At 37.5% G+C, this 57,671-nt stretch carries 52 protein-coding genes (2 of these 52 running past the window's edge); 25 read left to right on the forward strand and 27 right to left on the reverse strand.

Annotation, left to right across the window (positions count from 1 at the left end; all coding sequences use genetic code 11):
- Positions 1–15 carry the start of a rhodanese-like domain-containing protein gene (locus CRO54_RS16585; RefSeq protein WP_097133211.1) on the reverse strand. 303 nt of this gene lie to the left of the window's left edge, so the window shows 15 of its 318 coding nt (coding positions 1–15); the start codon lies at positions 13–15; the stop codon falls past the left edge of the window.
- A 177-nt stretch (positions 16–192) separates the two neighbouring features.
- Between CRO54_RS16585 and CRO54_RS16590 the strand changes: the two genes are divergently transcribed.
- The 11 genes from CRO54_RS16590 (at position 193) to CRO54_RS16640 (ending at position 11,912) form a co-directional block, all read left to right on the forward strand.
- The gene (locus CRO54_RS16590) at positions 193–1,275 is read left to right on the forward strand and encodes a DUF4407 domain-containing protein (protein ID WP_097133212.1); all 1,083 of its coding nucleotides are present in this window, start codon (positions 193–195) and stop codon (positions 1,273–1,275) included.
- Positions 1,276–1,394: 119 nt separating this feature from the next.
- Positions 1,395–1,934, forward strand: a complete 540-nt coding sequence (locus CRO54_RS16595) for an ORF6N domain-containing protein (protein WP_097133213.1) — start codon at positions 1,395–1,397, stop codon at positions 1,932–1,934.
- Positions 1,935–2,320: 386 nt separating this feature from the next.
- Positions 2,321–2,764 carry a 50S ribosomal protein L13 gene (gene rplM, locus CRO54_RS16600; RefSeq protein ID WP_097133214.1) on the forward strand — a complete coding sequence of 148 codons (444 nt, stop codon included), beginning with the start codon at positions 2,321–2,323 and terminating at the stop codon, positions 2,762–2,764.
- Positions 2,765–2,786: 22 nt separating this feature from the next.
- Positions 2,787–3,173: a 30S ribosomal protein S9 gene (gene rpsI / locus CRO54_RS16605; protein ID WP_097133215.1), complete on the forward strand. Its 387-nt coding sequence runs from the start codon at positions 2,787–2,789 to the stop codon at positions 3,171–3,173.
- 21 nt (positions 3,174–3,194) lie between these two features.
- Entirely contained in the window at positions 3,195–4,019 is an 825-nt protein-coding gene (gene rpsB / locus CRO54_RS16610; protein WP_097133216.1) for a 30S ribosomal protein S2, read from the forward strand.
- 104 nt (positions 4,020–4,123) lie between these two features.
- A complete protein-coding gene (tsf, locus tag CRO54_RS16615) occupies positions 4,124–4,969 on the forward strand; it encodes a translation elongation factor Ts (RefSeq protein ID WP_097133217.1) in 846 nt (281 codons plus the stop codon).
- A gap of 126 nt (positions 4,970–5,095) precedes the next feature.
- Complete coding sequence (locus CRO54_RS16620) at positions 5,096–7,561, forward strand: tetratricopeptide repeat protein (protein ID WP_097133218.1); 2,466 nt, start codon at positions 5,096–5,098, stop codon at positions 7,559–7,561.
- A gap of 53 nt (positions 7,562–7,614) precedes the next feature.
- Positions 7,615–8,730 carry an N-acetylglucosamine-6-phosphate deacetylase gene (nagA, locus tag CRO54_RS16625; RefSeq protein ID WP_097133219.1) on the forward strand — a complete coding sequence of 372 codons (1,116 nt, stop codon included), beginning with the start codon at positions 7,615–7,617 and terminating at the stop codon, positions 8,728–8,730.
- Positions 8,731–8,755: 25 nt separating this feature from the next.
- The gene (pyrH, locus tag CRO54_RS16630) at positions 8,756–9,463 is read left to right on the forward strand and encodes a UMP kinase (protein WP_097133220.1); all 708 of its coding nucleotides are present in this window, start codon (positions 8,756–8,758) and stop codon (positions 9,461–9,463) included.
- 45 nt (positions 9,464–9,508) lie between these two features.
- Positions 9,509–10,072, forward strand: coding sequence for a ribosome recycling factor (frr, locus tag CRO54_RS16635; protein ID WP_097133221.1), 564 nt, complete (start codon positions 9,509–9,511; stop codon positions 10,070–10,072).
- A 100-nt stretch (positions 10,073–10,172) separates the two neighbouring features.
- Entirely contained in the window at positions 10,173–11,912 is a 1,740-nt protein-coding gene (locus CRO54_RS16640; RefSeq protein WP_097133222.1) for an ABC transporter ATP-binding protein, read from the forward strand.
- Between the two features lie 64 nt (positions 11,913–11,976).
- On the opposite strand, the gene rfbA is transcribed toward CRO54_RS16640, so the two are convergent.
- The 13 genes from rfbA to CRO54_RS16705 form a co-directional block, all read right to left on the reverse strand.
- Positions 11,977–12,837: a glucose-1-phosphate thymidylyltransferase RfbA gene (gene rfbA / locus CRO54_RS16645; RefSeq protein WP_097133223.1), complete on the reverse strand. Its 861-nt coding sequence runs from the start codon at positions 12,835–12,837 to the stop codon at positions 11,977–11,979.
- Positions 12,838–12,847: 10 nt separating this feature from the next.
- Entirely contained in the window at positions 12,848–13,711 is an 864-nt protein-coding gene (gene rfbD, locus CRO54_RS16650) for a dTDP-4-dehydrorhamnose reductase (RefSeq protein ID WP_097133224.1), read from the reverse strand.
- Positions 13,712–14,764, reverse strand: a complete 1,053-nt coding sequence (gene rfbB, locus CRO54_RS16655) for a dTDP-glucose 4,6-dehydratase (RefSeq protein ID WP_097133225.1) — start codon at positions 14,762–14,764, stop codon at positions 13,712–13,714.
- Between the two features lie 83 nt (positions 14,765–14,847).
- Positions 14,848–15,414 (reverse strand): DUF3109 family protein, encoded by a 567-nt coding sequence (locus tag CRO54_RS16660; RefSeq protein ID WP_097133226.1) that lies wholly within the window; start codon positions 15,412–15,414, stop codon positions 14,848–14,850.
- Positions 15,415–15,550: 136 nt separating this feature from the next.
- Positions 15,551–16,324 (reverse strand): DUF3108 domain-containing protein, encoded by a 774-nt coding sequence (locus CRO54_RS16665; protein ID WP_097133772.1) that lies wholly within the window; start codon positions 16,322–16,324, stop codon positions 15,551–15,553.
- A gap of 104 nt (positions 16,325–16,428) precedes the next feature.
- Positions 16,429–16,944, reverse strand: a complete 516-nt coding sequence (locus CRO54_RS16670) for a DUF2480 family protein (protein ID WP_097133227.1) — start codon at positions 16,942–16,944, stop codon at positions 16,429–16,431.
- Between the two features lie 117 nt (positions 16,945–17,061).
- Positions 17,062–19,161, reverse strand: coding sequence for a peptidylprolyl isomerase (locus tag CRO54_RS16675; protein WP_097133228.1), 2,100 nt, complete (start codon positions 19,159–19,161; stop codon positions 17,062–17,064).
- A 129-nt stretch (positions 19,162–19,290) separates the two neighbouring features.
- Positions 19,291–19,923 carry an LptA/OstA family protein gene (locus CRO54_RS16680; RefSeq protein ID WP_240775166.1) on the reverse strand — a complete coding sequence of 211 codons (633 nt, stop codon included), beginning with the start codon at positions 19,921–19,923 and terminating at the stop codon, positions 19,291–19,293.
- A gap of 30 nt (positions 19,924–19,953) precedes the next feature.
- Positions 19,954–21,282 (reverse strand): BamG family beta-barrel-assembly machinery protein, encoded by a 1,329-nt coding sequence (locus CRO54_RS16685; RefSeq protein ID WP_244904296.1) that lies wholly within the window; start codon positions 21,280–21,282, stop codon positions 19,954–19,956.
- Positions 21,263–22,000: a type III pantothenate kinase gene (locus tag CRO54_RS16690; protein WP_097133230.1), complete on the reverse strand. Its 738-nt coding sequence runs from the start codon at positions 21,998–22,000 to the stop codon at positions 21,263–21,265. The genes CRO54_RS16685 and CRO54_RS16690 overlap by 20 nt, the downstream gene beginning before the upstream one ends.
- Before the next feature lie 215 nt (positions 22,001–22,215).
- Positions 22,216–23,193, reverse strand: coding sequence for a DUF6427 family protein (locus CRO54_RS16695; RefSeq protein ID WP_097133231.1), 978 nt, complete (start codon positions 23,191–23,193; stop codon positions 22,216–22,218).
- An 82-nt stretch (positions 23,194–23,275) separates the two neighbouring features.
- Positions 23,276–24,262, reverse strand: coding sequence for a glycosyltransferase family protein (locus CRO54_RS16700; protein ID WP_097133232.1), 987 nt, complete (start codon positions 24,260–24,262; stop codon positions 23,276–23,278).
- Between the two features lie 116 nt (positions 24,263–24,378).
- A complete protein-coding gene (locus CRO54_RS16705; protein WP_097133233.1) occupies positions 24,379–25,230 on the reverse strand; it encodes a UDP-2,3-diacylglucosamine diphosphatase in 852 nt (283 codons plus the stop codon).
- 381 nt (positions 25,231–25,611) lie between these two features.
- Between CRO54_RS16705 and CRO54_RS16710 the strand changes: the two genes are divergently transcribed.
- A complete protein-coding gene (locus CRO54_RS16710) occupies positions 25,612–26,712 on the forward strand; it encodes an acyltransferase family protein (protein WP_240775165.1) in 1,101 nt (366 codons plus the stop codon).
- 10 nt (positions 26,713–26,722) lie between these two features.
- Here the strand turns inward: CRO54_RS16710 and CRO54_RS16715 are convergent, their stop codons facing one another.
- The 9 genes from CRO54_RS16715 to CRO54_RS16755 all read right to left on the reverse strand — a co-directional run bounded on the left by CRO54_RS16715 (position 26,723) and on the right by CRO54_RS16755 (position 38,344).
- Positions 26,723–26,971, reverse strand: a complete 249-nt coding sequence (locus tag CRO54_RS16715) for a DUF4834 family protein (RefSeq protein WP_097133234.1) — start codon at positions 26,969–26,971, stop codon at positions 26,723–26,725.
- A gap of 94 nt (positions 26,972–27,065) precedes the next feature.
- Complete coding sequence (locus CRO54_RS21750) at positions 27,066–27,434, reverse strand: TonB-dependent receptor plug domain-containing protein (RefSeq protein WP_171047962.1); 369 nt, start codon at positions 27,432–27,434, stop codon at positions 27,066–27,068.
- A gap of 159 nt (positions 27,435–27,593) precedes the next feature.
- Positions 27,594–27,794, reverse strand: a complete 201-nt coding sequence (locus tag CRO54_RS16725) for a YwbE family protein (RefSeq protein WP_097133235.1) — start codon at positions 27,792–27,794, stop codon at positions 27,594–27,596.
- Positions 27,795–27,894: 100 nt separating this feature from the next.
- The gene (gene uvrB, locus CRO54_RS16730; RefSeq protein ID WP_097133236.1) at positions 27,895–29,934 is read right to left on the reverse strand and encodes an excinuclease ABC subunit UvrB; all 2,040 of its coding nucleotides are present in this window, start codon (positions 29,932–29,934) and stop codon (positions 27,895–27,897) included.
- A 320-nt stretch (positions 29,935–30,254) separates the two neighbouring features.
- Positions 30,255–31,349, reverse strand: coding sequence for a glycoside hydrolase family 16 protein (locus CRO54_RS16735; RefSeq protein WP_097133237.1), 1,095 nt, complete (start codon positions 31,347–31,349; stop codon positions 30,255–30,257).
- Positions 31,350–31,359: 10 nt separating this feature from the next.
- On the reverse strand, positions 31,360–32,661 hold the full coding sequence (locus tag CRO54_RS16740; RefSeq protein ID WP_097133238.1) for a glycoside hydrolase family 2 TIM barrel-domain containing protein: 1,302 nt from the start codon (positions 32,659–32,661) through the stop codon (positions 31,360–31,362).
- Between the two features lie 61 nt (positions 32,662–32,722).
- Positions 32,723–34,429 carry a RagB/SusD family nutrient uptake outer membrane protein gene (locus CRO54_RS16745; protein WP_097133239.1) on the reverse strand — a complete coding sequence of 569 codons (1,707 nt, stop codon included), beginning with the start codon at positions 34,427–34,429 and terminating at the stop codon, positions 32,723–32,725.
- Positions 34,430–34,444: 15 nt separating this feature from the next.
- Complete coding sequence (locus tag CRO54_RS16750; RefSeq protein WP_097133240.1) at positions 34,445–37,492, reverse strand: SusC/RagA family TonB-linked outer membrane protein; 3,048 nt, start codon at positions 37,490–37,492, stop codon at positions 34,445–34,447.
- A gap of 36 nt (positions 37,493–37,528) precedes the next feature.
- Positions 37,529–38,344: a lipocalin family protein gene (locus CRO54_RS16755; RefSeq protein WP_097133241.1), complete on the reverse strand. Its 816-nt coding sequence runs from the start codon at positions 38,342–38,344 to the stop codon at positions 37,529–37,531.
- A 247-nt stretch (positions 38,345–38,591) separates the two neighbouring features.
- On the opposite strand from CRO54_RS16755, the gene CRO54_RS16760 reads away from it, so the two are divergent.
- From CRO54_RS16760 to CRO54_RS16805, 10 genes are all read left to right on the forward strand, one after another.
- Positions 38,592–41,396: a ligand-binding sensor domain-containing protein gene (locus CRO54_RS16760; protein WP_171047960.1), complete on the forward strand. Its 2,805-nt coding sequence runs from the start codon at positions 38,592–38,594 to the stop codon at positions 41,394–41,396.
- A gap of 74 nt (positions 41,397–41,470) precedes the next feature.
- Positions 41,471–42,784: a polysaccharide deacetylase family protein gene (locus CRO54_RS16765; protein ID WP_097133243.1), complete on the forward strand. Its 1,314-nt coding sequence runs from the start codon at positions 41,471–41,473 to the stop codon at positions 42,782–42,784.
- 65 nt (positions 42,785–42,849) lie between these two features.
- Positions 42,850–43,494, forward strand: coding sequence for a uracil phosphoribosyltransferase (gene upp / locus CRO54_RS16770; RefSeq protein ID WP_097133244.1), 645 nt, complete (start codon positions 42,850–42,852; stop codon positions 43,492–43,494).
- A gap of 9 nt (positions 43,495–43,503) precedes the next feature.
- Complete coding sequence (locus CRO54_RS16775) at positions 43,504–43,821, forward strand: low molecular weight protein tyrosine phosphatase family protein (protein WP_097133245.1); 318 nt, start codon at positions 43,504–43,506, stop codon at positions 43,819–43,821.
- A 30-nt stretch (positions 43,822–43,851) separates the two neighbouring features.
- Positions 43,852–44,541, forward strand: a complete 690-nt coding sequence (locus tag CRO54_RS16780; RefSeq protein ID WP_097133246.1) for a YjjG family noncanonical pyrimidine nucleotidase — start codon at positions 43,852–43,854, stop codon at positions 44,539–44,541.
- Positions 44,542–44,585: 44 nt separating this feature from the next.
- Positions 44,586–45,101, forward strand: a complete 516-nt coding sequence (locus tag CRO54_RS16785) for a DinB family protein (protein ID WP_097133247.1) — start codon at positions 44,586–44,588, stop codon at positions 45,099–45,101.
- Positions 45,102–45,141: 40 nt separating this feature from the next.
- The gene (locus CRO54_RS16790; protein ID WP_097133248.1) at positions 45,142–45,546 is read left to right on the forward strand and encodes a hypothetical protein; all 405 of its coding nucleotides are present in this window, start codon (positions 45,142–45,144) and stop codon (positions 45,544–45,546) included.
- 26 nt (positions 45,547–45,572) lie between these two features.
- Positions 45,573–46,904, forward strand: a complete 1,332-nt coding sequence (locus CRO54_RS16795) for a flippase (RefSeq protein WP_097133249.1) — start codon at positions 45,573–45,575, stop codon at positions 46,902–46,904.
- Positions 46,901–47,548, forward strand: a complete 648-nt coding sequence (locus CRO54_RS16800) for a class I SAM-dependent methyltransferase (RefSeq protein ID WP_097133250.1) — start codon at positions 46,901–46,903, stop codon at positions 47,546–47,548. The genes CRO54_RS16795 and CRO54_RS16800 overlap by 4 nt, the downstream gene beginning before the upstream one ends.
- A gap of 106 nt (positions 47,549–47,654) precedes the next feature.
- Positions 47,655–48,560 carry a glycosyltransferase gene (locus CRO54_RS16805; protein WP_097133251.1) on the forward strand — a complete coding sequence of 302 codons (906 nt, stop codon included), beginning with the start codon at positions 47,655–47,657 and terminating at the stop codon, positions 48,558–48,560.
- Here the strand turns inward: CRO54_RS16805 and CRO54_RS16810 are convergent.
- Positions 48,557–50,104 carry a rhomboid family intramembrane serine protease gene (locus tag CRO54_RS16810; protein WP_097133252.1) on the reverse strand — a complete coding sequence of 516 codons (1,548 nt, stop codon included), beginning with the start codon at positions 50,102–50,104 and terminating at the stop codon, positions 48,557–48,559. The two genes, CRO54_RS16805 and CRO54_RS16810, sit on opposite strands and share 4 nt — an antisense overlap.
- A gap of 72 nt (positions 50,105–50,176) precedes the next feature.
- On the reverse strand, positions 50,177–53,365 hold the full coding sequence (locus CRO54_RS16815) for a S41 family peptidase (RefSeq protein ID WP_097133253.1): 3,189 nt from the start codon (positions 53,363–53,365) through the stop codon (positions 50,177–50,179).
- A gap of 161 nt (positions 53,366–53,526) precedes the next feature.
- On the opposite strand from CRO54_RS16815, the gene CRO54_RS16820 reads away from it, so the two are divergent.
- From CRO54_RS16820 to CRO54_RS16830, 3 genes are all read left to right on the forward strand, one after another.
- Positions 53,527–54,810 (forward strand): glycosyltransferase, encoded by a 1,284-nt coding sequence (locus CRO54_RS16820; RefSeq protein ID WP_097133254.1) that lies wholly within the window; start codon positions 53,527–53,529, stop codon positions 54,808–54,810.
- A gap of 187 nt (positions 54,811–54,997) precedes the next feature.
- Positions 54,998–55,747, forward strand: a complete 750-nt coding sequence (locus tag CRO54_RS16825; protein WP_097133255.1) for a glycosyltransferase family 2 protein — start codon at positions 54,998–55,000, stop codon at positions 55,745–55,747.
- Positions 55,748–55,944: 197 nt separating this feature from the next.
- Positions 55,945–56,505 carry a type 1 glutamine amidotransferase domain-containing protein gene (locus CRO54_RS16830; RefSeq protein ID WP_097133256.1) on the forward strand — a complete coding sequence of 187 codons (561 nt, stop codon included), beginning with the start codon at positions 55,945–55,947 and terminating at the stop codon, positions 56,503–56,505.
- Positions 56,506–56,572: 67 nt separating this feature from the next.
- Here CRO54_RS16830 and CRO54_RS16835 read toward each other — a convergent pair whose 3' ends face one another.
- Together CRO54_RS16835 and CRO54_RS16840 are read right to left on the reverse strand one after the other, a co-directional pair.
- On the reverse strand, positions 56,573–57,616 hold the full coding sequence (locus CRO54_RS16835; protein WP_097133257.1) for a hypothetical protein: 1,044 nt from the start codon (positions 57,614–57,616) through the stop codon (positions 56,573–56,575).
- Positions 57,617–57,624: 8 nt separating this feature from the next.
- Positions 57,625–57,671, reverse strand: the 3' end of a protein-coding gene (locus tag CRO54_RS16840) for a Fic family protein (RefSeq protein WP_097133258.1). The gene runs 1,081 nt beyond the window's last position; 47 of the gene's 1,128 nt are visible here — the last part of the coding sequence; its start codon lies off the right edge, out of view; the stop codon is at positions 57,625–57,627.

The following is a 57,671-nucleotide window of genomic DNA, read 5'->3' on the forward strand; positions in this document are numbered from 1 at the left end:
TGTAACTTCTTTCATCGTTTTTGTGTTTTTATCAAAGATACGAATTACGACATTAATAAATTTAGGCGCAACGTTCCATCGGTATTTTTACTTTTTGACTACCCATTTTATCCCTTGTAATTAATTTAGTTCACAACTGTAACATTTGAGATTGCCAGTCGTTTAACTATAGATATTTTTAATTTGGTTAAAATGAACCGCATTTCTCGCTTCCTTTGGTTTTGCTCTGGAGCTCACATCGATACACTCGAAAAACATCCTACAGACCACAATAAATACGTTGGCATTGGCGCAACCATATTTTTCACAGGTCTTTTCGCTGCACTATCTGGTGGTTATGCTATGATTTTTGTCTTTAAAGGAGGAGATTTAGCATGGCTATTCTCTATCTTTTTTGGTTTAATTTGGGGATTGGCCATCTTCAACATGGACCGTTACATTGTAGGGAGTTTAGATAAGAATGCGAGCTCTAACAAACAACTGCTACAAGCTACGCCCCGTATTTTACTGGCCATCATGATTGGTATCGTAATTTCTCGACCTTTGGAATTGAAAATTTTCGATAAAGAAATCAAAGAAAAGTTGAAAGTGAGCTACCTAAATGGTCAGCGTTCTAAAATTGACACTTTAAACAAAGCGTTCGATAAGAAATACACCATCGAAATCAGCAAGTTTAATGACCAGAAAGCACAGCGAGATTCTTTAGCCGCCGCCATAAAAAGCGATAGACAGAAGTTAAATTATGAGATTTTTGGTAATAAAACCACAGAAACATCGGGAGTGATGGGCTATGGGCCATATGCCAAACGTAAGGAAGCCGAGCTGAAGCAACGTGAACAAAATCTGGATACACTCACAGCAGACCTTCGTAAAACTGAAAGATTTATTGACGGCCGCAAGCAATTTGATGGCTTGATGAGCGAAAAGCTTTATACGACTAAACAATTAGACAGTTTAGCTAACATTGCTGGCTTTGCAGATAGGAACTGGGCCTTGGGCCAATTGAGCTTTAATGCAGATGGCACAAAAGATCTGAATACTTCGCTGGCTGTTACATTTATAGGATTGTTGTTTATCTTTTTTGAGTGTTTGCCCGTTTTCGTAAAACTGATGAGCGCTAGAGGTTCTTACGACCATGCCATCGAAAACGCTGAAAAAGTGCAGGTACATTTATCTGACAAAGACCGTGATATGGAAATTACGGTAGCGGATCAAATTCAAGATACTAGGGTTGGCATTAGGGCACAACAAAGGGTTGATGAGCTGAAATCATAATAAATGAGCCTATCTTAATAACTACCACGTTTGATGTCACAAATTGTGACCTCGAACCTTTAAATGGGGTCGCAAATTACGACTTCAAAATCCAAAATATTTTTATATTTGGTATACCTATGACCAAAAAACAAACTCTTGCAATACTATCAGATGATATTGTTGTGAACAAAATTTATGTAATAAGAAATCAAAAAGTAATGCTAGACCGCGATTTGGCAGAGCTTTATGGTGTGGAAACAAAAGTTTTAAAGCAAGCTGTTAAGAGAAATATCGACAGGTTTCCAGAAGATTTTATGTTTGAACTAACTAAAAGTGAATTTGAGAATTGGAGGTCACAATTTGTGACCTCCAATTCTGATAAGATGGGATTGCGTTATGCTCCCTTCGCTTTTACCGAACATGGCGTGTTAATGTTATCAAGCATTTTAAACAGCCAACAGGCTATACAAGTAAACATTCAAATTGTAAGAATTTTTACGAGGTTGAGAAACCTATTGAGCAAGCACACCGAACTGAAACTTGAAATAGCTGACATTAAAAGACACCTCCAAAACCACGATAAGAATATTGAACTTGTTTTTAGTTATTTGGATAAGCTAATTGATAAGGAAAACCAGCCAAGAAAAAGAATTGGTTTTAAATCTGATGATTTGTAGGTTCCTTTTTTATCATATTTAAGCTTTGTATTTTAATACCCGATTGCTGTGGATCCCTTCGGGAATAGAAAAGTAAGATTGACAAAGTTGATGCAGCAATTGCCTCCCAAACCCGATTGAAGTAGAAATACTTTTGTTTAAGATTGCTTCGTTCCTCGCAATGACGAACATGGCAAAAGATTGCAACGAAAAGCGAGACTTTCGGAGCCAAAGAACTTCTGAATTTGCTTTTCAAATTAATGATCTTACCACTTATAACTTATAACCTAAAACTTAAAACCAAATTTTCTACGTCAACTATTTGGTATTTAAAGTTTTCTCCGTATCTTTGCAGTCCCTAAAAAACTGGGGAATTATATATTTTTTAACAAATTAAATAAAAGCAAGTGAATACGTTAAGTTACAAAACTGTCTCTGCGAATGCTAAAACCGTTAATAAACAATGGGTTGTAGTTGATGCTGAAGGAGAGATTTTGGGGCGCTTGTCTTCTAAGATCGCAATGATTATTAGAGGTAAAAACAAGCCAGAGTACACCCCACACGTAGACTGCGGTGATAACGTTATCGTTATTAATGCAGACAAAATCAAGTTAACAGGAAACAAGTTAACTGATAAAACTTATGTTCGTTACACTGGATATCCAGGTGGTCAACGTTTCATTTCTCCGAAAGAGTTATTGGAAAAACACCCTAGACGTGTTGTAGAGAAAGCTGTTCGTGGTATGTTACCTAAAACCAAATTAGGCAAAAAATTATACACTAATTTATTTGTTTATGCTGGTGCTGAGCATCCTCACGCTGCACAATCGCCAAAAACTATCAAACTTTAATTAAAAGTAAAAGAGAAAAGAAATGTCAACAACAAATACTTCTGGTAGAAGAAAAACAGCAGTTGCTCGTATCTATTTAAAAGAGGGTAACGGCACTATTACCGTGAACGGTAAAGATCATAAAGAATATTTCCCAACGTTACCTTTACAATACATCGTTAACCAATCATTCGAAGTTTCTGAATTAACTGGCAGATATGATGTAAACGTAAATGTAGCAGGTGGTGGTGTTAAAGGACAAGCTGAGGCTGTTCGTTTAGCGATTGCGAAAGCTATTGTTGAGTTAGATGCTGATAAGAAATCTGCATTGCGTGCTAAAGGGTTAGTAACCCGTGATATGCGTATGGTTGAGCGTAAGAAACCAGGACGCAAGAAAGCTCGTAAGAAATTCCAATTCAGTAAACGTTAATCTTTTAAGGAGACAAAAACAATGGCAAGAACAACATATCAAGACTTATTGGATGCAGGTGTACACTTTGGCCACCTTACCCGTAAATGGAATCCAAAAATGGCTCCTTACATCTTCATGGAGCGTAATGGTATCCACATTATAGATTTAAACAAAACTTTAGCTAAAACTGAAGAAGCTGCATCAGCGATTAAACAAATCGTTAAATCTGGTCGTAAGATCTTATTTGTAGCTACTAAAAAACAAGCTAAAGAAATCGTAGCAGAACAAGCTAAGAAAGTAAACATGCCTTTCGTAACCGAGCGTTGGTTAGGTGGTATGTTAACTAACTTTGCTACTGTACGTAAGTCAATCAAAAAGATGGCTAACATCGATAAGATGACTAAAGATGGTACTTATTCGATTCTTTCTAAGAAAGAGCGTTTAATGATCCAACGTGAGCGTATCAAATTAGAAAGCCTTTTAGGTGGTATCGCTGATTTGAACCGTTTACCTGCGGCTATCTTCTTAATCGACGTGAAGAAAGAGCACATCGCAGTTGCTGAAGCTTTGAAATTAAACATTCCTACTTTTGCAATGGTTGATACTAACTCTGATCCTTCAAACATCGATTTCCCTATTCCAGCGAATGATGATGCTACAAAATCAATCTCATTGATTACTGACATCATTGTTAAAGCTATTGAAGAAGGTTTAGATGAGCGTAAGCGTGAAAAAGATGATGAGGCTGAAAAAGAAGCTGTAGCGGCTAAAACTGCTGCTGATGCTCCTGAGGCTCCAGCTAAAAAAGCGAAGAAAGAAACTGCTGAAGCAGAAACTTCATCAGAAGATAACACAGAAGCTTAATAAAAATTATAGTTTTGAGTTGTGAGTTTCGTGTTATGGGATTAGTCCCGCAACCGATAACTTACAACTCTTAACATTTAAAAAAACTTATAAAATTTTTAAAGATGTCTACAGTACAAATTTCTGCGGCAGATGTAAACAAATTACGTCAACAAACAGGTGCCGGCATGATGGATTGCAAAAAAGCTTTGATCGAGGCAAATGGTGATTTCGAAGCTGCAGTTGATTTATTGCGCAAAAAAGGTCAAAAAGTATCTGCTGCTCGTTCTGGCAACGCTACTTCTGAAGGTCTTGTATCAATCAGTGTATCAGAAGATGGTACAAATGGTAAATTAGTTGCTTTAGCTTGCGAAACTGAACCAGTTTCTAAAGTTGAAGATTTCCGTAATTTAGCTGAAGCTGTTTTAGCTGCAGCAGTTGCAAACAATCCTGCTTCTGCTGAAGAATTATCAGCTATTACTTTGGCAGATGGACGTACAGTTGCTGAAACTATTACTGAATTAACTGGTAAAATCGGTGAGAAAATCGTTATTCAAGAGTACGCAAATATCACTGGTGAGAAAATCGTTTCTTACATCCACTCTAACGGTAAAATGGGTGTTTTAGTAGTATTTGAAGGTGCTAACGGTGTAGATATTACTGAAGCTGGTAAAGATGTTGCAATGCAAATTGCTGCAATGAACCCAGTTGCTGTTGATAAAGAAGGTGTAGATCCTGCTACTATCGAGCGTGAAATCGAGATTGCTAAAGATGTTATCCGTCAAGAAGGCAAACCAGAAGAAATGGTTGAGAAAATCGCTGCTGGTAAATTGAATAAATTCTACAAAGACAGTACTTTATTAAACCAAGAGTTTGTTAAAGATAGTTCAGTAGATGTTCGTAAATTCTTAGACAATACTGTTAAAGGATTAACGGTTACTGCTTTCAAACGCGTACAATTAGGCGCTTAATTTTTAAGCAATTTGATATAAAAAAGTCCCGACAGCATGTCGGGACTTTTTTTGTTTAAAATACCTACTTTTAAGTATTTTAAATTCGATTTATTATAGTCAATTTCAAGCTTTTAGATTGAAATCATGGCCAAAAAAATCTTCCTATTACTACTATTAACTTTCGCTATGGTAAGCATAGCCGATGCACAACTCTTCAATAAGGCAGCTCGAGAACTTAAAACCTCTAATGAACTCATTGAAAAGAAGAAATATGACGATGCACTGAAAAGCTTAGCAGTTGCTCTAGATTTAAGTAAAGGAAAAGAAGATTACGAGATTTTCTATCGAATGGGATTTTGTCACTACCAACTAGGTAATTACGACAAAGCGCTAGAACAACTAAACCATGCTGTTTCTAAAGTAAATGCTAAGGAAGTACTTCCCTTAAAAACAAGCAACAGTGTACAATTGGCCTTACTATACAGAGCCAAAACCTTCGAAACTCAAAAGAATTACATTGCTGCAATTAAAGATCTACAACTCCTAGCTAGTGTTCAAGATAATCCTACACACAAAAGCTTGGCATTATTAAAATGGGCCGAAGATCTTTACGCCATTGATCCACAAAAAAACCAAGATGCCGCTGAAGTATTAACGAATAAATCTATTGAAACGGATAAAGAGAATAGTGCCGCCTATGCTTTCGCCGGTAAATTGGATATGAATGAAAAAGACTATGAAAACGCCATCAAAATGTTTTCGCTTGCAGTAGCTACTGTAGAAAAAAAATCAGCTGTAGCCACAGAAGTAACCGACAAAGCCAGTTACACCTCCCTACTTGCTTTAGCTACACATAAAAATGGCAAAATAGATGAAGCGAAAAATCTCTTCCAAAAAGCTGTTAATGCTGCACCAGAATCTACTAAGTGGAAAATATATCAATACCAAGCGGATCTCATTATCAAAAACAAAGCTTATCATCCAGATCTCATTTCATTAGCCGAACAAAATGCAGCAAAAGCCGCTATACTATTAGAGACCTGCGAAACCAAATTCACCTTAGCATACACCAAAGTACTGGCAAATAAGTTAACTGAAGCTGCTACTTTGGCCAAAGATCTCAACTGTAATAACAGCCTTTTAAATATGTCGGCTTCAACCCTCAAATCTTGGATTAATGACCTCTCAAATGCTAAACAGATTGAAAAGTTGAAGGTTTACGGAACACAAAGCGGATGGTATTATATGGGCGGATTTACCGGAGGATTGGCAAACGGTAAGGGCAAAGCTTTGAGTAAAAACCATTTATATGAAGTAGAAAACGGTGTATTTGTTAAAGGTACACTTGTATCTGGCACTTTAAAAAACTTACATGAAGGTTGGGAATATAGTGGTGCTTTTCTTAACGGAACGCTTTCCGGTATTGGCAAAAAATCTGTTGATAACGGTGATGTGTTTTCAGGAAAATTTGCAGCAAACAAACTCAATGGACAAGGCAAATGTCTCTATGCTGATGGAAGCACATATGAGGGACTTCTAACAGACAACAAACCTAACGGCATTGGTACTTTCAAGGAAAAATCTGGAAGTATCTACCAAGGAAGTTTTAAAGATGGATTACCTCATGGCACTGGTATACTTACCGTAAATGGAGTTAAAGAAAATGTAAAATTCACCAATGGAGAGCGTACTGACGCTGTATATCTAGCTCGATTGGAAAAAGCTAAAAAAGAAAAAATTCAGCTTCAGGAATTAGCAGCCAAGCAACTAGAGCAAGAGCAATTGGCCAAAGCTCAAAAAAGAGCCAATTTTGGCAAAATACTTGGCAAATCCCTTACTTTAGCTGGCGGAGCTGTAGCGTTAAAACAAGCTTCAGATTTAGGAATGAACAACACCGACGTCACCCAACTTGGAACTGCATTGTTGGCTGATGTACTTACCGATAATAAAGACAATAACTTTGCAAATACACTCGCACTTAAAAATGCTTCAGGTGCTGTAGCTAATAATAGCATTTTAGGTAGTTTTGCTAACACCCCAGAATTCTCTAACTTTCTAGGTTCAAGTAGTGTAAAAGGCACTTCTGCTACCGGCAACAGTTCAGTTACGGCTGGAGTTTATGTAAATAGCAATGGCAACGTAAAAATAAATATTATCCATAAAGACAAGGGGCTTTATATTACTTATATCAAACCAACTGCCTCAGACAATCATTATACGCTAGTTAGCGGCAATTTATATACTTATACTTCAAAATATGGTGTTTATTATTTACAAGCACTACCTAACAACCAGCTTAAAACATTTAAGAAGGGTTATGAAAACAATTCTGATATTCTCTCTTTAACAGAAAACACCTCTACCACAGGGCCTAACGACGGCTATTTACAAATGGCGGAGATGTATAAAAATAAGATGCAAACCCATCCCAATGATGCTCAAGCTTGGGCCTTTTGTGCGATGGCAGCACATGCGAAAACCACCCACACAGATGCTGCATATACCGAACATGTAAAAAAGATTGCGGCATCATTAAAACAAATTGTTCCTTCTGGTAAATGTCCATGTGAAGATGCAATTCCGTCAAAGATATGGGACCCTATCAAATAACTAATGTAAAAACTACCTATTGCTGTAGCATGTTTAATTTGGTAAACTTGTAAATGCAATCGCTACAAAACCAAAATCTATATTTTCCAAAAGGAGTAAAACTACAACAAGATATTTCATTCGAAAATGGCTTAATTAAGGAAATTAAAGCAAATCCGGACACTTTAAAAGTAGAAGAAAAATATCTCGTTCCAGGCTTTATCGACTTACAAATTTATGGCGCAGGAGGTAAATTATTTTCTGCAGAACCAAATCCTGATAGTATCCGTATTATTGAAGATCAGCTACTTCAAGAAGGTACTACTAGTTTCCTAATCTGTTTGGCTACCAATACGCCAGAGGTTTTCAATCAATGCATCTCTGTTATTAAGGAGTACCGAAGCGAAGCTAGAAATTGTTTGGGATTACACTTAGAAGGCCCTTTCATCAACCCAGAAAAGAGAGGAGCTCATGTAAAAGAATATATCCGTAAGGCAAGTTTAGACGAAATTAAACAACTGTTAGATTTTGGAGACGGCACCATTAAAATGATGACGCTGGCTCCAGAACTTCAAGATGAAAAAGTAATACAATATTTGTTAGACCATCATGTTATTGTTTCTTTAGGGCACAGTAGCGCTACTTTTGAGCAAGCAACCAAAGCTTACAATCAAGGGGTGCAAACCACTACCCATTTGTTTAATGCGATGTCGCCACTTCAACATCGTGCTCCTGGAATTCCAACTGCGATTTTCAACCACCCAATGGCTATGGCTAGCATTATTGTTGATGGTTTACATGTTGATTTCGAAGTGGTAAATATTGCAGCGAAAGTGATGAAAGAGCGCCTGTTTCTAATTACTGATGCAGTTGCAGAATGTCATACCGGTCCCTATCAGCATCATGCTGTAGATGGCAAATTTGTAATGCCAGACGGAACGCTATCAGGTTCTGCGATGACGATGTTACAGTCTATTAAAAACTGCGTAAAATATTGTGGAATTTCTCTATCAGATGCCATTAACATGGCTACATATTATCCATCAAAGCTGATAAAAAAAGAAAACGAAATAGGCCAGTTAGCTGTTAATGCAGAAGCAAATTTTGTTGTCTTAGATGAAGATATGAATATAGCACAGGTATTTTACAAAGGCAGTGAAATTAAACTCAATAAAGCAGCATCAATTTAAAAAAAACTTGATAATTTTGCCTTTTATGAAGTACAAACGTATCCTCCTCAAACTGAGCGGCGAATCCCTAATGGGAGAAAAACAATATGGCATTGACAATGAAAGAGTTAAACAGTATGCCGAAGATATTAAAGCCGTTCACGACCAAGGTCTGGAAATTGCAATTGTAATAGGCGGAGGAAACATTTTTAGAGGCTTGAGTGCTGAAAAATCTGGAATGGACAGGGCACAAGCTGATTACATGGGCATGCTAGCAACAGTAATCAACAGCATGGCCTTGCAAGATGCTTTAGAGAAAGTAGGTTTAAAAACACGTTTGCTTTCTGCCATCAAAATGGAGCAAATTTGTGAGCCATTTGTAAGAAGAAGAGCTGTACGCCACTTAGAAAAAGGACGTGTCGTTATTTTTGGCGCAGGAACTGGAAATCCTTATTTCACTACCGACTCTGCAGCAGCGCTACGAGCAATAGAAATTAATGCCGATGTGGTGCTAAAAGGAACTCGTGTAGATGGTATTTATACTGCAGACCCGGAGAAAGATCCTACAGCAACTAAGTACCAAACTTTATCGTTTAAAGAAGTTTATGCCAAAGACCTTAATGTAATGGACATGACAGCCTTTACGCTTTGTGAGGAAAACCACTTGCCAATTATTGTATTCGATATGAACAAAGCTGGAAACTTCATGAAAATTGCCCAAGGTGAAGAAATTGGAACTTTGGTTAAAGGTTAATTTCTGAGCATTATTTTATATTTTTGTACAAAATCACACAGAACAATGAATGACCTCATAAAGAAACAGTTAACAGAAGCGCAAGCCACAATGGATAAAGCCATTGCACATTGCGAATCAGAATTAACAAAAATTAGAGCAGGAAAAGCTTCTGCTGGAATGTTAGATGGAATTATGGTGGACTACTATGGCAATGCAACGCCATTAGCACAAGTAGGAGCTATCAATACACCAGATGCCCGTACTTTGATTATCCAACCATGGGAAAAAAATATGTTAGTTCCTATCGAAAGAGCAATTATGGAAGCTAACATTGGTATCAATCCACAAAACGATGGTTCTATTATTCGTTTGGTTGTACCACCTTTAACAGAAGAGCGTAGACGGGAATTAGTAAAAAAGGTAAAGGAAGAAGCTGAGAGGGGTCGTATTACTGTTCGTAACATCCGTAAAGATGCTAACGAAAAAATCAAGAAGCTAAAAGCGGAAAGTGTATCTGATGATGAAATCAAAACAGGTGAAGCAGAAGTTCAAAAAATTACTGATGCTTATATCATTAAAGTGGATAAGCACGCAGAATTAAAAGAAAAAGATATCATGACGGTTTAAGCTTTTGCTTTAACAATATCGTTAAATTGTAATATAAAAGGGAATGTGGTTATGCTACATTCCCTTTTTATATTTTTGCATTCCAAATCACAAAACAAAAATGAATTTATTACTCGAGTATCTAAAAACACACAAGTGGGTGGTGGTGCTTGCCTTATTTTTAGCCGCAATAAATATTGGTTTCTCCTTAATGGACCCTTATTTTACTGGGCAAATCGTAGATCGATTTATTGAAAAGAAAGACATCCTTAACCGTTCAGAATATATTTGGGGAGTACTTGGACTAGTTGGCTTAGCTATTGGAGCTGCCATGGTTTCGAGAATTGCCAAAAACTTCCAAGATTATTTCACTAACATCATTGTACAAAAAGTTGGTGCCAAAATGTATGCCGATGGATTAAAGCACTCTTTAGAGTTGCCTTACCAAGTATTTGAAGACCAGCGAAGCGGCGAAACTTTGGGTATTTTACAAAAGGTGAGGGTAGACTGTGAAAAGTTCATCACTTCCTTTATCAGCATTCTATTTGTAAGCTTAATCGGAATGGTTTTCGTTATCGTTTACTCACTGTCTGTAAGCTATAAAGTAACGTTAGTTTATGTAGCTTCTATTCCAATCATCGCTTTCATTAGCTGGTTCCTCAGTAGAAAAATCAAAACGATACAAAAATCAATTGTAGCTGAAACTACTTCTTTAGCTGGCTCTACCACAGAATCGCTGAGAAACATTGAGTTGGTTAAAAGCTTAGGTTTAGCGAATCAAGAAATTGAAAGATTAAATAAAACTACGTACAAAATTTTAGGTCTAGAATTACGTAAGGTAAAATATGTACGTAGCATGAGCTTTGTACAAGGCACTACGGTTAACTTAGTTAGAAGTATAATGATTGTGGTATTGCTAATACTCATTTTTGAAGACACGATATCCGCAGGACAATACTTCTCCTTCTTATTCTATTCGTTCTTTTTGTTTGGACCGCTGCAGGAGCTCGGTAATGTGATTTTAACTTGGAGAGAAGCGGAAGTATCATTGGGCAGATTTAAATCTATCTTAAGCACACCTATTGATAAAAAGCCGGAAAATCCTAAGCCTTTAAGCAAGATCGAACAACTGACTTTTAACGATATCAGCTTTAAACATCTTACTGGTAAAACAAATGCCCTAAATCATATCAACTTTAGTGTAAACAAAGGCGAAACTATTGCTTTTGTTGGTCCCTCAGGCTCCGGAAAAACTACCTTAGTAAAATTATTGGTGGGGCTTTATCAACCTGTAGAAGGTGATGTTTTTTACAACAACATTTCTGGCAAAGAAATTAACCTAGACCTATTGAGAGAAAAAATTGGTTTTGTAACTCAAGATACACAACTATTCTCTGGTACAATTAGAGAAAATCTGCAGTTCGTAAAACCAAGCGCAACAGATGAAGAGTGCTTGAAAGTACTTCGTCAGGCGGCATGCCATACCTTGCTAGCTAGAGCCGACAAAGGTTTGGATAGCGTGATTGGCGAAGGTGGTGTTAAAGTTTCTGGAGGAGAAAAACAACGCTTATCTATCGCTAGAGCTTTGCTACGCAATCCAGATATTTTGGTATTTGATGAAGCTACTTCTTCGTTAGATTCTATTACAGAGGAAGAAATTACAGCAACAATTAAGGATGTTTCTAAGTTGAGTGAGCAAATTACCATTTTAATTGCCCATCGTTTATCGACTATCCGCCATGCAGATCGAATTTTCGTATTAGAAAAAGGCAAAATTATAGAGCAAGGTAGACATGAAGACCTAGTAGAAGAAAAAGGCCTTTACTACGCTATGTGGAGGCAGCAGGTTGGAGAAAGATAATTTGTAAAAAAAGCGTCCAGATTTTAAAATCGGACGCTTTTTTTATGATAATAGCTATTGATGATTATTTCAAAATCTTTAATAGATATTCGCCGTAACCACTTTTTACTAATGGCTTAGCTATTTCTTTTAATTGCTCCGCGGTAATGTACCCCATTCTGTAAGCTATCTCTTCGATACATCCGATTTTCAGACCTTGTCTTTCTTCAATGATTTGAACGAATTGGCCGGCCTGCATTAAAGAAGCAAAAGTTCCCGTATCTAGCCAAGCTGTACCCCTACTTAAAACACCTACTTTTAATTTTCCACTTTCTAAATAAACCTTATTTACATCAGTAATTTCGTACTCGCCACGAGGTGATGGTTTGATATTTTTTGCGATTTCTACCACATCATTATCATAGAAATATAAACCAGGAACGGCATAATCAGATTTTGGTTGTGCTGGTTTTTCTTCAATAGATATTGCATTATTATCTTTATCGAACTCAACCACACCATATCTTTCCGGATCTGATACTTGATAAGCAAAAACGACCCCTCCATGTGGATTAGAACTGTTTTGCAGCAATTTAGCCATGCCATCTCCATGAAAGATATTATCACCCAAAACCAAAGCAACTTTATCTTTACCGATAAATTCTTCACCAATTACAAAAGCTTGCGCTAAACCGTTTGGTTCTGGCTGTACAGCATAACTGAATTTACAACCCAATGTGCTGCCATCGCCCAACAACTTTTCAAAGTTTGGCAAATCATGAGGTGTAGAAATAATCAAAATCTCACTAATCCCTGCCAACATTAGCGTTGACAACGGATAATAAATCATTGGCTTATCGTAAACAGGCATCATTTGCTTGCTGGTTGCCAAGGTTAATGGATGCAATCTTGTGCCGCTTCCGCCAGCTAATATTATTCCTTTCATACAGAGAGATTTAGTTTATTGATTTTAAAGCATCGATACAAACCTTCAGGCTATCTAACCAATAAGGAACTTGAATGTTGTAATCTACTTTAATTTTAGTTTTATCCATCACTGAAAAGTGTGGTCGTTTTGCTTTTGTAGGGTAAGCACTTGTAGGGATTGGATTTACTTTCACATCCGTTCCGCTATAATCAAAAATAGCCTTTGCAAAATCATACCATGAAGTTACACCTTCGTTACTGAAATGGTAAATACCGTATTTCTTTTCAGGATTTTGAATGATATCAAAAATAGCATTTGCCAAGTCGATAGCATATGTTGGCGTACCTACTTGATCAGCAATGATGTTCAACTCATCACGATCGGCACCTAGTTTCAACATTGTTTTAACAAAGTTATTAGCAAACTCAGAATATAACCAACTGGTACGTAAAATAACATGTTGATCTAGCTCTTCAACAACAGCTAGTTCTCCATCCAACTTTGTAACGCCATATACATTGATTGGCTCAGCGATATCATCTTCTTTTAGCAGCTTAACTTCGCTACCTTCAAATACAAAATCTGTAGAAACATGAACTAATGTTGCCTGATGTTGCTTACATAATTTAGCCAGATTTCTAGCTCCAGTCTCATTTACAGCCTTTGCAATATCCGCTTCGTCTTCAGCTTTATCAACTGCTGTATAGGCTGCACAATTAATGACGTAAGCAGGTCTTTCTTGATTAAACAACATTGAAAGGTCTTCTACATTCAGAATGTTTGCAGCGCCTTCTTCTGGAAAAACAACATCTGCAATGCCTCTTTGCGCAACAATTTTTTTAATGCATTGCCCTAGCTGACCGCCAGCACCTATTACCAGTACCTTTGCCATCTATTTATGATTATATTGTTTTTCGTAATATGACTGATAATTACCTGAAGTCACGTTATTTAACCATTCTTCGTTAGACAAATACCATTCTACCGTTTTCTCTAAACCTTCTTCAAATTGTAAACTCGGTACCCAATCTAATCTTTCTTGAAGTTTAGTAGAATCGATGGCGTAACGTAAATCGTGACCAGCTCTATCGGTTACAAAAGTAATCAGCTTTGCAGATTCGCCCGCTTCACGCCCTAATTTTTGGTCCATTATTTTACACAACAAGTGGATTAAGTCGATGTTTTTCCACTCGTTATGCCCGCCAATATTATAAGTTTCGCCAGTTTTAGCTTGATGAAAAATTACATCAATAGCTCTTGCGTGATCTTCTACCCAAAGCCAATCTCTCACATTTTCGCCTTTGCCATAAACGGGCACAGGTTTATTATTTTTAATGTTATTGATTGCTAATGGAATCAACTTCTCAGGAAAGTGATGCGAGCCATAATTGTTAGAACAATTAGAAATTACACAATCCAGTCCGTAAGTATCATGGTAAGCTCGTACAAAATGGTCTGAACTTGCTTTAGAAGCAGAATAAGGACTGTGTGGATCGTAAGCGGTAGTTTCCGTAAACATTCCCTCTTCTCCCAAAGCTCCGTACACTTCATCAGTACTTACATGATAAAATCTCTTCTTATCGTAATCACCTTTCCAATACTCTCTAACGGCATTCAAAAGATTTACCGTACCAATTACATTCGTCATTACAAACGCAGTTGGGTCGGCAATTGACCGGTCTACATGGCTTTCTGCCGCCAAATGGATAACTGCATCAAAGTTCTCATCTTTAAATAAATCATTGATAGCAGCAGCATCAGTAATATTTATTTTAACAAAGCTGTAATTTGGCCTATCCTCGATATCTTTTAGATTAGCTAAATTTCCCGCATAGGTTAATGCATCAAGATTTACAATTTGATAGTTTGGATAGTTATTTACAAACCTGCGTACAACGTGTGAGCCAATAAAACCTGCTCCACCTGTGATTAATATTTTTTTCAAAGCAATATTTCTAATATCAACTACAAAAATATAATAATGTATTTAGTAACAAAGACATTAATACTGAAAGTGATAAATGTAAATTACGATTCTGCAGAAACTACTTCCTCTAATTCAGCATACCATTCAGCACCATATTTTCTAGTCAATGGGTCTTTTAAAAATTTATAAACTGGCACTTTAAGTTCTCTACCAAAAGAACAAGCATCTTTACAGATATGCCATCTATCGTAATTCAAGACTTCGAATTCTGGATATTGGGTAATTCTAATTGGATATAAGTGGCAAGAGATAGGTTTTTTCCAATCTACGATTCCTTCTTCATAAGCCTTTTCGATAGCGCATTTGGTAATGCCGTTTTCGAAAGTGACATAAGCACATTCTTTATTTCCATCTACGCAGGGTGTCGTTAAATCGCCATCTAAATCCAGTACAGAAGTCCCATATTCTTCGATTGCCTCAATACCCTTGGGCGCTAATAAATGCTTTATCTTAGGATAAATTTCTTCTAAAATAGCTTTTTCTGATTGCTCAAGAGGCGCACCTGAATCTCCCTCCACACAACAAATCCCCTTACACTTACTTAAGTTACATACGAAATCTTCATTAATTAGATCCTCATGCACTAAGGTACTTTGAACTTCTATCATTTTAACGGTTAATTGTTTAAACTTTGTAATTGGTTAACTGTTACTTGATCCAAAATAATTAGCTAACAGTTGTGCTTAATCATTTTGCTCTACAGTTAAGCGATTAAAACAATTAACCGATTAACCAAATCAAAAATTAACCTTTGCCTATGGGATATTTTAACCCTTCTGCGGACTTTATTTCTAACGTTACAGAACCAACTAAAATTTCAACCTGCGCCTTTACTGGAACACGGTTGCCATCATCGGTGATCCAAAGGTACAACTTACTATCCTTTTTAAAAATACGCCCAGGTTTTATAGACGGACTAAATTTAAGGCAATTAATGCTCCCTAGCTTAGTCTTAATAGTTTCCTTACCTATGTACTGAATCTCTAAAGCTGAAATCTCGTCGCTAAGAAAATAGTTTAGCTTGAAGGTATCATTAATCTTAATCTTGGTCATATCTAAGCTACGAGCAAAATAATAAGCCGATACGAGATCGAAAGTTTGTGTAGTTGGCGTAGTAAAAGTTCCTTTATTAGCTACTACTTTTTTCCCATCTTGATAAAACCTAGCCTTGTCTTGTCTACGATATTTAGCTTCTCTTACATCTTCTTGATAGAAATAAGGAGTTAGTTCCGTTTTATCGATATAGGAATCATAATGATCTCTAATTTTATAGAACACATCAAAAGTACCAGAAGTACGAGCATCTACCACCAGCTTGAAAGTAGGTTTCCCGTCAAACTTCATATCCGTAGCTTCTACTTTTATAGTTGCTTCTGCGGCCGTTATAAAACCATACTTTAATTTGTATGTTAGCTGTTCTCCTTCTTTAAAAGCTGCCTCTTTCTTTATAGGAAGTTCTTGAGCAAACCCAAACTTGCAGATTGCAATAAAAAAAAACATTAACATTAATCTTCTCATAACCACATTAAAACAAAAAGCAATCCAATTTTTAGAGATACTGGTAGTATGAGCTGTTAACATTTGTTAAATTTTAAACCTTTTGGTTATTAAATGTAGTGTAATTAGTCCTTTCTCTTGTAAATTGGAACGGTAGAACAAGGTTCTCCGTACATGATACTTTTCACTACAGGGGTAAGCAATGCCGTAATTTCTACATAAGCAGAAACTGGAATCTGAGGATTAGCACAGCCTTTTATCACTACTCTCTGTCCAGCATAATCTTCCAAATTCACTTTTGCCAATGCTTTAGAGAATAGTTGAGTATCCAATAAATCTAAATCACCAAACACAATTTCGTTTGCATAAGGCTTCATTTTATTGGCTAGCAACATATAAGCCCAAGTAGGAACAATTGCATCAGCAGTGCAGGTAATCGCTACATTTTTTCCTTGATATTGTTGCCAGTCGTGTTCCTTTACAAACTCACGAAAATCTTTTTCCCTCAACATCAATCCGTGAAACAGATTGTCTTTTATATCATACAGCACACGTTCTCCATTTTCTAGATGGTCTTCTAGGTTAAAGGTGATTAGCCCGCTGGCAGCAACTTTATTTACGATGTTTTCTTGAATATCCATTTTGCAAAGTCAAAAGTGTAAAGTCAAAAGTTAAGAGCTAAGCCCAAACCGATTTCCTTAAAATAAAAAACCGTCCTGATATAAAATCGGGACGGCTACAAAATTAAGTAAATAAGATTAATAGAATTTCACTCTATTGTCTTTTATATCGCTTTTCTCTTGCAATGCTTGGAAAGCACTACCTAGAGCACGTTGGCTAATGTTCATTAGCATACTTTCTTTTTGTTTAAATGTATTTGCTAAAGGAGCTGGATTTGTAAATCCTTCTACAACGAATACATATACACCTCTATCGCCAGTAATCGCTTTAGATAATTTACCAGCCTGAGAACCAAATACAGAACCTACCACTTTATTTTCTTGTGATAAACCTGGAATGATTGGGTTAGCAAATACCATATTTTGAACTGGAACGGCCGTTTTACCTACCTTAGAGGCTACAGCATCGATACTTGAAGCGCCTGATAATGCTTTATCAAATTTCTCAGTTAACATTTTAGCTTTCTTAGCATTTAAAACTTGAGGCTCGATTTGTTTTTTCACATCTTCTAAAGATAACTGACCTTTAGGTTTAATGCTAGTTACTTGAGCAACTACGTAAGCATTATCCATGTTATAAACCTGAGCTAAAACTTCTCCCTTATCTGCATCGTAAGCGTCTCTAATCAACTGACGAGGATTATCTAAACCTGGAGCATATCCTTGAGTTGCAGTAATTCTATCAGCTAAACCAACAGTATATCCTTGTTTTTTAGCTAAAGTACTAAAGCTATCAGATTTAACTTCTGCCAAGAAAGCTGTTGCTTTTTTGTAAGCGATATCTCTAGTTTTTTGACTAGGAGCTAAAGTTTTCTCGATATAAGCCAACTTAACTACTTTAGAAGAACCTACTTGTTTTTCGATTTTGATAACGTGGATACCAAATTGAGATTTTACCACTTTGATATCACCAGCACGGCCATCAAAAGCTGCATTCTCAAACTCAGGAACCATTGCACCACGTGCAAATGTACCTAAATCACCACCTTGATCTTTAGAACCATCAACGCTATATTTTTTAGCTAATTCAGCGAAGTTACTTCCGCCTTGCGCTAATTTTTTCAATGAATCTGCTAGTTTAAGTCCTTTATCATCTCCACCAACTTGAGCTGGATTGATTAATATATGGCTAGCTTTTACCGAATCAGGAGAGAAACGGCTATCGATTACTTTAACTAATTTGTAAGAGTTACCCGAAAATTTAGGTCCGTAGAAACTGCCAGCTGAATAGTTGAAGATTACTGAATCTACCGCTGGGTCTAATTTACCTTTAGAAAGGTAAGTGTAAGGGACTTTAACGTCAGAGTTATTAGCCGCAAATAATGAATCATTAGGTGTTGTTTTGAAATCAGCGGCTAATTTTTCTACTTGAGTTTTTACTAATGCACTATCAGCTGCAGTTGGCTGAATGCTGAAAGATACATATTGCAAATCTCTTGATTCTTGAGGATTGTCGAAACGTTTCTTGTTTTCTTCGTAATACTCTTTGTAGTCTGCATCTGTCAATTTAACGTTAGCATCTAAAATAGAGCTGTAATCAAGGTTTACATATTTGAAGTTTACCAATTTGTTACGGTTTACGTACTCGTCGTTAGCTTCTAAGCTAGAAACGTAAACAGAATTGCTGATTAACTTGGTATATTTTTGTTGCAAAGCTTGTTTTTCGATTTCACTTTCCAACATTAACCATTGTTGAGCCAATTGGGGGTTTTGGTTTCTTGATTTCAAAGAAGTGATTACTGCTGTTCTATCGAACTCACCAGTTTGAGGATTACCAAAATATTGTGTAATTAATGGGCTTGGAGTTTTACCTTGAATTAAATCAAAAAGCTCATCTGCAGAAACAGTTAAACCAACACGATCAAATTCTTTACCTAAAACTACCGTAGCAATTTCCGACTGCCATGCTTGGTCAACTGCCATAGCTTGCATCTGTGGATTCATTACGCCACCATATTGTTGCTTGAATTGAGCAGAAGTTTGTTCTACTTTTGTATTAAACTGCTCGTATTTAATAGCTTCACCGTCAATAGAACCTACCTCGGTTCTTGAACTTGCACCAAATATTGCAGTACCTTGTTGCAATAGCGGTTCTAAAACAAATAACGCCAATACTACTGCGATACCTCCTACCAAGAAATAGCCCATTTTGGTACGCATGAAAGTCATTAAACCCATATTATTCTTATATTTAATTTTATTTTAAGAGGGCGCAAGATACAAATTTGAAACAAAATAGAAAATATTAAATTTCAATTGTTTTTTGAGTTGAAAACTAGGGAGATAGAGTACTCAAATATGGAGTAATTACGGGAGTTTTCCATTTTCAACATTAGCCGTTCCAGATGGCATGGTAATGCTGTAAGTACTGAAATCTTGGGGTGCCGAGAAACTTGTACCATTGAGAACATTGCCATCTTTTGTAGTTACTACTCCAGAGGGAGAATTATACATCTTTGTATTTTCATTCCAAGTTAACTCTTCGGTAGTAAAAGTCATATTATCGGTTACTACCACAACATTCTTTTTGAAGATGGTAATTCTTTCCGTTTCTTTATTAATGGCGTAATCCGAGGTAATTGTTCCTTTGTTCTTCAGGAATTCATCTAAAAAATAGATTTTCACCCCTTTAGGCATCTCCATGTATATTGCGCCAGTAGAAGGTGTAACTTTATCTAAAATAGGTGCATAACCTTTTGCTTTCACTTTGGCCGAATCGCTATAAATTACCTCTGCTCCATAAGTACGGTCTTTCGTTAACGTCACTTTATTAGCAGAAATAGCTGGTACTTTTTTCAAATCATCCTCACCACAAGAAGAAAGTAAAAAGCAAAAAATGAAAAGTAAACAGTAAAAAGCCCAAGTTTGGATAGACATAGTATAACGATGTAGATACACCGACCATCTACTATTAACCAACAAGCATTGAACTTTAACCATTATCTACAATTAAGCAATCGAACAATGGGTTTAGTCAAACCTAAATCTTTGGAACCATTTATCGTTTAACATGAAACCTAAATGGAAGTTAACATAGCTTTCTTGGATTAAACCATTACTTGTTTTACCTCTTCTTCCAATTTCGGCAGAAACGTTCATTTTGTAGAACGATGACCTAGCATAAGAAGATAACGGCAAGCCTAAACCCACAGTTACGCCCATTTGCTTGATGTCTTCATTGTTCATTTGGACATACGTTTTATCGTACGTTAAACCTAAACGATAATCTACTCTCTTGAAATAACCGTTAATTGCAGTAATATCTGGAGTGAACTGACCGCCAACCGATACACCATAAGCATCTTGAAGATTTTGGTTTACATTATCGATAGACATTTTAGACCATTTACCCATGCGGTAATCTGCTCCTATTAACCACTTATTTTCTTTTTGTAAAGTAAAACCTACACTATGCATTAAAGGAAGTTTCATATTGGTTTTGCCGTTCTCAATAAAATCTAAAGTATCTAAAGCAGAAAGTGCATTACCTTGTGAATCTTTGGTATAGATTGTTGTGTATTGGCTTCTTTCCGAATTTAGCTTAGCGCTAGAAGAACCTGAGTAGCCTACCACCAAAGTAGTTTTATTACCTAAACGGAAATCGTATTGTGCACCATAAGTGTAGTTAAAGCCATATATGCTGTTCTTAACCTGGTCGCGAGAATTTAGAGCCCCAAGATCAGAAACTTCTGTAGAACGACTTTGGATTAAATTACCAAAAAGGTATTCGGCATTGGCTCCAACTCTAAAATGGTCTCCAAACTGAATGCCGTAGCCAATATAAGCTTTAGATAAACCGCCTTCACCATTGTAAAGGTAGTCTACTGTTTTAGCACTGGTGCCACTACCTATGCTCACTGTATTTTTAAAATCGTAGCCCAATTCTGAGTAAGGTAAAATACCGACACTAAGTGCAGACTTTTGTGTAACAGGAAATGCCATTGCAACATGGCTTAACGAGGCGTTGAAGCTATTTTCGCTTAAGTTACTGGTTTTTAACTCTGTTCTACTCCCAGACATACCAATATCTAACGTAGTTAAATATATACCTGCGTAAGAAGCCGGGTTTTGCATGTTGATGTTATTGATACCACTAGACCTGTAAACTCCAGTTGCAATACCGCCCATACCTCTTTGTTGTGGCAACACCGAGCCTCTAAGGTTACCTAAACCAAACTTAGAATATGGAGATTGTACAGTTGTTTGCGCATAACTGCCTAACGAAAGTGCTAGCAAAGAAAGCGTTGCAACATATACACACTTAATTTTATTGTTCATTTTATAATGTAATAACTTCATTCAAGCCTTTTAAAACCAAATATGGTTCGTGAGTAATCTGGGCGGCAAATATGCTATTTTTTAATTGCTTAGTCAAAAAAAGCGAGTCTCCTCCTGTTAATACTACTTTTAAATTTTTATTTCGTTTATGCTCTAAAGCAATAAATCCTTCTATTTCGTTGAGTGCGCCCTGTAAAACGCCCCTTTTAATCGCATTCTGTGTACTGGTTCCTTCGTCAATTACTTCTTGAGTGTTATCCCAATTTACCAGCGGCAAGCGACCCGTGTAATGGTTCAAAGCCTTAAAACGCATATTCAAACCTAAACTTATACTTCCGCCAAAGTATTCGTCTTTTGCAGTGAGCACATCGTAGGTAATACAGGTGCCGGCATCAATCATCAAAGTATTATCACCTTGATATAAGCAATGTGCTGCAATTACCTTTGCCCATCTATCTAAACCCAACGTTTTAGGGCTTTCATAATGGTTTTTAATTCCTCCAGTTATCTCGGTGCTAAAACGAGTATAACTAGTGTGCGTTTTTAACAATCTTTCTAAGTTTTCTGTCTGATTACTCACGCTAGAAACCGTCGAACTTCCTATCTGATATTCGGTGATTAGTTTTAAGAGATGATCCTCTTCAACCCTTTCAAGCTGCTGGAAATAAATGAGTTTTTTTTGCTCAAAGATTGCAAGTTTACTAAAGGTATTGCCAATATCTATGACCAGATTATGCATTAAATATCTACGTTACCAAACAACAAATTACGAATAGGAAGAAACATCAATATCAGTTTCATGCCACAAAGCTATTAATCTTTGACAAGTTTCGAGGTATCAATTTGTTAAAAAAGGTTAAAGGAAGATGTTTAGTTTACAATATTAGCCACAGATGCACAGATTTATCTTTGTTATATCAACCAAGTGAACATTTACATCTGCGTTAAAAACCACTATACAAAAAGAAAGTACTGGATGCAGATTACCAAAATAGCAAATAAGGTTTCATAAAACCAGCGTTTTTTGGCGTTAGAGAAATAGTAAGACAATAGCACTGCCCCTGGCGGTACGCAAAGTAGAAAATGGGCTACTGTAACTCCTCGCTTGGTGTAGAAACTGAAGATACTTACCAAAAACATAAAAAAAAGCATCTGAAAAGCTTTACGAGTACTGATAAAACTTCGGAAAAAGTTCTCTCTCAATTGTATGGCTGCCATAATCATGATGAGTCCCACCGGTATGAGAACGAGGTAATCGTTATAGTTAATTTGCAGATTACTTGGGAATTTGTTGGTAAGTGGCTGCCAAATGTCGATGAAACGATCGATGTTATCGTTCCAATAATAAAACACGGCGACAAACATGAAAATGGTTAAAAACCCGATTAATCCAGACACCCATTCACGCCAACTAAATGCTCTGTACATCAATAAGCTAAGCCATAACATGATCAGCATAAGTATGAACGGAAAATAAATCAAAGTACCGATGGCGATAATCATCCCCACATCAAACATGGTGCTCATGGCACTTCCGGTTTTCGAGAGCTTTAAAAACTTATCAATGATTATGATAATTAAGAAGTTGCAGATTAGAGCTGGACTGAGCACCAAAAACTGAAGGAACAAGCTTGTGCCTGTAATAAACAAAAGCGCCGGCAAATAGCTTGGCTTAGCCAACAAACCATGGTTATTTACAATTCTATTGAAGATGAGCGCCTGTACCATGGTAATTACCGCAGCAAAAAAAACATTTGCCTCAGAAGAAAGTGCATCTTTTGGGATATTGATGAACAGTTTGGTGTAAGGTTCTAAAATCTCGAAGCTTAATTCTGCGGGCAGATTTAAAAAGATAGCAATCCGCATGAAGATGAGGTACGCCACCAACAGCAATAAATTAAGCGGATGTAAACTTCTAAACTGATTAATCATTTTAAGTAAAAAGTGAAAGGTGAAAAGTGAAAGGGGTTTTCCCTGAACTTTTTAACCTAAACTTGCCACAAAGAAAAGAAATTTATCTGGCAAAAGTATTCACCGTATGCGCAATAATTGCAGCGGTTTCATCTGGAAAATCGAACTGGTGTTCTTGCGGCTTCGCTACAAAATCTTTTAAAATAGGCACCCAATTATGGTTACTACCCCAAATTACTGGCAAGCCGAATTGTTTTAGTGCATAGGCGTTGCATTGCTGCTCGTACTGAAAACGCATTGGCGCAACCAACAACTTTTTACCTAAATGTAGCGCCTCTGCTGGTCCTTCAAAGCCACCGCCAGTGAAAACACCTTCGCAGCTTGCCATACTTTGGTTAAACTTTTCGTTGTTAATTGGCTCCACAAATACATTCGCATCTGCATAAGCTACCTTGGTATGTTTAGAAAAAACCTCCCAACGTACCTGCGGAATCTGCTTCAACACATTTACCAAATCTTTATCATCAATTGCTGGAAGGTAAACTGTATAATGCCCCAGATTAGTTGGCGCCAAAGTCCTGATTTCACTCCTAATAACCGGCTTATAAATGAAATCATCGTATCTATCGAAATGGAAACCAATGTGATGCGTAGTAGGAGCATATCTGCTCAATATCAGTTTACCCCAGTCTACCGTTTTAGGACGAGGAACTTTTTTTGATTTAAAGGAAGCCTGATGGCTTAACGATACACTTTCTATGCCTTGCAGACGACATGCCCAGGCAGAAATAGGCTCGAAATCGTTCAAAATAAGATTATAATCTTTTAATGGAATTGCCTTCATGTCTCTCCGAAATTGCGGAAGATTCATGTTTTTCCATGTTTTGTAATGATCTACGCCACCTTTTTTACCGAAAACAAAGCTGAAGCCATGAAAGTTATATTTGATTTCTTGAGCCAGTTTTACATCTACCTGTGTACCTGAAATCAGTAAATCTACCTCGCCATGTTGTTGTAAAAGCGGAACTATTTCTCTTGCTCTGCTCACATGTCCGTTGCCTGTTCCTTGTATGGCGTAAAGTATCTTCATTCGGCTTCTAATATCTAGAATTTTCAGGATTATTTATAGTTTTAATTGATTTGAACCTATCATGAATTATATTTTCTTCAGTTTTATTGTGAAAAAAAACATGATGAATTTACAGTCTAGGCAATTTCTAGTTTAATTTTCTGCAATAAAATATTCACATCCAATTTTCCGTGTAAATCTTCACCGTCAGAAAGTTCTCCTTGTTCTACTTCATCTTTTACGAAGTTTTTTGCTTCGTATTTAAATATCTCCCAATTGCCTTCATTATATTCTAAGGATGTTAAGTTTTCGACCCAATCTCCACTATTTAAATACATCACTTCGCCTTCGCTTGCCAAAACATTTCTCTTTTCTGGCTGATGAATATGCCCACAAACCACATATTGATAACCATTTTCTATCGCCAATTCCGCAGCAGTTTCTTCAAAACTATTGATAAACTTTACGGCATCCTTAAACTTTGCCTTGATTTTTTTAGAGAAACTCATTTTCTCCCTACCAAACAATTTCAAACACCAGTTCACTATACTGTTTAGCAAAATTAAGCTGTCGTAACCAATGGCACCCAACTTTGCCAACCATTTCGAATGCTGCATGGTGACATCGAAAATATCGCCATGAAAAAACCATGCCTTTTTACCGTCAAGCTCTAAAATAAGTTTGTTTTGTAAGTGGAATGAACCTAAATGCATATCCGCAAACTTGCGCAAAAGCTCGTCGTGGTTTCCAGTGAGATAATACACATTCACGCCTTCTACCACAAACTTCATCAGCTTTCGCAAAATTTTCATGTGCGTTTCTGGCCAATAACGCTTGCTAAATTGCCAAATATCAATAATATCGCCATTCAGGATTAACGTTTTTGGCTTAATACTTTTCAGGTATTTTAACAGTTCCTTGGCATGGCAGCCATAAGTGCCCAAATGCACATCAGAAATCACAACGATTTCTACATTCCTCTTCTCCATAAGCTATTTTTAGAGACAAAAAAGACAGGCCTTCCTAGTAGAAAGCTCCAATTTTTGTAGTCGGTTTTATTAATCTTCTTCTTCGCCAACGGTTAATTCGTAAGGACTAAAGAAAAATGCTACAAAAACAATTAAGCAGACAATCAAAAACAGTTCAAGCATATGATGCATATATTATCTAATGCAAAAATCTCCAACGCTAATTAACTGATTGTTAAGGCATCGTTATTTTTTATTTGACTTTTTCACAAACCTCATCGGTTTACTTTGAATCATGCTTATTAAAGTTTCGAGGATTTTTATCAAAATGGAAAGTATTAGTATACAATAGAGTTTATGATTTAGCATACGTACACGAAAACCTTGCTCAAACCAACAAAAATGCTTATCCTTGAACTTCAACCGAACCAAATGAGCCAGTTTTCTTCTTCTCCAGTTCTTAAAACCAAAACACATTTTGAAATTTTAGATGGCTTGCGGGGCATTGCGGCTCTTGGCGTAGTTATATTTCATTTTATCGAAATGTACACACCACATCCAGATGATTTGATAGCTCACGCTTATTTGGCTGTAGATTTTTTCTTCTGTTTATCAGGATTTGTAGTTGCTTATGCTTACGATGATAGGTTACCACAGATGGGATTGAAGACGTTTTTTAAACAAAGGTTAATTAGACTGCATCCATTGGTGGTTTTAGGCACTATATTAGGAGTACTGGGATTTATCTTCGACCCATTTGGCGACCAGTGGGAAGCTTACAGTGGTTGGAAGATGGTAATGCTATTTTTTGCTTCTATTTTAATGATTCCCTATCCTATTATCGCAGAAAGAGCTTTCAACAACTTCGGTTTGAATGCTCCAGCTTGGACACTCTTTTGGGAGTATGTGGCGAACATTGTATACGCACTGATTTTGCAACGCCTTAAAAGAACTTGGTTGTTGTTACTAGCAATACTCGCTGCTGTAGTTCTTTTTTACGTGGCAAAATCTTCTGGAAATACAAGCGGAGGCTGGTCGAAAGATAACTTTTGGCATGGCGGTGCTAGGGTAGCTTTCTCGTTTTTAGCAGGTATGTGCATCTTCCGTTATCAAGGTATTATCAAGAACAAACTTGGCTTTCCGCTATTAGCACTTTTGCTGGCTTTAGCATTCTTTGTGCCGTACAATGACAGCTGGAACTGGATTAGCGAACCTTTAATCATCGTGATTTACTTTCCGTTTTTGGTTGCTCTGGGAGCAGGAGCTACTTTAAATCCAGCACAGCAGGGTATTTGTAGATTTTCTGGCCAAATGTCTTATCCACTGTACATCACCCACTATTTTGCGTTATGGGCTTTCGGAAATTATTACGCACAGGAACAACCGAGCCATCAGACACTTTTTTGGGTTATTCCATCAGTGATTGCTGTACAGCTTTTTATTGCTTATTTAGCTATGAAATTTTACGATTTACCTATCAGAAAATGGCTATCACCAAAGTAGGTCAAAAAAACTATTTTACTTCTTCGTAATCTACAAAGTCTCCCAAGTTATCAGAGTTGCCTTTTCTTTTTTCTTTCTTAGGCATATGGTCAATAGAGATTGTACCTTCTGGTCTAGATGGACGTTGTTGTTGGCCAGTGGCCTGTTGTTGCATTTTGCTAAAGGCATTTTTAACTACCATAGGAAATATTATCCTAAGTAGTAATCTAATTACCCATAAAACAATGATTGCTATTATTAAAAACTTAATTATACCCATTTTTATACTGTTATTACAAATATAGACTTTGCGTTAAGCTTTTTGTTTCAATTAACGATTTTCATTGCAATTTCATTACAATTCTATTTAACGTCTATTTATTTGTTACAATATTAAGGTAAGGGATATCTATTTGATCATTGGAGCGATTCAATGCTATAATCTCCTTGATCCACTTTGCAGACGCGAGAAATTCGTTTGGATAGCTTATCTTTTCATTTTCTACAAAAACTGAATATTTTCGATAATTTTTGTTCACCTTGAATCTTTTAAAAAGTTTAGCAAGTGAAATTAGTTTAACATTCTTTTTGAGTGTAACCAGAATTACACCGTTGGCACCACGATAGCCATAGATTGCAGTCGATGATGCATCTTTTAAAATTTCAATTTTCTCAATGTCGTTTGGATTCATCAAGGCCATAAAGGCTTTACTGTCGGCAAGCGGTATTCCATTAACGACCATTAGCGGCTCATTAGGTATTGGCGTACCTACCGAAATTAGTCGATGGGGATTTTGAGCAAAAACAAACGTACTCGAGACTAAAAGGAAGAACAAAAGAAATAATCGCATCTATCTAATTTTTAAATAAGGATGAAACTATATCGCTTTTTCCATAATTTATTAACCTTCTGCTACAATTTCGCAAACTCTACCTATCTGCCCATCGTCTAAACGTACTTTTATACCTCTAGAATGGAAAGCTGAAGAGGTTAACAATTTTTCTACCACACCATAAGTTACGTTTCCGCTTCTTTGGTCTTTTTTAAGAATGATGCCCACTTCTAAACCTGGGTAAATTTCGTTTCTATTTTGTCCTTGCATTAATTGGGTTGTTGGTTGTTTTGTTTTTTAGTTCATTGGGTTGGTTAATTAGGCTAGGCGACAAGCCAAAACGTATAACGTATAACCTAAAACTTATTACCTACTTCCCAAACCTTTCTTCAAATACTTTTTCTAGAGCAAACATTTCATCACGTAAGCGGGCAGCCAACAAGAAGTCCATTTCTTTAGCAGCTTTTTGCATTTCCTTACGAGATTTATCTAATGCTTTTTGCAATTCTGGCTTGGTCATGTATTGCACTACAGGGTCTGCCGCAATGCTCACTTCGTCTACTTCTACGTAAGCTTTTGCTCTCTCTTTTTGCTTTTCAGAAACTTCTAAAACAGAAGTTTGCTCCATGATTTCCTCTCTGGTTTTGCCTACTGTTTTTGGCGTAATCCCATGTTCTAAGTTATAGGCAATTTGTTTTTCTCTACGCCTGTTGGTTTCGCTAATGGTACGCTCCATCGAATCGGTAATGTCATCGGCATACATAATTACACGCCCCCTATCATTACGGGCTGCACGACCAATGGTTTGAATCAACGCTCTATCCGAGCGTAAGAAACCTTCCTTATCTGCATCTAAAATAGCTACGAAACTTACTTCTGGTAAATCTAATCCCTCACGCAGCAAGTTAATTCCGATTAACACATCAAATTCGCCTAAGCGTAAACCACGTAAAATCTCTACACGCTCTAATGTTTTCACTTCCGAGTGGATGTAACGACATTTGATGTTCAATCTGTCCATGTATTTGGTCAACTCTTCGGCCATGCGTTTGGTTAAGGTAGTTACCAAAACTCTATCACCTTGCTTAATGGTTTTATCAATCTCGTCCAACAAATCATCCACTTGGTTTATCGCAGGGCGGATTTCAATTAAAGGATCTAGCAAACCCGTTGGTCTAATTACCTGTTCTATAACCACCCCGTCTGATTTCTGCAATTCATAATCTGCTGGAGTAGCACTTACATAAATAGTTTGCGGTGCTAAACTTTCAAACTCTTCAAAATTTAAAGGTCTATTATCCAGCGCCGATGGCAAGCGGAAACCGTATTCTACCAATGATAGCTTACGAGACCTATCGCCGCCGTACATTGCCCTAATTTGAGGCACAGTTACGTGACTTTCGTCAATCACCATCAGGTAATCATCTGGGAAATAATCTAACAAACAGAAGGGACGCATTCCTGGTGTACGACCATCGAAGAAACGAGAGTAATTCTCAATTCCAGAGCAGTAGCCCAATTCTTTCATCATTTCAATATCGAAGTTTACACGTTCTTCTAAACGCTTGGCTTCTAAATTCAATCCATCGCCTAAAAGCTGATTTTTGCGAACTTCCAATTCTTCTTGTATGCCCCAAATAGATTGATTAAATCTATCTTTTGGAGTTACGAAAAGATTAGCTGGATAAATGGAAATGTCTTCTAGTTTTTCTATAGTTTTCCCCGTTATTGGGTCAATGGCCGTTAATTCTTCAATGTCATCCCCAAAAAAGGAAATGCGATAAGCGTGATCCATGTAGGCTGGGTAAATATCAACCGTGTCTCCTTTTACTCGGAATGTACCTCGTTTAAAGTCATTGATGGTACGGGCATATAAAATTTCCACTAAATGGTGCAAAAAAGCATTTCTACTTACCCTAGTTCCAACACCAAAACGATAGACAGACTTCGAGAAATCTTCGGGGTTACCCATACCGTAGATGCAAGAAATAGAAGAAACAATAATGACATCTCTACGCCCAGAAATTAAAGAAGAGGTAGAACGCAAACGTAACTTCTCTATCTCTTCATTGATCTGTAAATCTTTCTCAATGTAAGTATTGGTAGTAGGCATATAAGCCTCTGGCTGATAATAATCGTAGTAGGAAACGAAGTAGTTGACCGCATTTTCGGGAAAAAACTGCTTCATCTCGCCATACAACTGCGCTGCCAAAGTTTTGTTGTGACTAAGGATGAGCGTTGGCTTTTGGGTTTGCTCAATTACATTGGCAATGGTAAATGTTTTACCCGAACCTGTTACCCCTAATAAGGTTTGATAATGTTCGGCTGCATTTACACCTTCTACCAACTGTTTTATTGCTCCTGGCTGGTCTCCAGTGGGTTTATAATCAGAGATGAGTTTGAACTTCATTACTACAAAGATACGGTTTAGGGATTAACCAAAATCGCATGCCAGAAGTTTTTATTTTCCTTCATTTATCTTATAAAAACCTATTTGCTAAGGCGAGAATTATTATAAACCCAGCATTATTTGCTGATGATTCTTCTGCCCCGTACAGACGCGATATTTTGTGTCTCTTATGCATTTGACTACTCTTAATAGGGAACGCAAGATTGCACCGCTTTTAGGATACGCAAGATTTTGCGTCTCTGCCGGTGACAAATGACAAAACCCCGATAAAATCGGGGTTTCCATTCAAACAATATATGCTAAAATCAACGGATGATTCGTTATTGAAAAACGCGAACATAATCCACAATATATTTTTGTGGGAAAACGGTACTTGCATTTGGAGAACCAGGCCAGTTACCACCAACGGCTAGGTTAAGCAGAAGAAAGTAAGGACGTCTAAACTCGTCTTTGTTGGCACCTGTAGTATCAAAAGTATAGAATTCTATATTGTCTAGATACCATTTGATCGAGCTGGCTGTCCAAACAATGGAGAACACGTGGAACTTATCATAGAAATCGCCAGATGGCAAAGTAGTTGATCCTCCGACATATTTGTGTCCGCCATCTTCGTAGTGTACGGTACCATGAAGCGTGTTATCCTTTCCAGGACCACCGCCCACCATTTCCATGATGTCTATTTCGCCAGAGAACGGCCAAGGCGTAGTGCGGATATTTGCACCTAAGGCCCAAAATGCTGGCCAGATACCTTGTCCTTTTGGTAATTTTGCCCTCATTTCTATCCGACCATAAAGGAAATCCTTTTTAGCCTCTGTAGTTAATCTCGAAGAAGTATACTCTTTACCGCCAAACGATTCCTTTTTTGCAGTAATGGTTAGGTAACCGTTGTGCACCTTCGTATTTTCTTTGCGATAGTACTGTAGTTCCCAGTTACCCCAACCTTCTGTACCATTTCCTTCTTCGAAATTCCAAAATTGGGTATCTAGAGCAGATCCATTAAACTCATCTCTCCATACCAAAGTCATACCTGGGTAGCTTTCTGGAGAAATATATCCTGCATTATCTATCACTTCATTTTTATCAACAGTAATTTGTTTGGTGATTTCTGTCGATTTATCACCTGCATAGGCAATCACTTTTACGGTATAAGTTCCGCTTTCAGCATAAATGGTGTAAGCTTTACCATCGTTAGATCTAATGCTTTCGTTAGTTCCCTGTCCGAATGAGAATAAGTAGCGTTCTGCGTTGTTTGCTTTCGCTACGAAATCTACTCTGCCCGAACCGTCGTCACTGATATTAGCTACCAATTCTAAACTAGTAGGAGCCGCCGCACTTGCTTCCTTTTTACAACTGATGTTTAACATCAACAAAGGCAATATCAGTAGCCAGTTTTTAAAAAATTTGTGTGTTTTCATCTTGCAGTTTCTATTTTACGTAAAACGGGATATTCGCCGTAGCCACTTTATTCTTACCATCAGCAACGTACACAAATAAACGATAAGCTCCCGAAGCTTTAGGCGCAGTTAAACTAATTTTTCCCTTTCCGTTATCTTTAAAATTCATCTTTACCGCTTCTGGCTTATCTTCGTGATCGCCACCTTCACCAACTTTTGTCGCTTCCAGTAATACTTCCCAACGGTAGCTTAACTGATCATTATCTGGATCAAAAGCATCTACTTCAGCATTATAAGTTGCACCAGACTTAAGATAAACGCTTTGATTCGACCTCTTGTTATCTAAGGTAAAGCCATACAAATGTGGTGCTCTATTTTTAGGGAATGCCCCACTCCAAAGGTATTGCATCACATCGATCACTTCGCTTTCTTCGCCCTTGGCTGTAAAAAGACCATACCATGTTGGTGTTCTTTCTTGTTTTTGCCCCCATAAAAAAACATAAGAACCTAAGCAAATGTCCTTATCTTTTTCTACCGAATATTTGTATCTACTTAGGTAAACCGCAGCTTTTTCGCTACTGGTTTCTTCCACTGGTGCTTTCCATTCTGTCTCCAAACCTTCCCAGTGACCAGTTGGTCCCCATTCGGTTACCATGTACGCACCATTCCAACCCATAGTTTTAACCCTTGCCGGCAAAACATCTAAATCGGCATAAATATTAATGGATAAGAAATCTAGGTCTTTAGCCGATGCGTTGATATGTTCAATTTCTTTTTTGTTGATTCCAGCCAGAACCGTGGTAGCTGGATGATTGGGATCAACTTCATGGATCATCTTGGCAATATCATTTACCGCTTTCCAAACTTTAGGATTGGAATAAGACAGGTTAAGTTCGTTACCAATTCCCCAACTTAGCAAAGCTGGATGATCCTTATACTTCATCACCTCCTCTTTCACTTTCTCGAATTGCTTTTTTACGGCATTTTCGTCATCGTAATTAAAACCGTGACGCTCTGGAGCCACCCACAAACCCATCATTACGGTTAATCCATTTTTTTGTGCAGAATCTAGGATTTCCTTTGCTCCACTCGTTCCCCAAGTGCGTACAGAGTTTCCTCCGCTTGCCGCAACCCGGTGAAAATACGAAGTACCGCCGGCCCCTTTAACAAAATAAGGTTTACCGCCGCGTAGCAATTCAAATCCTTTTTCAGTTTTTCTAACTTCTACTTTAATGGGCTGAAGTTTTTCGCCAACTGGCAACGTTTCTGCGGCAAATAGGTTGCTACAAATGGTTACACACATGGCAATAGCGCCATAAAATATTTTCTGCATATGATTTATTGTCATCTTAAATCTTCACTTTCCCTAAAATGGAAAAGTGAAGATGATTTCATTAAGGATTTGGTGTTAATTTTATATTTCTCTCTCTTTCGATTTGAGGAATTGGGAAAAGGTTATAACTTTCTTTGTATACCCTATTTTCAAGAACTACTTTGCTGTAAGTAAAAGAGCCATCTGTATTTTTGATTACATTCATTCTGTGAACAGGTTGATTGAAATAGGTCATTCCTGTTTTCCAGCGTCTAACATCATAAACGCGATGTTCTTCGAAACAAAGTTCTACCCTACGTTCGTTACGGATTTTTGTACGTAATGAAGTTTGGCTAAAGTTCCTCGTCAATAGAGGCAAATTGCCTCTTGAACGCACCTTGTCCAAAGCATCATAAACAGTATCATCCGGACCGCTAAATTCGTTTCTAGCTTCGGCATAGTTTAGCAATACCTCGGCATAACGCATGTAAATCCAGTCGTTTTCACCACCTTGATAAACCGCATCAGCAGTTAAGTATTTATCATCGATAAATTTACGTAAGCCATATCCTGTTTTTGTTCTGTCTGGGTTGGTACGGCCATTTGCATTACCATCAGGAAAAACGTTTAAATCAGCACTTTGGAAAGTTTCTACAGTAATGCCCTTAAATTGTGAACCATTCATCAGCATTGCTTTATCTAAACGGGTATCACGGTTAGCGTAAGGATTTTGGGCAACATAACCAGAGCCAGCCTCTTCTGGACGTAAACCTGTAGTTCTCATTTCGAAACAATCTACTAAATCTTGCGTAGCGTGGAAAGCTCCCCAGCCACCCCAGCCTGTTGGCGTAAAACTCATGTGTAACATGTGAGCACTTTGGTGTGTACGGTTAGGACGTCCGAATTTTTTAGCAAAGATCACTTCTTTATTTCCAGCTTTAGTCATAAACAACTGATAGTAGTCTGGATATATATCATAAGTAGTCGGTGCCAAATTCATTACTTCTCTAGCAGCTTTTGCGGCATCATCCCATCTAGAAACAGTGTTGTTCGGATTATTTAACGCACTTGCATGGTACAATAACACTCTCGCTTTTAAAGCCAAAGCGGCACCTTTAGTCGCTCTTCCCAGTTCAGCATCTGGATAACTTGGTAGTAGTACCGCAGCAGCTTCATCACATTCTTTGATGATAAAAGCCACACACTCATCATAAGTATTTCTAGGCACCTGTAAATCATCATTTACGTTTTGCTCAACCGTAATTAGCGGAACTCCTCCGAAAGACTTCACCAAATCAGCATAAGCAAATGCTCTTAAAAATTTAGTCTCTGCTTTTAAACGATCTCTAAGTGCGGTATTAGTAGTTGGCACACCATCTACACGGGCAATTAAAGTATTAGCCTTTCTGATCAAGGAATAATTGACTGCCCAAAGCTGCGTACCCATCGAGAAATGAGAATTCAAATCGCCAGCCTGCACTCTGTTCATCGGTAGGTCATTATGCCCTTCGATATCATCTGTCATCATATCTAGGTTGGCAAAACCACGAGCCCAATCTTGGTCGTAACCAAAATCGCGGCGTTCGAAACCACTTAATAAGGTGCCATAGATATCGTTAACAAACTGATTAGTGAGTGTGATATCCTGAAAAACTGCTGCATCAGAAACAAAATCTATAGGTTTAATATCCAATAAATCTTTTTTGCAGGAGAAAGTTGCTAACGTAATCACCATTACGCCAACCAACCATTTATATCTTTTAATCATCTTTTTTCTTTTAATATTCATTTCAACGATTGGTTATTAGAACTGTACATTAACCCCAAAAGTGTAGGTCTTTTGTTGAGGATAGTATCTACCGATACCATTTGTATTTTCTGGATCTAGGTTAATCAAATCGGTAATCGTGAATAAGTTTTGACCTTGAGCATAGAATCTCACGTTATTAGCGCCAATTTTCGACAACAACCTGTGTTTAAGCGTGTATGCAAACTCCACATTCTTTAATCGTATGTAGCTAGAATTTTGCACCCAGAAACTGCTGTTTAAATAGTTGTTACCATTAGTATTTAAAGTTAAACGAGGCAATGGCGCATCTGGGCGAGCTGGTGTCCATCGATCTAACCACTCTGCGTTTACACGGCCCCCGTTATGGAAAGCCCAAGCTGCATTTTGCGTAAACAATTGTTGAGACTGTGCTGCTCCCTGCAATAAGAAATTCAATTCGAAACCTTTATAATTAACACCTCCGTTGATACCATAAAGAATTTGCGGTAATGAACCGTTTCCTAAGTAAGTGATATCATCATCGTTGATAATTCCATCGCCATTAATGTCTTGATATTTGATATCACCAGGGCCTGTAGATGATAAATATGCAGTATGTTTTGGTGAAGCGGCATAATCTGCTGCATCTCTAAAAATACCTATCGCTTTGTATCCATAAATCCCGCCATTTGGTCTACCCGTAATACGTCTGTAATCTGGAATGTTTGATGCTTCTGCAGCCTCAACAATTTTGTTTTTAGCGTAAGTAAAGTTACCTCCAATAAAGTAAGAGAAGTTGCTTGACAATTGCTTGTTGTGGTTTAAAATCAACTCCAAACCTTGGTTATCTACTATACCGAAGTTCTCAGCAGGTAAAGCGGCACCAAAACTCAATGGAACTGATAAAGCTCTAGTAGCTAAGATGTCTTTTCTTCTTTCTTTGAAAACGGTAACATCTACACTTAATTGGTTTTTGAATAATTTAGCCTCGATACCTGCATCCATTTTAATGGAAGTTTCCCAAGTTAAATTTTCGTTAGCAATTGCTCCAGGTGTTAAACCAGTTACAAAATTTCCACCAAATGGATAAACGTTAGGGACTAAGTTATAACGGTTATAGTAGCCAAAACGGCTAGGGATACGGTCACTTCCTAATGTTCCGTAAGAAGCTTTCAACTTCAAGAAATCAACAAATTTCAAATCTTGCATGAAGCTCTCTTTAGTTAACAACCAACCTGCAGAAAACGCTGGGAAATAACCCACTCTTTCTTTCGGCGCAAAGTTTTCAGACTCATCTCTTCTTAAACTTGCTTGGAAAAGGTATTTACCATCAAAATCATAGTTGATACGGAATGCCGCACTTCTTAATGCCGTTTTGTCTTCGCCGTCGCTTAATACTTCATTTAAAGCTGGGCCGAAGTTTAAAATTTGCAAGGCAGAGCTCTCGTAAGAGTTTCTAGCTCCATAAATTCCAGTACCTTGATTTTGTTTCTGCAAAACTAAGGCTAGTGCAGAAATGCCGTGCTTACCGAATCTTCTGTCGTAATTGATATGACCTTGTAACTCGGTACTTTGTCCTTCGCCGTATCCTTTAGATAGTGATGATTTTGATTGTGCGTTGATGGTGTAGGTCCCATCGTTATTTCTTGCATACAAAGGCACCCATTGATTCCAAGTTTTGTTATAGTTGAAATTTTTATCGAATGCTAAAACTCCTTTAATAGACAAACCTTCTACACCTGGAATCTGCTGTACAACCTGAAAATTACTCATAAAGAAATTCGCATTATTCCTGTTGTAACCGCTTTCTTCGCTAATTAAAGCTAAAGGATTTGGATAAACGCCTGGCGCTGCCAACAATCCATTAGAGAACCTAGCTGGTTGCACTGGCGGATTACGCATGGTATGTTCAAAGATGTTATCCACACTTGCTGGAGGAGATTGTTTGTTTTCAATCCTACCAGATAAATCGATCGAGATTTTTGTAGTAGAAGTAGCTTGAATATCGACGTTACTTCTCACGTTATATCTGTTATAGTTCAAAGATTTATATAAACCATCTTCATTTAAATAACCAAAAGAGGTAAAGTATTTGATTTTCTCGCTACCTCCTGATAAAGAGAGATTGTGTTGTTTTCTCGGCGCTGTTCCGCCCAATACTAAATCCATCCAATCTGTGTTAGGGTCTGCATCAGGATTTGAACCATTTCTGAAAGATTCCAAACGTTCCAAAGAAAACTCTGGTGTTGCCAAAGGATTATCGTTTAATTTAGCTTCATTATACAAAGTAGCGTACTCGTAAGAACCTAAGGCGTTTGGCAATCTAGTTACTTTAGAGAAACCGTAGTTAAAAGAATAATTTGCACTGATCTGGCCAGCTTTACCACGTTTGGTAGTTACTAAGACAACACCGTTTGCACCTTTCACACCGAAAATTGCAGCAGACGAAGCGTCTTTCAAGATACTTACACTTTCAATCTCGTTCGGATCCATTTGGCCGAAATCACGCCCAGAACGTACCACTCCATCAATTACGAATAGCGGTTCCATGCTGCCACCTCCAAAAGTAGAATTACCCCTGATGAAGATTTGCGTACCGTCAGCGCCTGGCTCTCCTGAAGGTTGTTTGGTAATTACCCCTGGCGTACGACCAGCTAGGGCGTTACTCAAATCACCAACGGGCGTTTGTACCAATTGCTTGTTATTTACAGTAGCCACCGAACCTGTTACATTGCTTCTTTTTTGAGTACCGAAACCTACTACAACAACGTCGTTTAAGGTATTGGCGGCATCATCCATTACAATATTAACCGTTTCCGATTTGGTAACGATAATTTCCTGGGTAGTCATCCCGATAAACGAGAATACCAATGTAGTACCCGCTTTAGGCACTGTGATAGAATATTTACCATCTGTTGTGGTAGAAACACCTGTTGTTGTTCCCTTAACAATTACCGAAACACCCGGAATTTCCTGTCCTGTTTTGTCCTTAATTACTCCAGAAACCGTGAGGCTCTGGGCAAATGCCTCTGGCAAGGCAATCGAACAAATCAGTAATACGATCAATAGTCGAATTCTTTTCATATTTATATTTGGCTTTAATTAACTAATAATAGGTACTTACTTTTTAACGAAACGCATTTGGTGTACTACGGCACCTACTTTTCCAGAACGCAGAACCATTTCGCTTGCAGTAATAGAAATGATACGGTAATTATTTGACGACGGATCGGTAATTCCGATAAATCTATCAGGAGCGTTGCCAGGAATAGTAATAGTTGCAATGCCGGCTCCTTCTACAGTTTTACTGAAAGTGAAAGCAGACTCATAAGATCTATCACTTCCGCAATTTCCACCGTGTAAAGTTTGACCGTTTGCTCTGTAAGTTAATTTAAATGCATTATTCGTAAAGGTGAAAGTATAATCATCATCTACCTGACAATTTACCAACGCCCCTCCTCCGTAATACTCTCCTGGGTTGTTCTCTGTACCCACAATAATTGGGGCCGCCGAAGCTGCATCTAATTTCCAAGTGTGCGCAGTTAATAGCTTGTAAGTCGCATCATTAAGGGTAGGTGTAAAATCATCTTGCTCAACTATCACAGGCTGTGTAGCAATATCGTAACCGCCTTCGCCATGCGCATACAATTTCACATTGTAAGTTCCTTTAGTGATGAAGTAAGCTTCGATAGAAGAACCTCCAGACTTCAAACCTTCGTTTAATCCGAAATCCCATTGGTAACGATAAGCTCCCTGAGAGGTGCTTTCTAAAAGATAGGTGTTTTGCTTTCCTGCTACTTTGGATACCTTAAAAGATGCCTTCGCAGAAGTTCCTAGTTTACTGGCATAATCTTCTTCTTTACAACCAAAGTTGAACAAAGTAATTAATGCCAAAAATAAAAGACAATGATGCCTTACAAAAGACTTGCAGTTCATATGATTTTAATATTTGGTTATTGTTATCGAATGTAAAATTATGTTGAACCGCTACATACATCCAAATTTCCAGCCCCTACAAAACTACATCAAAACCGCTTAAAACGTAACTAGAGCATAGTTTATAACTACATCATTGTAAGAAACGAAGTTTTTGTCTACTTTTATTTTGTTAATGAAACACCAAATATTTTCCTTACTCCTATTTTCGATAAGCTTCTTGGGTTTTGCTCAAAATCCAATAGGTATGCCCGATATTGTAAATTATGAGAACACAACTTATAGTGCTGGAACTCATAACTGGGATATTCAACAAGACCGCAATGGCGTGATGTACTTTGCTAATGATGAAGGCGTACTTACTTTTGATGGTAGCAGATGGAAAGTATACCCTCTTCCAAACAAAACTATTGTAAGGTCTATCAAAATTGGTAACGACAATAAAATCTATGCTGGTGGTCAAGGCGATTTCGGATTTTTCTCTCCAAACGAAAATGGAAAGCTAATTTTCACAAGCCTGAAGGAAAAAATACCAAGCCAATATCGCTCTTTTGCAGATATATGGAATGTACATAGTTTAGGGGGTGCCATATTTTTTCGAGCGGAAAACAACATCTTTAAATGGCAAAACGATAAAATCACTGTTTTACAAACAAAAACAAAGTGGCTTTATATGGGAATGGCCAACAATACCATTATTGCTCACGAGAAAGACAAAGGTTTATTAAAGCTTTCCGGTAATAGCTGGTTGCCGCTTTTAACAGGCTCCGTTCCTTACGATTTTATGGTGAGTTCCATCTCTCAATTTGGAAAAGACACCATTCTTGTAAGTTCATTTGCGCATGGGCTGCATACAATACAAGGTGGTCAAATAACGCCTGTAAAAGCCGCTGGAAACATTTTAAACATCAGCAATGCCCGTAGAATAGATCATAATTCCATAGCTATAGCCACACTCTACAATGGCTGTTATTTAATGGATAATAACGGAAAACTAATTTACCATCTTTCTAAAAGCTCTGGATTACAAAACAACGCCATTATTGGTCTCTTCAAAGATAATAGTAATAACATCTGGCTTGGACTAGCAGACGGCATCAGTTTTATTGCCAATAATAACGCGATCAAACATATCAATCCGGCGATATTTGACAACGCAGCTGGTCATACCTCCATGATTTACAACAATAAGCTGTTTGTTGGTTTGTCGAATGGCTTTTACAGTCTTCCTTTAGTTGGGGAAAAAGATATCAGTGCTACGCAGAACAATTTCGCTACCGTACCCAACGCCAACGGACAGGCTTGGGGAATGAACATCGTTAACGGAAAATTATTGTTGGGGAGGCATGAAGGGGCTTTTGAACTCACAGAAAAAGGAGCCCAGCCTGTATCTACAGCTCAAGGTTATTGGAACTTTTCAAGTTACCATCAACCAAATGCTAGTTCTCCAACAGTTTTAGCTGGCAACTATAATGGAATTTCTATTTTAAACTACGCGAATAATCAGTTCAATGTAGTTGGAACTATTAATAATTTTACCGAATCTGCCAGATTTGTCGTCGCCGATAACAAGAACAACGTTTGGGTTTCCCATCCTTATAAAGGTGTGTATAAAATTGCCTTAACAGGTATGCGCACCAAAAGCGTAACACTTTATACCGATAAAAAAGGCTTGCCTTCAACTTTTAACAACCACATTTATCAAGTTAAAAACAGAATTGTAGTTGGTACCGAAAAGGGCGTTTACGAATATAATACGACTAAAGACCGCTTCGAAATTTCGAGTTATTTTGAACCTATTTTCGAAAAAAAATATGTGAGATACCTTAAGGAAGATGCGCAGGGCAATATCTGGTTTATTGAAGAAAAGAAACTTGGGGTGGCACGATACAATGGCAAAACCTACAAGTTGCTTTACATTCCAGAGCTGAATGGTAAAACTTTAGGTGGCTTTGAACACATCAACTGTGTGGACAAAAACAATGTATTTATAGGTGCACAAAAAGGGTTTTATCATCTCAACTACGAAAAATATTTGGCTAATGATGGTAAACAGCAAGTGCGCATCAGTTTGGTTAAGGCTTTTGGAAAATCAGATATTGGATTATTTGGCGGTTACTTTGGCAATGTAAATGAAAATGCGGAACAGAAGGAAATCCCTAAAATTAAGCACGGCTGGAATTCTTTTCACTTCGAATATTCATCGACGGTAAACCGAAACAAGGAAAACACTTTTTACAGTTGTTACCTAAAAGGATTTGATGAAAAGTGGTCGGCATTAGACAAGAAAACCGAAAAAGACTACACCAACTTGCCAGCAGGTCACTACACCTTTATGGTAAAAACTCAGGATAACCTAGGGAACGAATCGCCTGTGGCCACCTACGAGTTTACTATTTTACCACCTTGGTACCAAAGCATTGTGGCTTATTTGGTGTACGGATTAATCTTTTTAGGCATTATTTACCTAGTGTACAAAAGGCAGCAAAGAAAAATCACGAACCAACGTATTGCTTTCCAAAGAGAGCAAGAGCATACCAAATACATGCACCAGTTGGAGATGGATAAGTCTGAAAAGGAAATTATCAAGCTTAAAAATGAAAAGTTGGAGTTAGAAATTGATACCAAAAACTCGGAACTGGCTTCTAACACCATGCACTTGGTACAAAAGGCAGATATGATGTTGAAGATTAAAAACGAGCTTTTCAAACTTAAAAACGAGCTGAAGGATGATTCTCAAACTGCCGACTTTAACAAAATCATTAGGTTGCTAAGCGCCGAAGAAAAATCCGACGAAAGTTGGGAGCAATTCTCTGTCCACTTCGACAAAGTTCACGTAGATTTTATTAAGCATTTGAAAGATAAATTCCCATCAATAACCAGTAACGAGCTGCGTTTATCAGCTTACCTCAAGATGAACCTTTCTACCAAGGAAATAGCAACGCTGATGAAAATATCGCCAAGAGGGGTAGAAATTGGCAGGTATAGATTAAGAAAAAAATTGAATATTCCGAGTGCTGTGAATTTGTTCGAGTTTTTTAATGCGGTGTAAATAGAATTAGAAAATCATTAGAATTTTCGCAAACCTTTTCATTTTAAAGTGCTTAATTCATTAACTTAGTGAATATGCAACTGCTCGTTTTTAGTCCTCAGGTTACCCCTCGTATCAAATACATCTTCAACTTTGTTTTTAGAGAGGTATTACGTTGTGATTTCGATTTCACCAGCGTTGCCAACCAGTTTAAGGAATACGCAGGCCCCAAGTTTAGTTATGCAGAAAATTCGCTGGGTAGCGAGCTATTCTTTAAAGCTCACGGCCTATTGAGCAAAAACAACATCGAAAAACAAGATATCGCTTTCACTGATTTCGGAACTGAAAGAGTTCCTTTTGCGGTTGAAAGCAGCGTGTTACCTTTCGATATTTTTGCAGCTTCTTTTTATTTCATCAGCAGATATGAAGAGTACTTACCTTACACCGCGGATGAGCATTTAAGGTTTCCGGCAGAAGCGAGCCTACAGTATGAGCTTGGCTTGCTAAAAACTCCCGTTATCGACCAATGGAGTATTATTTTAAAAAACTTATTGCACAGCAAATTACCCAATCTCCATTTTGGCAGTAGGAAATTTGAGTTTATCCCTACTATTGATATCGACAGGGCTTACCATTTCAAATCTAGCGGCATAATTAAAAACACAGCCCGTTTAATTAGGGCAATAGCCAAAGCCGATACCGAGCGATTAAGTAACATCATCAACACTGGTTTAGGCAAGAGGAAGGACCCTTTCGATACCTATGCTTTTTTGCATCAGATACATGAAAAGTATGGCTTAACTCCTATTTTCTTTTTCTTGCTTTCGCACAAAGGCGATACAGCACACGATGTGAACATCCACCCTAACGACGAATTGCTAAAAACGCTAATTAGGGATACCGAGAAGATCGCTAAAATTGGTATACATCCATCTTACGCATCCAATAACAATACAATTAAGCTAAGGGAAGAAAAAGCGCTACTTGATACTTTGCTAGATAAAAACATTGATATTTCGAGACAACACTATCTTAAGCTGCATTTACCTAAAACTTACCTTCAGTTAATTAAAGCAGGAATTAACCACGATTACACGATGGGTTATGCTTCGCAGGTTGGTTTTAGAGCAGGAACTTGTACGCCATTTTTTTGGTACGATTTACAGCTCGAAAAACAATCACACTTAAAAGTACACCCTTTTGCTGTAATGGATGCCACTTTACTCAAATACCTAAAATTACAGCCCAATCAAGCTACAATGCTCATTAACGAACTCGTTGAAAGTGTAAAAATGGTTGATGGCACATTTCACAGCTTATGGCATAACGAGAGTATTTCGGAAACTGGGAATTGGAAAGGCTGGAAAGAGGTTTATGAACAAATGATGGCACTTTCGATTTTCAGTTAACAGTTTTCATTAGGCAATGGGCAATGCTCCAACTTTATAAGAATCATAATTCGTAAATTTATAAGATGATATACGACCTAAGCAAAAACAACTCTATTGCCCGAACTTTTATTGCCGAAATAAGAGACGAGCAAATTCAGAAAGATGCTATGCGTTTCCGCAAGAACATGGAACGTATAGGGGCTTTTTTCGCTTATGAGATTAGCAAAACTTTAAAATACAAAGAAATTGAAACGCAAACGCCGCTCGGTATTGCAACCAGTTCTGTTTTGGAACAACAACCCGTTTTAGCTACCATTTTAAGAGCAGGTTTACCCATGCACCAAGGTTTGTTAAGTGTTTTCGACCAAGCGGAATCTGCTTTTATTACTGCTTACCGCAAAGCAAAAAAGAACGGAGACTTCGTGATACAAATGGAACATATCTCTGCTCCAGATTTGGAAGGAAAGACAGTTATTTTAGCAGACCCGATGTTGGCGACAGGTTTAAGTATTGTACTTTGTGCAAAGGAACTCATTAATACTTATAAAATCGAAAAACTTCATATTGTATCGGCAATTGCCAGTGCAGAAGGCGTTGCACATGTAAGGGCAAACCTCCCAAAAGCAGATTTATGGTTAGGTGCTATTGATGCCGAAATGACCAGCAAAAGTTACATTGTGCCTGGCTTAGGAGACGCTGGCGATTTGGCTTACGGAGTAAAACAATAATTGGTTTAAATGAATATACTTTTCGTTTGCAGTAGAAATGAATGGCGAAGCCCTACGGCGGAAACTATTTATAAGAACCATGAGTTTATTTTTGCAAAATCTGCTGGGACATCTCCATCTGCTAGAATAAAAATTAACCAAAAACATATTGACTGGGCAGAATTGATTTTTGTAATGGAGAAAAAACATCGTCAACTCCTCGAACAAAGATTTGATCATAACTTGGATAGGCAAAAAATCATCGTTTTAAATATTCCAGATGAATATCAGTACATGGATGAGGAACTGATAGAAGAACTTCAGACCAAAGTAGCTCCTTATTTATAATTCTTACCTTTGCATTTCAAATTTCGATGCATGATTAAACACATTTTCTTCGACCTCGACCATACCATTTGGGATTTTGACCGTAATGCCCACGAAACTTTAATGGAGCTTTACGAAGTTCATCAACTTAAGGAACTGGGCTTAACTTCTGCGGAGAATTTCATAGCAACCTATACCGTTAACAATCATCAGCTTTGGGCGCAATATCATGTGGGAAAAATTACAAAAGAAGCTTTGCGACAAGAGCGTTTCCGTAAAACTTTTCTTGATTTAGGATTACAGCCAGAAGTAATTCCAGCTAATTTCGAATCAGATTACGTTGCTATGGGCCCAACAAAAACAAACCTATTTGATGGTGCAGAAAAAGTGTTGGCCTACTTACAAACTAAATATCACCTACATATCATTTCCAATGGTTTTAAAGAAGCTGTAGTTACAAAAATGACAGTTTCTAATCTAAACCCTTACTTTAAAAACGTAGTAATTTCTGAGGATGTTGGCGTAAACAAACCCGACAAAGCCATTTTCGAATATGCGCTAAATTTGGCACAAGCTCAAAAACAGGAGAGCATTATGATCGGAGATAGCTTAGAAGCCGACATTTATGGCGCACAAAATTTTGGGATGAGGGCTATTTTCTTTAATCCACTGAAAGCCAACAAGCCCGATGATGTGAATGAACAAATCCATCATTTAGAAGAATTACTAAATCATTTTTAGTAGATTTTTAAACGATTTTACTGATATAGACGTTACATTCGTCTATGAACATCGAAAAGATATATCAATCTGTTTTGAAAACGGCAGAGGCTTATAGACAAAAACTAGAAGGCTTTGACTCAGAAAATTTCCAAACAGAACCGCCAATTGGAGGTTGGAGTTATAGCGAGGTATATGCTCACATTTTCGATTCGAGCTTGCTTTCTTTAATGGCTTTAAATAACTGTATTAACGGGGAGGGGAAAGTAAAGCCCACTGCGTTTGTAGTAAAAGTGATTTTGTTTTTTGGCTCACTTCCGCCTGGAAGAAAATACAAAGCTCCTTCAAAAATTGCAGTTAGAGTTAAGAAAATCAGCATCGCAGCGGCGCAACAGTTCATTACAGATTTTGAGTTACAGTTAGCACAAACTTATCCGAAAATGAAAGATGCAGACCCGAGGATGAAGGTAAAACATCCTGTAATTGGTTACCTAAATACCGAGCAGTGGCTACGTTTTATCGAAATTCACCTCAATCATCACTACAAACAATTAAAACGTATCGAAAATAGTTTTAAGTAGTAGCGCAAAATTATACCGATATTGCCAAAAATAATTGATTATGAAAAGACTTGTTTACGCACTTGCGATCATTAGCTTATCTGCCTGTAACAGCAAAAGCACCAATACTGAAACAACTCAAACTCCAGCACCGAATCAATTGCCTGCTGCACAAACTGTTCCTGTGGCAACTACCGAACAACAAAGTAATTCTAGTGCCTTATTAAATAACCCAGCACATGGACAACCAGGACATGATTGTGCGGTACCGGTAGGCGCACCACTAAAACAAAATGTCAGCAGTCCGCGGCCAGCAACTACTCCTATAGTAACCACTCCGAGCGCATCGCAACATACAACACAACAACCTGTAGCACAGCAACCTTCAAGCGGTCAAAAATTAAATCCGGCTCACGGACAACCTGGGCATAAATGCGAAATTCCAGTTGGAGCGCCATTAACTTAACAAATCTCGATTACTCCCCTATATAAATGAAGCTACCTCATATTAAAGGTTTTGACCAAGATGCCCTGCAAAAGTATTTTAAGAATACTGGCTGGTTAATACTTGCTCGAGTAGGTAGTTTACTTATCAAAGTTTTAGTAGGTTTTGCCATCGCCAACTATCTTGGAAGAGATCAAAATGGCTTGCTAAACTATCCTCAAGCTTTTGTAGCTTTTTTTATTGCTGCAGCTGCTTTAGGTTTAGATGGCTTTACCACACGAGAATTATTGAAACATCCTGAGAAGAAAAATGAACTTTTAGGGACATCGTTTAGGTTAAAGCTAATCGGCGGATTAACAGCAATGCCGTTAATTTATATTGGATACCTTATCAATCAGCATTTTTTTACTGCCACACAAACGCCATTACATTATATCTTAATAATTGGATTAAGCGGTGTTACACAGGCTTTCTACATTACCGATAGCTATTTCCAAGCAACTGTACAAGCTAAATACGTAACCTTTACGCAAGTATTTGGAAACATCTTTTCGGCGGCTATCAAATTGCTGCTCATATTAACGCATGCAGAGTTATTCTGGTTTATTTGGGCTATTTTTTTTGACACGGTTATTTTGGCATTTGGATATCTTTATTTCTATCAAAAAAAAGTAGGAGGCTTATCTAATTGGAAATATGATAAAAATGTTGCTAAACACCTACTCTCCAACTCTTGGCCTTTAGCTTTCTCGGCTATTTTGGTTTCATTATACATGAAAATAGACCAGCTAATGGTAGATAGTTTTCTTGGCTCAGGACAATTGGGCGTTTATTCTACGGTTGTGCAATTAAGTGAAAGCTGGTACTTTATTCCTGTAGCCATTGTCACATCCGTGTTTCCAGCAATTATGAATGCCAAAAGGGATGATCCAGCTAGATATCAAAAAAGGTTGCAAAACATGTACGATTTAATGGTATGGATGAGTTTAAGCATTGCCATTATCACTACATTTATATCGCCATTGGCTTACAGGATAATTTATAAGGAGGAATTTTGGAGCGGTGCCCACGTACTTTCAGTACATATTTGGGCGGGTATTTTTGTTTTTTTAGGTTCTGCTAGCGGTCAGTATCTTATTGCAGAGGGTTACACAAAAATTTCTTTAATGAGAACTGCAGTTGGCGCAATAGTAAATATTGCGTTAAACATTTATCTAATACCAAAATATGGTATCATGGGCGCTGCCGTTGCAACTTTAGCAGCCTATTTTGTAGCCACCTTCCTCATTATTCTCATTCCAAAAACGCATAAACAAGGATTGATGATGTTAAAATCATTATTTTTGGTCACAGTATTTCAAAAAATCATTAAACGTTGAGCAAACTTAAAGCATTAGCAACATTGCTAGCTAAACCTAAGCGTTTGGCTGCGCTATTATCATACGGTCATAAAGGCTATTTATCTTCAATTGGTTGGTTTACCGCTTTTGATAATCACCAAGCAGTAGACGCGAACAATCAGCCCATTCCTTGGGTCACTTATTCTTTCATCGATTTTATTAAAGATAGATTACATAAAGACTTGAGCATTTTCGAGTATGGCTCAGGCAACTCAACGTTATTCTATGCAAAAAATGTTCGAAAAGTGGTTTCTGTAGAACACGATGAGGCTTGGTACAAAAAAATAGTGAACGAAAAAGCACCAAATGCTGAAATGATTTTCACTATGCTAGAAACCAATGGCGAATACAGCCAGAAAGCAAAATTGTTGAACGAAAAATTCGACGTAATTATTGTAGATGGCAGAGACAGGGTAAACTGTTGCAAACACAGCGTAGATGCTTTATCTGATAGGGGCGTATTAGTTTTAGATGATTCGGAGCGTAAACAATATGAAGAAGCTAGGGTATTTTTGAAGAACCAAGGTTTTAAAGAGCTTTTGTTTTCTGGAATTTCTCCAGGTTTATTTTATAACAAGGCTACTTCTGTTTTTTATAGAAAAGAAAATTGTCTGGATATCTAATTAATCGTATTCCAAAGCCGTAAGTTTCACTAAGGAAAATTTTATCTTAAATAAAACTTATCGGTTTTACATTGTTTTTATTACGAAACAACGTTATTTTCTGACCATGCAAAACCTTGCTCCGATAGCTTTATTTGTCTATAACCGTCCGCAGCATACCGAGCGTACGCTTAAATTTTTAAAACAGAATTTGCTCGCAGCCGATAGCCGTTTGTACATATTTTCAGATGGAGCAAAAACAAGTGCAGACGAAGAAAAGGTCAATGAAGTCCGAAGATTTATCAGTACGGTTGATGGCTTTAAATCTGTAAAAGTAATTGAGAGCAAAACCAATAAAGGTTTAGCCAATTCGGTTATTGAAGGTGTTACACAACTTAACCAAACTTATGGGCAAGTCATTGTTTTCGAAGACGATTTGATTTCATCTCCTCATACCCTAACTTATTTCAACGAAGCTTTAAACCTCTATCGAGAGGAAGAAAAGGTGATGCATATTGGTGCTTACATGTATCACTTAGAAAACTCGGAAAGTTTACCAGAAAGCTTTTTTTACAGAGCAGCGAGCAGCTGGGGTTGGGCTACTTGGCAAAGTTCATGGCAATATTTCGAGCCAAATATCGATAAGTTAATTGCACAATTTGATTCGCGAAAAATCCATGAGTTTTCTATTGAAGGAAAAATGAACTTTTGGAAACAGGTAAAGGAATTTAAGAATGGCAAAAACAACTCTTGGGCAATTCGCTGGTATGCTTCTGTTTTTCTTAAAGGCGGTTTAACGTTAAATCCTTCGCAATCTCTAGTGAACAATATTGGTCATGACGGTACTGGTGTACATTCTGGCATTAACGACATCTACAATGTGATCATCAACCCTAAACCTATCAAACAGTTTCCGAAAGAGATTAAGGAACATCCACAGGCTTATCTTGCTATCAGGCACTTTTTAGCACACAGAAAGGGAACCCTTTGGGCTAGAATTAAAAGATACATTAATGAGAAAATACTTCATTAATTAAGCCATTGCGATTTGTACCCTAAGCTATCTCTAAATTTCGCCTGCATCTCAATAAGATTGTTAATTTTTGCTGTCACCTCATTTTTATACTGATGACCAGACCTCACGTCTTTCAAAAGTAATTCCGCAGCTTCGAAGGTTTCTTGAGCCAATTTTGTTTTCAAGTTTTTTTCCAAAGTATTTTGCTTATTAAGTCTCAACATAGCCATTTTCTTAGTCACTTGTAAGTTGGCCTTGCTCGGTTTAATCCCATGCTCAAGAACAAACTGCTCTTTATCTGCTTTGGAGTAACTTGTCTTTAACCCTAAAACCTCATTGAAATTTCCAATATTATTATCAAATTCCGATTTCAGCTTTGCAAATTCTTCATGTTGATAAACAGGTGTTAACGCAAAAATTGCATAATTAAATACGCCAAAAAGAAACAAAATGTTGGCGTATTTTAAAGTTGATGATACCTTCTTCAAACCCCATTGATGGTCGAAAATGAGTAAATATGTAATGACAAATCCCGAAACCAAACCTCCCAAATGGCAAGCATTATCAACCATTGGTGTAATGCTACCATTAACCAACATCAGTGCTAAAACAAAACCAGTACTTACTAACAAAGCTTTGTTAGCGTTTTTTTCAAAAAACTGATTAATCAGCAAGGCCATCATCGACCCAAAAAGCCCCATAATGGCTCCAGAGGCTCCAACCGTGTAAATGTTTTCATGAAAAGCAATACTATTCAATCCGCCACAAATTCCACTTAGGATATAAACCAGCAAGAAGTTCTTCCAGCCAATTTTATTCTCAATCATTAAACCTAAATAGACAAAAGCATACATATTGAAGAACAAATGTCTCAATGAAGCATGCATAAACTGATAAGTAATTAAACGCCAATAATCCCCCTCTAAAACCAGTTTTCTATTAATGGAACCAATGAGATGAACATTTCGCATGGTTTCTGCCATTACCTCGGGACTTAATTTTTGAAAAGCAGCAAAAATTGGAGTAGCAATTAGCAGCAAAATCCAGCCGACAAAAAAAAGTATGTTAATAATCAGCAAGATTGGTGTAACCGTATAACCTTTTGTAGGTAATAAAAGGTTAAAAATATTCTTGATTTTATTCTTTGCTGCTAACGGCGCTTTTTCAAAATAATCATCATCTTGCAACGACACATATTTGCGGAAAGCCTTTACTTGCTCGTCCCAGTGTTCTTGTAAATGGTATTGCACATACTCAAATTCGTGGAATAGCTTTTCTAGATTAGCGTCGTTCTTTCCGTAATCGTTAAAAAGCAACTGAATACCTACACATTCACTTTTTACCACCGCAAAATTGGCTTGTATCCGTACCGATATTTCTTCGCTATAAGATTGAAAAGAAAGTGGGGTGTAAGCAATAATTCCAGACTCAGAAACATGGCTCAGTTTCCAGCCTAAATTTTCAATAGCTTGTCTAACAATAATTAGGTATTTATCTGCAGGAAAATCTGATAACGGGATAAATTTTTCTGTTTTAGGAGAATATCCCCAACTGATACTCATAAGGCGTTAATTAGAATAGATTTAATACAAACTTACGAAGTTTACAAAAACTTCGTAAGTTGTTTTACCGAATTATTGCTTCAAATCTTTCATTATTTCGGCAACAGCACGCTCTAATTGAGGGTCCTTACCTATCAACCTATCTTCAAATGTATTTTTCACGAAAATATCTGGCGCCACACCTTCCTTCTCTAAATTCTTTCCGTCCATGGTGTAGCAGCCCCAAGATGGTAGGCGGTACGAAGAACCATCAACCAAGCCTTTTGCCGAGGTGAAGATAATCCAACGGTAAGTTTCTGTTCCGATAATTTTACCTAGTTTTAAGTGCTTAAATCCAGCGGCAGTCATCTCCGCATCACTTAAAGATTGCTCGTTAATCAACAATACAATAGGCTTCACCGCAGGCCCAAAATTACTTTGTGGCGTTAACTTTCCACCACGGTATTTCCATTGCAAATACGGACGTTGTGATAAAAATTTCAGTACCTCATCGTGTACATTTCCGCCAGTGTTGTAACGCAAATCCAAAATAATGGCATCCTTGTTATTTTCCTGCTCTACCATATCTAACAAGAAAGTTTGCAGCTCGCCAGTGCTCATATTTTTCATGTAGGAATAAGCAATGCGATTTTTTCCCCAATCATCTACATTTTTACGGTTATTGGCAATCCATTCATCATACAAATTCATTTTTAGCGTAGCTGATGTTTGAGGATGGATATTCACATTTATAGCTTTACCATTACGTAGAAAAGTTAAAGTCATTTCTTTATCTAAAGATGGTTTGCTGAAATAATAATCTCTATCTACCGATGGATCTATTTTTACCCCGTTTACATGAGTCAAAACATCACCAATGGCAATTTTATCTCCCAATAAAACAGCACTACTTCTCTCCACCACTCTATCCACTTGATAAGGTTGTTCATTGTTGAAGATTATGCCCGTTTCGTTGGTAACGTAGTTCATGCTTTTACGTTCTTCAGCACCAAAGCTGTTAAAGCCCATGTGCGACGAATTCAGTTCGCCCAGCATATCATTCAATAAAATGCGCAAGTCGGCACGGTTGTTTACATAAAGTAAATAAGCCGCATAGCGAGTTTTCATTTTCTCCCAATCCACCCCGTGAAAATCGTCATCGTAGAAATTCTCGTCTAAACCCACCCAAGTTTCATAGAACATTTGGTTAAATTCTGCATTGAGGTTCTTACTGAATTTGTAGCTAAAGTCTAAAGCATCAACCTTGTTCATATCGATGTTGTACTTATTTACCACACCTCTCGACAATAGAAAATGCTTACCCGAAGCTTCTACAATTCCAAAATTCCCAGCGGCTACTTTTTCTGTTTTGTTGTTTTCTAAAGGCTCGATAACGGTTCTGTAAGTACTTGCTGGCACACCTTCATGTGTTGAAGCATAAAATACATAAGTTTTATCCCCTTTGGCCAAAACATCAGTTAAATATTGTGTACCAAAGGCCGGACTAACCAATTCTACCCTATCCAAAATACGTTGCGTATTAATCGTAATTAACTTAGGCGCAGATTTCGTTTCAGTCTTCTTTTTTGCGGTATCTACAGATTTCTTCGCATCTTTTGCAGGTACAGTTTCCTTAGGTGCTACTGGCGGATTTTCCTTAAACAGTTCGTCAAATTTATCTGCTCTATATGGCGTATCGTAATGGTCTAGTGCCATTCGATATACGTGTGCATCTTGCATCCCGAAAGGATAAGATGGTTTGGTGCGAGCACTGGTAAAATAAATGTATTTTCCATCTGGCGACCAAATCGGATTAGCTTCCGTTACACCTGTATTGGTTAGATTGATGGTTTGATTTGACTTGATATTATGCACAAGAATATCTTGCTCAAAATTTCGGAAAGCGGTAAAAAGCAGATATTGGTCATTTGGCGAAAAGCTTGGTGAAGAATTTTGAATAGCCCAAAACTCGTCCTTTACCACAGTTTTACTTTGGAAAGTCTTCAAATCCATTACACGCAACTCGTTTCTGCCACTCAAATAAACCGCTTGTGTTTTGGTCTTATTAAAAGCCATATCACGGTTGTTTGCTTTGTCTTTGGTCAGTTGTTTGGCAACAGATTTTCCATCGCCCACAATCGTAAACCAGTTTTGGTAGCCATCAACGGTTTGGTTAAAAAGAATAGTTTTATTATCTGCCAACCATTTCAGTTCCAAAGCTCGTTCAGACGCTCTTACACTGTTATTAATCTGGCGGATGAATTTCCCTTCTACGTCACTGACAAATAATTCGCCCCTAGAAATGAAAGCCATTTTCTTCCCATCGGGCGATACATCGAAGTTGGAAATATTCGCTTTTACTTCATATTCCTGTTCCTTAGTCAACACTTGGTTTCTGAAAGAACTGATGTTGATTTTTTCTGCTTTCTTGGTCGCTACATCGTACACAAACAACTGGTAGTCTTTCTCAAAAACAATTGTATTGCCATTAGCTGCCACAAACGGGCGCTTGATTGAAGTATCGAATTTGGTTAGCGCTGTTTTTTTCCCATTGATAAAAGTATAAAGGTTATACTCCTCATTTCCTTCATCAGATACGAAATAGATATTTCCTTTTTGGTCAATACTGGTCCAAAAATCCTTACCTAAATATTCGGTGTAACGCTTGTAAGCTTTAGTTTTCGGATTGTATGACTGAATATCTGGGTTAAAAGCACCTTTATAATGCTTACGATTGGCGAAGTTTCTACTTTCCCAAGTATCATTAAAAAACAAACTGCCATCCGGAGCTTCGGCAATGTTGTGCGTGGTATTGAAATAGTTATCGAACAAGCGCAACGCAGTACCACCGTTAACACCTACTTTGTAACTCGAATAGTTATTGTAGCGGCTCGAAGTGAAATAAATCGTTTTTGAATCCCAGCTCCAATTGTCTACTTCATCGGTTCCATCATTAAAAGTTAGCTGCTTAATTTCGCCTCCCGCCATAGGCATTAGATACACATCAAAATTACCATACTGATTTGATGAAAAAGCCAACCATTTGCCATCTGGAGATATTTTCGGATTGATTTCTTCGCCCTGCATAGCCGTAATTCTAGATGCTAAACCACCTTTTACAGGCACTTTCCAGATGTCTCCATCGTAACTAAAAACTACAGTCTGTGCATCTGGAGATAATGCTGGGTAACTAGCAAAATAGGTTTGATTTTGAGCGTTTGCAAAAAAAGGAATGGCCAAAAATGCAAAAACGAGCTTGTTAAACAGATTTTTATTCTTCATTTTTAATAATAAGTTTAATTTTTTACCATTAAGTAATTAAGGTTAGTTATGCTACTTTTCCACTTGATGTTTCTTAAATTCTTAATGGTTTTAAGTTCTTTGGAATTTAATTAAGTCAATTTTAGTATCGGTTTTACAAACCTAAACATAAAAATGTATTTTTGATTGCTTTGAAAATAGTACACCTAAACACATACGATGGCAATGGCGGCGCTGGGCGGGCTTGCCTACGTTTAAGCGATGCACTAAATAGTATCGGCATAGATTCAAAAGTGCTGGTATATTATCAGTTTGGCAACAATCCAAACATCTATAACTTAAGTAAAAGTCCATTTGCTAAAGCCAAAGCGGTTTTCAATATCATGTCGGAGCGATATTTGGCAAAGGCTTTTTCTAAGAAGGAAGTGAAAACACCTTTCTCATTGCAGTGGTTTGGCAAAAGCGTACTCAAAAATAAGCTAGTCCAAGAAGCAGATGTGATCCATATCCATTGGATTAACCATGGTTTTTTAAGTCCGAAGTTTTTAGCAGAGTTAGATGAACTGGAAAAGCCAATTGTGTGGACTTTCCACGACAGCAATGCTTTTACTGGAGGCTGCCATGTCCGTTACAGTTGCGAGAATTTCCATCGTCAATGCGGCAATTGCCCGCTATTAAAAATGAGCGGACCTAAAGATATTTCGCATCAAACTTGGAAGCGTAAACAGAAAGCTTACTCCGAACTGAATTTTCATGTGGTTGCACCGAGTAACTGGATGGCACAATCGGTAAAGGAAAGTAGCTTATTGGGTTTACGCCACACTTCTGTTATACCCAACACCATCGAGGTAGATGTTTTTAAACCGTACGTAAAAGCAGAAGCCAAGAAAATATTAAAGATAGCTCCCGAAAAATTTGTGCTGATGAGTGGTTTTATGCCATCTAAAAACGACAAGCACAAGGGTACACAATATTTGATAGATGCTTTGTTTGAACTTTCTCGCCGACCAGAAATTCCGAATGAGCAGATTGAGTTGGTTATTTTCGGGAATAAAGATGAAGAAAACGTCCCAAAATTTCCATTTAAAACTACCTTTTTGGGAACCATTAATAAAGATGAACATTTAGCCAAATGTTACGCAGCAGCGGATGCTTTTATTACGCCGTCTTTAGAAGATAATTTACCTAATACCGTAATGGAAAGCTTAGCTTGTGCAACTCCGGTGATTGCCTTTACTACAGGAGGAATTCCCGACATGGTAAAGCACCTAAAGAATGGTTATTTAGCTCGTTATAAAGATGCTTCAGATTTAGCTGATGGTATTGAGTGGTTATTTCTTCACGAACAAAAAGAGGAAGTGCAAAAAGAAGCAAGACGAACTATCTTAAATACGTTTGCTCCAACCGTAATTGCCGAGCAACATGCAGTTTTGTATTTAAAACTATTGGATGATATGCCTAAATAAGTTAAAAGCAGAAAGTCAAAAGTGGAAAGACCTTTCCTATTCAGTCATTTCGATGAGGAGGCACGACGAAGAGAAATCTAGCTCCTTTATGCATCAATTATCTAAAATTTTTTGGCTCTAATTTCATAGTTTTAGATTTCTTCTCATTCTTCGCCGAAATGACGAGTAAATCTCTTAAACTTGCATTATGCTTCCCAAACTATCTGTCATCACCATCGTTTACAACAACGCAAAAGATATCGAACGCACCATGTTTTCGGTGCTTAACCAAAGCTATAAAAACATCGAGTACGTTATCATAGATGGTGCATCTACAGACGGTACTTTAGAAATCATCAAGAAATACGAAAACCGTTTAGCAAAGCTGATTTCTGAAAAAGACAAAGGCATTTACGATGCGATGAACAAAGGTTTGGCACAAGCTACCGGCGATTATGTACTGTTCATGAACTCTGGTGACGAAATTTACGAGATGGATACTGTAGAAAGGGTTTTTGCCACTGCACCCAATGCGGATATTTATTACGGCGAAACCGAAATGTACGACGAAAACTGGAATAGTCTAGGGCAACGTAGACACCAAGCACCAGAAACATTTACGTGGCGTAGCTTTAAATACGGCATGAGCATTAGCCATCAGGCGATATACATTAGACGTAGTTTAACCGAACCTTATAATTTACAGTATAAATACAGCGCAGATATCGATTGGATTATCAAAATCGCTAAAAAAGCATCTAACATTGTGAATACCCATTTATATGTTGCCAAGTATTTAGTTGGTGGGATGAGTAAGAAAAAGCATCGCGAAAGCTTAAAGGAACGGTTTAAAATTTTCAACCATTATTATGGTTTTATAGCCAATGTGATTAACCATATTGTAATTGCTTTTAACTTGGGTTTCTATTTCTTGAAGCATAGAAGAACCAACGACTAGAAACTATTCGTCATTGGCGAGGTACAGCCTTTCCCGACTTTTCGGGGAAGCAATCTTAAAGCGAGTGTTTAAACAATCATAGTTGTAAGATTGCCTCGTCGTTCCTCCTCGCAATGACGGGACCAAAAAATTTTCCCAAAACAATCCCTCCAACAGCTTGTATTAAATAAGATTGTTTTATTAAATACATAAAGAAAATGGGAAAGTTAAGCAATAAAAACATCGCCATTCTATCAGAAAATGGCTTTGAAGAATCAGAATTATTTGAACCACTAAATAGGCTAAAAGAGGAAGGAGCAAGCGTGCAAATCATTTCCCTGAAAGAAGGTAGTATAAAAGGAATGAAAGACCACGAGTGGAGCAAAGAAATAAAGGTAGACAAAACCTTAGCACAAGTGAATGCTGATGATTTCCACGGGTTGTTATTGCCAGGCGGCGTAATTAATCCAGATGCTCTAAGAGGCGACGAAAAAGCAGTAGCATTTGTTCGAGATTTCTTTAAACAGGGCAAGCCAGTTGCAGCTATTTGTCATGGCCCACAGACATTAATTGATGCTGAAGTTGTTGAAGGCAGAACATTGACTTCATACAGTTCAATTAAAAAAGACTTGATTAATGCTGGTGCAAACTGGGTAGACGAAGAAGTTGTGGTTGACCAAGGTTTGGTAACTAGCCGAAGCCCAGCAGACCTGCCGGCATTTAACGATAAAATGGTGGAAGAATTTGCAGAAGGTGTGCATGAAGAGCAGCATGCTTAAATAATTTTGTCAGCCTGAGCTTGTCGAAGGGTTTTCATAATTGCTTCGATAAACTCAGCATGACAAGTTATAGCTTCACCTGTCTAATGATATTCTTGAGGTTCAGTTCAATAATATCTGTCATATTCTCGCACTCCTTATAAGCAGGGTCTTTATAATATTCTGCCATACTTCGTTTCAGTTTCTGAATATTTTCATCTGTAGTAAGTTCTTCTTTTCTAGAAACATCTCTTAAATCAGTTAATCGATGGCGCTCACTGCGTACCCTATGTACGATAGATGAAAGTTCTTCTTGTTTATATTGCTGAACCGTTTTCTCCGTGAGATGCTCCATGCACAACTTTACCAATTGAAAGTTCTCTTTGAAAAACTGGGGCATGTAAACTTTGATGTTTCCTTCATAGAATTGCTGGTCAAAATCTATAGCACGGATACGGAATTGAATGTCATCAAAATCGGGAGTGATTTGTACTACAAAATTATAGGAACGCATATCGCCAAGTAAAGTCACTAAACAACGTTCATTAAATTTCACAAACTCCTTTGCAATACGGGTTGGGTTAAAATCATCCTGATGGATTTTCCCTTTGTTGAATACATCACCAGGTAAACCCACAATATGTTCTTCAATCATGGTGTCTTCATCTACCAAATAATTGACTTGGTTTGGCGATAAAATCTCTTCCAATTCCAATCCATAAATCCTAGATGAATCTGCTTTTTTCACATAGAAATAATCGTAAACATCGTTTAAACGGTTTACAATTCTTATCCTAAAAGGATGTGTATTTCCAAAAGTACAATAGTCAATTCTATCGATGTATTTGTGCTCTACAATACGCAAATTACCCGATGCTTTAAGTTTGGCGTAAATAATTTTTAAGCCATTATGTAGTTCCTCAATTTGACCTTGTGCATAAATCGGGCTTTCCCAAAGCGTATCTTTTCCGTCTTTATCCATAATTGGAAAACTTTCGGTAAAGGCTTTCAGGTCTTCGTATTTAATAGGTAACCGAGCATCACGTTGATAGGTACGTAAATATTTATGTAAGTTTTCGCTTACTGGAAATATTGGTTTCTTACGGGAAATTTTTACGTCTTTGAGTTCCATGGAATGAATTAATCGTTTTTGAACAAGGTTAAATAATCATTAAAGACATACAATT

Source organism: Pedobacter xixiisoli (assembly GCF_900215335.1).
GTDB lineage: Bacteria > Bacteroidota > Bacteroidia > Sphingobacteriales > Sphingobacteriaceae > Pedobacter > Pedobacter xixiisoli.

Bases quoted from the DNA above. Each gene is read 5' to 3' on its own strand.
- CRO54_RS16590 (WP_097133212.1), top strand. From the start codon at position 193: ATGAACCGCATTTCTCGCTTCCTTTGGTTTTGCTCTGGAGCTCACATC.
- CRO54_RS16595 (WP_097133213.1), top strand. From the start codon at position 1,395: ATGACCAAAAAACAAACTCTTGCAATACTATCAGATGATATTGTTGTG.
- rpsI (WP_097133215.1), top strand. From the start codon at position 2,787: ATGTCAACAACAAATACTTCTGGTAGAAGAAAAACAGCAGTTGCTCGT.
- rpsB (WP_097133216.1), top strand. From the start codon at position 3,195: ATGGCAAGAACAACATATCAAGACTTATTGGATGCAGGTGTACACTTT.
- tsf (WP_097133217.1), top strand. From the start codon at position 4,124: ATGTCTACAGTACAAATTTCTGCGGCAGATGTAAACAAATTACGTCAA.
- CRO54_RS16620 (WP_097133218.1), top strand. From the start codon at position 5,096: ATGGCCAAAAAAATCTTCCTATTACTACTATTAACTTTCGCTATGGTA.
- nagA (WP_097133219.1), top strand. From the start codon at position 7,615: ATGCAATCGCTACAAAACCAAAATCTATATTTTCCAAAAGGAGTAAAA.
- pyrH (WP_097133220.1), top strand. From the start codon at position 8,756: ATGAAGTACAAACGTATCCTCCTCAAACTGAGCGGCGAATCCCTAATG.
- frr (WP_097133221.1), top strand. From the start codon at position 9,509: ATGAATGACCTCATAAAGAAACAGTTAACAGAAGCGCAAGCCACAATG.
- CRO54_RS16640 (WP_097133222.1), top strand. From the start codon at position 10,173: ATGAATTTATTACTCGAGTATCTAAAAACACACAAGTGGGTGGTGGTG.
- rfbA (WP_097133223.1), bottom strand. From the start codon at position 12,837: ATGAAAGGAATAATATTAGCTGGCGGAAGCGGCACAAGATTGCATCCA.
- rfbD (WP_097133224.1), bottom strand. From the start codon at position 13,711: ATGGCAAAGGTACTGGTAATAGGTGCTGGCGGTCAGCTAGGGCAATGC.
- CRO54_RS16660 (WP_097133226.1), bottom strand. From the start codon at position 15,414: ATGATAGAAGTTCAAAGTACCTTAGTGCATGAGGATCTAATTAATGAA.
- CRO54_RS16665 (WP_097133772.1), bottom strand. From the start codon at position 16,324: ATGAGAAGATTAATGTTAATGTTTTTTTTTATTGCAATCTGCAAGTTT.
- CRO54_RS16670 (WP_097133227.1), bottom strand. From the start codon at position 16,944: ATGGATATTCAAGAAAACATCGTAAATAAAGTTGCTGCCAGCGGGCTA.
- CRO54_RS16675 (WP_097133228.1), bottom strand. From the start codon at position 19,161: ATGGGTTTAATGACTTTCATGCGTACCAAAATGGGCTATTTCTTGGTA.
- CRO54_RS16680 (WP_240775166.1), bottom strand. From the start codon at position 19,923: ATGGTTAAAGTTCAATGCTTGTTGGTTAATAGTAGATGGTCGGTGTAT.
- CRO54_RS16685 (WP_244904296.1), bottom strand. From the start codon at position 21,282: ATGAAGTTATTACATTATAAAATGAACAATAAAATTAAGTGTGTATAT.
- CRO54_RS16690 (WP_097133230.1), bottom strand. From the start codon at position 22,000: ATGCATAATCTGGTCATAGATATTGGCAATACCTTTAGTAAACTTGCA.
- CRO54_RS16695 (WP_097133231.1), bottom strand. From the start codon at position 23,193: ATGATTAATCAGTTTAGAAGTTTACATCCGCTTAATTTATTGCTGTTG.
- CRO54_RS16700 (WP_097133232.1), bottom strand. From the start codon at position 24,262: ATGAAGATACTTTACGCCATACAAGGAACAGGCAACGGACATGTGAGC.
- CRO54_RS16705 (WP_097133233.1), bottom strand. From the start codon at position 25,230: ATGGAGAAGAGGAATGTAGAAATCGTTGTGATTTCTGATGTGCATTTG.
- CRO54_RS16710 (WP_240775165.1), top strand. From the start codon at position 25,612: ATGCTTATCCTTGAACTTCAACCGAACCAAATGAGCCAGTTTTCTTCT.
- CRO54_RS16715 (WP_097133234.1), bottom strand. From the start codon at position 26,971: ATGGGTATAATTAAGTTTTTAATAATAGCAATCATTGTTTTATGGGTA.
- CRO54_RS21750 (WP_171047962.1), bottom strand. From the start codon at position 27,434: ATGGTCGTTAATGGAATACCGCTTGCCGACAGTAAAGCCTTTATGGCC.
- CRO54_RS16725 (WP_097133235.1), bottom strand. From the start codon at position 27,794: ATGCAAGGACAAAATAGAAACGAAATTTACCCAGGTTTAGAAGTGGGC.
- uvrB (WP_097133236.1), bottom strand. From the start codon at position 29,934: ATGAAGTTCAAACTCATCTCTGATTATAAACCCACTGGAGACCAGCCA.
- CRO54_RS16735 (WP_097133237.1), bottom strand. From the start codon at position 31,349: ATGAAAACACACAAATTTTTTAAAAACTGGCTACTGATATTGCCTTTG.
- CRO54_RS16740 (WP_097133238.1), bottom strand. From the start codon at position 32,661: ATGCAGAAAATATTTTATGGCGCTATTGCCATGTGTGTAACCATTTGT.
- CRO54_RS16745 (WP_097133239.1), bottom strand. From the start codon at position 34,429: ATGAATATTAAAAGAAAAAAGATGATTAAAAGATATAAATGGTTGGTT.
- CRO54_RS16750 (WP_097133240.1), bottom strand. From the start codon at position 37,492: ATGAAAAGAATTCGACTATTGATCGTATTACTGATTTGTTCGATTGCC.
- CRO54_RS16755 (WP_097133241.1), bottom strand. From the start codon at position 38,344: ATGAACTGCAAGTCTTTTGTAAGGCATCATTGTCTTTTATTTTTGGCA.
- CRO54_RS16760 (WP_171047960.1), top strand. From the start codon at position 38,592: ATGCCCGATATTGTAAATTATGAGAACACAACTTATAGTGCTGGAACT.
- CRO54_RS16765 (WP_097133243.1), top strand. From the start codon at position 41,471: ATGCAACTGCTCGTTTTTAGTCCTCAGGTTACCCCTCGTATCAAATAC.
- upp (WP_097133244.1), top strand. From the start codon at position 42,850: ATGATATACGACCTAAGCAAAAACAACTCTATTGCCCGAACTTTTATT.
- CRO54_RS16775 (WP_097133245.1), top strand. From the start codon at position 43,504: ATGAATATACTTTTCGTTTGCAGTAGAAATGAATGGCGAAGCCCTACG.
- CRO54_RS16780 (WP_097133246.1), top strand. From the start codon at position 43,852: ATGATTAAACACATTTTCTTCGACCTCGACCATACCATTTGGGATTTT.
- CRO54_RS16785 (WP_097133247.1), top strand. From the start codon at position 44,586: ATGAACATCGAAAAGATATATCAATCTGTTTTGAAAACGGCAGAGGCT.
- CRO54_RS16790 (WP_097133248.1), top strand. From the start codon at position 45,142: ATGAAAAGACTTGTTTACGCACTTGCGATCATTAGCTTATCTGCCTGT.
- CRO54_RS16795 (WP_097133249.1), top strand. From the start codon at position 45,573: ATGAAGCTACCTCATATTAAAGGTTTTGACCAAGATGCCCTGCAAAAG.
- CRO54_RS16805 (WP_097133251.1), top strand. From the start codon at position 47,655: ATGCAAAACCTTGCTCCGATAGCTTTATTTGTCTATAACCGTCCGCAG.
- CRO54_RS16810 (WP_097133252.1), bottom strand. From the start codon at position 50,104: ATGAGTATCAGTTGGGGATATTCTCCTAAAACAGAAAAATTTATCCCG.
- CRO54_RS16815 (WP_097133253.1), bottom strand. From the start codon at position 53,365: ATGAAGAATAAAAATCTGTTTAACAAGCTCGTTTTTGCATTTTTGGCC.
- CRO54_RS16825 (WP_097133255.1), top strand. From the start codon at position 54,998: ATGCTTCCCAAACTATCTGTCATCACCATCGTTTACAACAACGCAAAA.
- CRO54_RS16830 (WP_097133256.1), top strand. From the start codon at position 55,945: ATGGGAAAGTTAAGCAATAAAAACATCGCCATTCTATCAGAAAATGGC.
- CRO54_RS16835 (WP_097133257.1), bottom strand. From the start codon at position 57,616: ATGGAACTCAAAGACGTAAAAATTTCCCGTAAGAAACCAATATTTCCA.